The 57,671-nt window shown below is 63.5% G+C and carries 44 protein-coding genes (1 of these 44 running past the window's edge); 29 read left to right on the plus strand and 15 right to left on the minus strand.

Annotated elements, in window-relative coordinates; translation table 11 throughout:
• Window positions 1-217 precede the first annotated feature (217 nt).
• Both PQR42_RS23405 and PQR42_RS23410 read right to left on the minus strand, forming a co-directional pair.
• Entirely contained in the window at window positions 218-1,234 is a 1,017-nt protein-coding gene (locus tag PQR42_RS23405) for an HpcH/HpaI aldolase/citrate lyase family protein (RefSeq protein WP_408386971.1), read from the minus strand.
• A 242-nt stretch (window positions 1,235-1,476) separates the two neighbouring features.
• Window positions 1,477-2,460 (minus strand): malate dehydrogenase, encoded by a 984-nt coding sequence (locus PQR42_RS23410; protein WP_074289036.1) that lies wholly within the window; start codon window positions 2,458-2,460, stop codon window positions 1,477-1,479.
• A 493-nt stretch (window positions 2,461-2,953) separates the two neighbouring features.
• On the opposite strand from PQR42_RS23410, the gene PQR42_RS23415 reads away from it, so the two are divergent.
• From PQR42_RS23415 to gltA, 7 genes are all read left to right on the plus strand, one after another.
• Window positions 2,954-3,754, plus strand: a complete 801-nt coding sequence (locus PQR42_RS23415; RefSeq protein ID WP_408205366.1) for a GntR family transcriptional regulator — start codon at window positions 2,954-2,956, stop codon at window positions 3,752-3,754.
• A 157-nt stretch (window positions 3,755-3,911) separates the two neighbouring features.
• A complete protein-coding gene (gene sdhC, locus PQR42_RS23420; RefSeq protein ID WP_408386970.1) occupies window positions 3,912-4,328 on the plus strand; it encodes a succinate dehydrogenase, cytochrome b556 subunit in 417 nt (138 codons plus the stop codon).
• Between the two features lie 3 nt (window positions 4,329-4,331).
• The gene (sdhD, locus tag PQR42_RS23425) at window positions 4,332-4,700 is read left to right on the plus strand and encodes a succinate dehydrogenase, hydrophobic membrane anchor protein (RefSeq protein WP_408241693.1); all 369 of its coding nucleotides are present in this window, start codon (window positions 4,332-4,334) and stop codon (window positions 4,698-4,700) included.
• 4 nt (window positions 4,701-4,704) lie between these two features.
• On the plus strand, window positions 4,705-6,480 hold the full coding sequence (sdhA, locus tag PQR42_RS23430; RefSeq protein WP_408493808.1) for a succinate dehydrogenase flavoprotein subunit: 1,776 nt from the start codon (window positions 4,705-4,707) through the stop codon (window positions 6,478-6,480).
• 24 nt (window positions 6,481-6,504) lie between these two features.
• On the plus strand, window positions 6,505-7,209 hold the full coding sequence (locus PQR42_RS23435) for a succinate dehydrogenase iron-sulfur subunit (protein WP_179739517.1): 705 nt from the start codon (window positions 6,505-6,507) through the stop codon (window positions 7,207-7,209).
• 1 nt (window position 7,210) lies between these two features.
• Window positions 7,211-7,483, plus strand: a complete 273-nt coding sequence (locus PQR42_RS23440) for an FAD assembly factor SdhE (protein ID WP_408205362.1) — start codon at window positions 7,211-7,213, stop codon at window positions 7,481-7,483.
• A gap of 100 nt (window positions 7,484-7,583) precedes the next feature.
• Window positions 7,584-8,885: a citrate synthase gene (gltA, locus tag PQR42_RS23445; RefSeq protein WP_132383616.1), complete on the plus strand. Its 1,302-nt coding sequence runs from the start codon at window positions 7,584-7,586 to the stop codon at window positions 8,883-8,885.
• A 150-nt stretch (window positions 8,886-9,035) separates the two neighbouring features.
• Here gltA and PQR42_RS23450 read toward each other — a convergent pair whose 3' ends face one another.
• Entirely contained in the window at window positions 9,036-10,121 is a 1,086-nt protein-coding gene (locus tag PQR42_RS23450) for a helix-turn-helix domain-containing protein (RefSeq protein WP_408205361.1), read from the minus strand.
• 147 nt (window positions 10,122-10,268) lie between these two features.
• Here PQR42_RS23450 and PQR42_RS23455 point away from each other — a divergent pair, with 147 nt between their 5' ends.
• The 18 genes from PQR42_RS23455 to PQR42_RS23540 all read left to right on the plus strand — a co-directional run bounded on the left by PQR42_RS23455 (window position 10,269) and on the right by PQR42_RS23540 (window position 31,330).
• Window positions 10,269-11,519 (plus strand): DUF1479 domain-containing protein, encoded by a 1,251-nt coding sequence (locus tag PQR42_RS23455; RefSeq protein WP_408386968.1) that lies wholly within the window; start codon window positions 10,269-10,271, stop codon window positions 11,517-11,519.
• Window positions 11,520-11,716: 197 nt separating this feature from the next.
• Window positions 11,717-13,126 (plus strand): 3-isopropylmalate dehydratase large subunit, encoded by a 1,410-nt coding sequence (leuC, locus tag PQR42_RS23460; RefSeq protein WP_408205359.1) that lies wholly within the window; start codon window positions 11,717-11,719, stop codon window positions 13,124-13,126.
• A gap of 6 nt (window positions 13,127-13,132) precedes the next feature.
• Entirely contained in the window at window positions 13,133-13,291 is a 159-nt protein-coding gene (locus tag PQR42_RS23465) for an entericidin A/B family lipoprotein (protein WP_408205358.1), read from the plus strand.
• An 86-nt stretch (window positions 13,292-13,377) separates the two neighbouring features.
• Window positions 13,378-14,031, plus strand: a complete 654-nt coding sequence (gene leuD / locus PQR42_RS23470; protein WP_132383622.1) for a 3-isopropylmalate dehydratase small subunit — start codon at window positions 13,378-13,380, stop codon at window positions 14,029-14,031.
• 38 nt (window positions 14,032-14,069) lie between these two features.
• The gene (gene leuB, locus PQR42_RS23475; RefSeq protein ID WP_408386967.1) at window positions 14,070-15,137 is read left to right on the plus strand and encodes a 3-isopropylmalate dehydrogenase; all 1,068 of its coding nucleotides are present in this window, start codon (window positions 14,070-14,072) and stop codon (window positions 15,135-15,137) included.
• A gap of 351 nt (window positions 15,138-15,488) precedes the next feature.
• A complete protein-coding gene (gene asd, locus PQR42_RS23480) occupies window positions 15,489-16,610 on the plus strand; it encodes an aspartate-semialdehyde dehydrogenase (RefSeq protein ID WP_408386966.1) in 1,122 nt (373 codons plus the stop codon).
• A gap of 139 nt (window positions 16,611-16,749) precedes the next feature.
• Window positions 16,750-19,518 (plus strand): FimV/HubP family polar landmark protein, encoded by a 2,769-nt coding sequence (locus PQR42_RS23485; RefSeq protein ID WP_408386965.1) that lies wholly within the window; start codon window positions 16,750-16,752, stop codon window positions 19,516-19,518.
• A complete protein-coding gene (gene truA / locus PQR42_RS23490) occupies window positions 19,515-20,327 on the plus strand; it encodes a tRNA pseudouridine(38-40) synthase TruA (protein WP_408205355.1) in 813 nt (270 codons plus the stop codon). The genes PQR42_RS23485 and truA overlap by 4 nt, the downstream gene beginning before the upstream one ends.
• A complete protein-coding gene (locus PQR42_RS23495) occupies window positions 20,324-21,037 on the plus strand; it encodes a phosphoribosylanthranilate isomerase (RefSeq protein ID WP_408386964.1) in 714 nt (237 codons plus the stop codon). Before truA ends, PQR42_RS23495 begins: the two co-directional genes overlap by 4 nt.
• A gap of 60 nt (window positions 21,038-21,097) precedes the next feature.
• Entirely contained in the window at window positions 21,098-22,291 is a 1,194-nt protein-coding gene (gene trpB / locus PQR42_RS23500; protein ID WP_408205353.1) for a tryptophan synthase subunit beta, read from the plus strand.
• Window positions 22,292-22,302: 11 nt separating this feature from the next.
• A complete protein-coding gene (locus PQR42_RS23505) occupies window positions 22,303-23,217 on the plus strand; it encodes a DNA methyltransferase (RefSeq protein ID WP_408386963.1) in 915 nt (304 codons plus the stop codon).
• A gap of 36 nt (window positions 23,218-23,253) precedes the next feature.
• Complete coding sequence (gene trpA, locus PQR42_RS23510; protein ID WP_408205351.1) at window positions 23,254-24,066, plus strand: tryptophan synthase subunit alpha; 813 nt, start codon at window positions 23,254-23,256, stop codon at window positions 24,064-24,066.
• Window positions 24,067-24,146: 80 nt separating this feature from the next.
• Window positions 24,147-25,019, plus strand: coding sequence for an acetyl-CoA carboxylase, carboxyltransferase subunit beta (gene accD, locus PQR42_RS23515; RefSeq protein ID WP_012428630.1), 873 nt, complete (start codon window positions 24,147-24,149; stop codon window positions 25,017-25,019).
• 315 nt (window positions 25,020-25,334) lie between these two features.
• Window positions 25,335-26,645, plus strand: coding sequence for a bifunctional tetrahydrofolate synthase/dihydrofolate synthase (gene folC, locus PQR42_RS23520; protein WP_408386962.1), 1,311 nt, complete (start codon window positions 25,335-25,337; stop codon window positions 26,643-26,645).
• Window positions 26,646-26,674: 29 nt separating this feature from the next.
• Window positions 26,675-27,616, plus strand: coding sequence for an SPOR domain-containing protein (locus tag PQR42_RS23525; protein ID WP_408386961.1), 942 nt, complete (start codon window positions 26,675-26,677; stop codon window positions 27,614-27,616).
• Between the two features lie 7 nt (window positions 27,617-27,623).
• Complete coding sequence (locus PQR42_RS23530; protein ID WP_408205347.1) at window positions 27,624-28,118, plus strand: CvpA family protein; 495 nt, start codon at window positions 27,624-27,626, stop codon at window positions 28,116-28,118.
• A gap of 162 nt (window positions 28,119-28,280) precedes the next feature.
• Window positions 28,281-29,831 carry an amidophosphoribosyltransferase gene (gene purF, locus PQR42_RS23535; RefSeq protein ID WP_408205346.1) on the plus strand — a complete coding sequence of 517 codons (1,551 nt, stop codon included), beginning with the start codon at window positions 28,281-28,283 and terminating at the stop codon, window positions 29,829-29,831.
• Between the two features lie 308 nt (window positions 29,832-30,139).
• Window positions 30,140-31,330 (plus strand): O-succinylhomoserine sulfhydrylase, encoded by a 1,191-nt coding sequence (locus tag PQR42_RS23540; RefSeq protein ID WP_408205345.1) that lies wholly within the window; start codon window positions 30,140-30,142, stop codon window positions 31,328-31,330.
• Between the two features lie 167 nt (window positions 31,331-31,497).
• Here the strand turns inward: PQR42_RS23540 and PQR42_RS23545 are convergent, their stop codons facing one another.
• Window positions 31,498-32,277 carry an AraC family transcriptional regulator gene (locus PQR42_RS23545; RefSeq protein WP_408386960.1) on the minus strand — a complete coding sequence of 260 codons (780 nt, stop codon included), beginning with the start codon at window positions 32,275-32,277 and terminating at the stop codon, window positions 31,498-31,500.
• A gap of 25 nt (window positions 32,278-32,302) precedes the next feature.
• On the minus strand, window positions 32,303-32,644 hold the full coding sequence (locus tag PQR42_RS23550) for an FKBP-type peptidyl-prolyl cis-trans isomerase (RefSeq protein WP_027803023.1): 342 nt from the start codon (window positions 32,642-32,644) through the stop codon (window positions 32,303-32,305).
• 187 nt (window positions 32,645-32,831) lie between these two features.
• Here PQR42_RS23550 and PQR42_RS23555 point away from each other — a divergent pair, with 187 nt between their 5' ends.
• The 3 genes from PQR42_RS23555 (at window position 32,832) to PQR42_RS23565 (ending at window position 35,873) form a co-directional block, all read left to right on the plus strand.
• Window positions 32,832-33,653 (plus strand): sensor histidine kinase, encoded by an 822-nt coding sequence (locus tag PQR42_RS23555; protein WP_408386959.1) that lies wholly within the window; start codon window positions 32,832-32,834, stop codon window positions 33,651-33,653.
• A gap of 93 nt (window positions 33,654-33,746) precedes the next feature.
• Window positions 33,747-35,090, plus strand: a complete 1,344-nt coding sequence (locus tag PQR42_RS23560) for a hemolysin family protein (protein ID WP_408205342.1) — start codon at window positions 33,747-33,749, stop codon at window positions 35,088-35,090.
• A 60-nt stretch (window positions 35,091-35,150) separates the two neighbouring features.
• On the plus strand, window positions 35,151-35,873 hold the full coding sequence (locus tag PQR42_RS23565; RefSeq protein ID WP_408205341.1) for a sulfite exporter TauE/SafE family protein: 723 nt from the start codon (window positions 35,151-35,153) through the stop codon (window positions 35,871-35,873).
• Window positions 35,874-35,892: 19 nt separating this feature from the next.
• On the opposite strand, the gene PQR42_RS23570 is transcribed toward PQR42_RS23565, so the two are convergent.
• Together PQR42_RS23570 and PQR42_RS23575 are read right to left on the minus strand one after the other, a co-directional pair.
• Window positions 35,893-37,344 (minus strand): dipeptidase, encoded by a 1,452-nt coding sequence (locus PQR42_RS23570; protein ID WP_408386958.1) that lies wholly within the window; start codon window positions 37,342-37,344, stop codon window positions 35,893-35,895.
• A gap of 23 nt (window positions 37,345-37,367) precedes the next feature.
• Window positions 37,368-38,003, minus strand: a complete 636-nt coding sequence (locus tag PQR42_RS23575; protein ID WP_408386957.1) for a TetR/AcrR family transcriptional regulator — start codon at window positions 38,001-38,003, stop codon at window positions 37,368-37,370.
• 83 nt (window positions 38,004-38,086) lie between these two features.
• Between PQR42_RS23575 and PQR42_RS23580 the strand changes: the two genes are divergently transcribed.
• Entirely contained in the window at window positions 38,087-38,617 is a 531-nt protein-coding gene (locus tag PQR42_RS23580) for a nuclear transport factor 2 family protein (RefSeq protein WP_408205338.1), read from the plus strand.
• A gap of 87 nt (window positions 38,618-38,704) precedes the next feature.
• On the opposite strand, the gene treY is transcribed toward PQR42_RS23580, so the two are convergent.
• From treY to PQR42_RS23620, 8 genes are all read right to left on the minus strand, one after another.
• Entirely contained in the window at window positions 38,705-41,563 is a 2,859-nt protein-coding gene (treY, locus tag PQR42_RS23585) for a malto-oligosyltrehalose synthase (protein WP_408386956.1), read from the minus strand.
• Window positions 41,560-43,770 (minus strand): 4-alpha-glucanotransferase, encoded by a 2,211-nt coding sequence (malQ, locus tag PQR42_RS23590; protein ID WP_408386955.1) that lies wholly within the window; start codon window positions 43,768-43,770, stop codon window positions 41,560-41,562. The genes treY and malQ overlap by 4 nt, the downstream gene beginning before the upstream one ends.
• A complete protein-coding gene (gene treZ, locus PQR42_RS23595) occupies window positions 43,767-45,689 on the minus strand; it encodes a malto-oligosyltrehalose trehalohydrolase (RefSeq protein ID WP_408386954.1) in 1,923 nt (640 codons plus the stop codon). The genes malQ and treZ overlap by 4 nt, the downstream gene beginning before the upstream one ends.
• A gap of 64 nt (window positions 45,690-45,753) precedes the next feature.
• Window positions 45,754-47,973 carry a glycogen debranching protein GlgX gene (gene glgX / locus PQR42_RS23600; protein ID WP_408386953.1) on the minus strand — a complete coding sequence of 740 codons (2,220 nt, stop codon included), beginning with the start codon at window positions 47,971-47,973 and terminating at the stop codon, window positions 45,754-45,756.
• 107 nt (window positions 47,974-48,080) lie between these two features.
• A complete protein-coding gene (gene glgB, locus PQR42_RS23605) occupies window positions 48,081-50,291 on the minus strand; it encodes a 1,4-alpha-glucan branching protein GlgB (RefSeq protein ID WP_408386952.1) in 2,211 nt (736 codons plus the stop codon).
• Complete coding sequence (treS, locus tag PQR42_RS23610; protein ID WP_408386951.1) at window positions 50,284-53,748, minus strand: maltose alpha-D-glucosyltransferase; 3,465 nt, start codon at window positions 53,746-53,748, stop codon at window positions 50,284-50,286. The genes glgB and treS overlap by 8 nt, the downstream gene beginning before the upstream one ends.
• Window positions 53,745-57,185 carry a maltotransferase domain-containing protein gene (locus PQR42_RS23615; protein ID WP_408386950.1) on the minus strand — a complete coding sequence of 1,147 codons (3,441 nt, stop codon included), beginning with the start codon at window positions 57,183-57,185 and terminating at the stop codon, window positions 53,745-53,747. The genes treS and PQR42_RS23615 overlap by 4 nt, the downstream gene beginning before the upstream one ends.
• Before the next feature lie 464 nt (window positions 57,186-57,649).
• A protein-coding gene (locus PQR42_RS23620; RefSeq protein ID WP_408205330.1) for a DUF1345 domain-containing protein crosses the window boundary here: on the minus strand, window positions 57,650-57,671 show its 3' end. The gene runs 641 nt beyond the window's last position; only the last 22 of its 663 coding nucleotides appear in the window; its start codon lies beyond the right edge, outside the window; the stop codon is at window positions 57,650-57,652.

Raw genomic sequence — 57,671 nt, forward strand, 5'->3', positions numbered from 1 at the left:
GCCGCTTTGGGGTTCGTTGCCGCCTTGTGCACCGGCGGTTTGCGTCGTCTCGCTCATCTCCCGCAATCTCCTTTGTGCCTGCTCGATGCTTCTGATTGACCCGTGCGTTCGACGCCGTTTGCGCGCAGCGCCAGATGAGGCTGTGCTTCGATTTCATGGCGGCGTGCGCATATCGTGCTCACGACAGCCGCGCCGATTGCCGCATGGACTCTTACATTCATGATCCAGCTTGCACGTCAGTGCCCACTTTCGTGAAAAGCGGTGCGGCGTCTTGCGGGACGGCGCGCCCCGTGGCTTGCGCGCGACGCAGCACCGACCAGTAGTAGCGATAGCTGGCGCGGTCGTGCAGCGTGTCGTGATGGCGCGTCGGGCCCCATTGCGCGGACTGCGCGGCCAGCAGGATTTCGGTGGCCGTGGCGATCTCTTCGTCGCGCGGCGCGAACGCGGCGACGATCGCCTCGATCTGCGCCGGATGAATGCTCCACATGCGCGTGTAGCCGAACTCGTTGCGGGCGCGCGCGGCGTCGTTGGCGACCACGCTCATGTCGCGCACTTCCGTGCTGACGTTATGCGACGGCACTCTGCCGTACGCATGGCAGGCGGCGGAGATTTCCAGCTTGGCGCGCCGCACCAGCGGATGATCGAACTGGCCGGGCGAGCGCATGGCGGTATCGGGAATCGCGCCGTCGTGCGCGGAGACGAAGTCCATCAGGCCGAAGCTCAGCGCTTCCACGCCGGGCAGCGCGGCCAGATCGAACACACGCGTCAGCGCGCCGTGCGTTTCGACCAGCAATTGCACCGGCACCGGTTGCGCGACGCCGAGTTCGCGCCGCGTCGCCTCGATGAACGCGACCATTTCGGCGGCATCGGGGACGTTGCGGATCTTCGGCAGGGTGATGTAAGCAGGCACGCGCTTCGCGGCACGCAGAATGAGACGGACGTCGTCACGCCAGTGCGCGTGATCGAAGTCGTGAATCCGCACGCCGACGCGGCCGAAGCGGTCATGTTCGCTGCCCAGCAACGAGGCGACCAGCTCCGCGTGTTGCGCTTCGCGGCCGACCTGCGCGCCGTCTTCGCAGTCGAGCGTGATGTCGAACACGGGGCCCAGTTGCTGCTGCAACGCTAACGATTTCAGCATCAGCTTTTCACTGCCGGCGTAGTGATCGCAGGCAGGCAGCACAGCGGGCGGCACTTCGCCGTCAAACAGCACTTCGGCGGGTGTGAGGGCGCGCATCTTCGGCGTCAGGAGCGTGGGTAGTGTTTGGAGAAATCTGATTCGGGCGCGCTCTACTGAGCCATCACGGCAACTGCGCAAAACGCGCTCGGATCAGATGCGAATAGCTGCATTCGCACGTAAAAAAACCGGAACCCGCTGTGGCGGCGCCTGTGAGCGCCCCAAGACTTGTCGCTTCTCACCAGGCCCACACAGGCGGCCTGGCGTTCTCTCACGAGTTCCGGTTGGTCTGCATGAGGCGCTTAGCCGAGCAGATGTTGAACGCCTTCGCGCTCTTCCAGCAATTCGTTCAGCGTGCCGTCCATCTTTTCGCGCGAGAAAGCGTCGATTGCCAGACCTTCGACGCGCTTGTACTCGCCGTTTTCGCATGTGACCGGCACACCGTAGATGATGTCTTCCGGAATGCCGTACGAACCGTCCGACGGGATACCCATGGTGACCCACTTGCCGTTCGTGCCGAGCACCCAGTCACGCACGTGGTCGATCGCCGCGTTAGCCGCCGATGCTGCCGACGACAGACCGCGTGCTTCGATGATCGCCGCGCCGCGCTTGCCGACGGTCGGGATGAACGTGTTGCGGTTCCATTCCTCGTCGTTGATCAGCTTGGTCAGGTCCTGACCTTCAGCGGTTGCAACGCGGAAGTCCGGGTACATGGTCGGCGAGTGATTGCCCCACACGGCCAGCTTTTCGATCGACGCGACCGGCTTGCCCGACTTGGCGGCCAGTTGCGACAGCGCGCGGTTGTGGTCCAGACGCAGCATGGCGGTGAAGTTCTTCTTCGGCAGATCCGGCGCCGACTTCATGGCGATGTAAGCGTTCGTGTTGGCCGGGTTGCCGACCACCAGCACCTTCACGTCGCGGCTCGCGACTTCGTTCAGTGCCTTGCCCTGAACCGTGAAGATCTCGGCGTTGGCCGACAGCAGGTCTTTACGCTCCATGCCTTTCGAACGCGGACGCGCGCCGACCAGCAGGGCCACGTCTGCGTCCTTGAATGCAACCTTGGGGTCGTCGGTGATCACGACGCCCGACAGCAGCGGGAATGCGCAATCATCCAGTTCCATCACGACGCCTTTGACGGCGCCTTGCGCTTGCGGCAGGTCGAGCAATTGCAGGATCACCGGTTGATCCTTGCCGAGCAGGTCGCCATTGGCGATGCGGAACAGCAGGGAGTAAGCGATTTGACCTGCGGCGCCGGTGACGGCAACGCGCTTTGCGGGCTTAGCCATTGAGAAATCTCCAGGACGATGCGTTAGACGCTAGGGAAAACGCCATTCTATATGCGCGTTCAGCGAAGCGTTGTGAAACACGGCGGAATTCACTGTCGCGGACTGCCTCGAAATCTGCCGAGGCCGAGCGGCGCGTTGCGGCAAGACCGCCATGCCGGAAATCTGTACTGCCGCACGGGAGCGGAATACGAGGCGCCGGGTAGCCGCTGCACGGTGCGGGCTCCTGCAAACAGCGCGTTTCGGCAAGCGTCTGACCAACGAATGGCGGCGAAATCGAAACCTGAACTGCGTGGGAACGGCATGGTGCAGAGTGGCTGCCGGTGCGTCGCGGCGCTGCATCAAACAGTCGCCGAAAAACCCGCAAACCCTTGCTCGACAAGGAGTGTAGGAGTCGTCAGACACAAAGTCAACATTATCTTATGTCTTATATAAGACATATCTATTGCGGGGAAAACCCTAGACGCGGCCTAGCCCTTTATGATGAAATGCGCGGATGAATTCGAACCCGGCGAACACTACGAATCCGAGCGGCCAAGGGGTCGCGGGCGAGGGTGTACCCGCTGCGCCCACGGCCACGTCGCCCACTTTCAGCCCCTTGTATCAACAGATCAAGGGGTTGATCACGCAGAGCCTCGAAAGCGGCGAGTGGAAGCCGGGCGAGATCATTCCTAGTGAAGTCGAATTGGCGGCCAGATTCAAGGTCAGTCAGGGAACGGTGCGCAAAGCGATCGACGAACTTGCCGCCGACAACCTGCTGGTGCGCCGCCAGGGCAAGGGCACGTTTGTTGCAACGCACAACGAAGACCGCGCCCAGTTTCGCTTCCTCAGATTACTGGCCGATGACGGCGCGGAACACCCGCACGTCAGCCGCCTGCTTGAATGCCGGCGCTTGCGCGCTTCGGCGGACATCGCCCGGCAACTCGATCTGAAGCCGGCCGATCCGGTCGTCTTGATCAAGCGCTTGCTGCAGTTCGACGGCGAAGTCACGGTACTCGATGAAATCTGGCTGCCGGGCGCGGTGTTTCGCGGCCTCACGCTCGAGCGGCTGTCGGAGTATAAAGGTCCCCTCTACGCGATGTTCGAGACGGAATTCGGCACCCGCATGATCCGCGCAACGGAGAAGATCCGCGCGGTGGCGGCTGAGCCTTCCGTCGCCGATCTGCTGCATGTGCCGGCGGGTTTTCCGCTGCTATCGGTCGAGCGCGTGTCCTATACCTATGGAGACCGGCCGGTTGAAGTGCGCCGTGGTTGGTATGTCACAACCGGGTACTACTATCAGAACGATCTGAGCTGAATTGGGCTGAATGAGGGCGCTGCGTCCCACACGCGCGCCTGTTTGAAGGCGCCTTTATCGCGCGTGCTGTAACGGACCTGTCGTGGTTTTCGCTGCAGCGCGATATAAAAAGGCGCTAAAATTGCGGATTAGTGTGACTACATAGTAGGGGTCTAGCATGGCTGAAGCCGTAAAAAAACCGAGGCCGGAATTCCGGAACATCGGTATCGGGCAGATATTGACGGCATACCGTCTCCCGCTAGCGGGGCGAGTATCGATCTTGCACCGCTTGAGCGGTGGTCTGCTTTTTGTTTTTCTTCCGTTCCTGCTGTACCTCTTCGATCAGAGCCTGACATCGGAACTTAGTTTCGAAGTCTTCAAAGGTTTCCTCTCCAACATCGTCGTCAAGCTCATCACGCTCGTTCTCGCGTGGGCCTTCCTGTTTCACTTCTGCGCCGGTGTCCGTCACCTGTTCATGGACACGAGCCACAACCTCACGACCAAAGAGAAGGGCAAGCAGACTTCCATCGTGGTTCTCGTCGTGTCGTCGCTGCTCACCATCGCATTCGCGGCAAAACTGTTCGGAGCATTCTAAAAAATGTCAGCTAATAACCGAATCGGTTCGAAGCGTCTCGTCGTCGGCGCTCACTACGGTCTGCGCGACTGGCTGGCCCAGCGCATTACCGCCGCCGTGATGGCGATCTACACGGTGATCCTGCTCGGGTGGTTCTTCGGCGCGCGCGATTTCTCGTACGACGGCTGGGCGTCGATCTTCGCCACGCAATGGATGAAGCTCGCCACGTTCGTCACGCTGCTCTCGCTGTTCTATCACGCGTGGGTTGGTATCCGCGACATCTGGATGGACTATGTGAAGCCCGTTGGCATCCGCCTGTTGCTTCAAGCGCTGACGATCGTCTGGCTGCTCGCGTGTGCGGGCTACGCTGCGCAGATTCTCTGGAGAGTGTAAAAGAATGGCTGCAATCAAGAATTCTCTGCCGCGTCGCAAGTTTGACGTGGTTATCGTCGGCGCAGGCGGCTCGGGGATGCGCGCTTCGCTGCAACTCGCGCGCGCCGGTCTGTCGGTCTGCGTGCTGTCCAAGGTGTTCCCGACGCGTTCGCACACGGTCGCTGCTCAAGGCGGCATCGGCGCATCGCTCGGCAACATGAGCGAAGACAACTGGCACTACCACTTCTACGACACGATCAAGGGTTCCGACTGGCTCGGCGACCAGGACGCGATCGAGTTCATGTGCCGCGAAGCACCGAACGCCGTCTACGAACTCGAACACATGGGCATGCCGTTCGACCGTAACGCGGACGGCACGATTTACCAGCGTCCGTTCGGCGGCCACACGGCGAACTATGGCGAAAAGCCGGTGCAACGCGCTTGCGCGGCAGCTGACCGTACTGGTCACGCGCTGCTGCATACGCTGTACCAGCAGAACGTCGCGGCCAAAACGCAGTTCTTCGTCGAATGGATGGCGCTGGATCTGATCCGCGACGCCGACGGCGACGTGCTCGGCGTGACCGCGCTGGAAATGGAAACCGGCGACGTCTACATCCTCGAAGGCAAGACCACGCTGTTCGCCACGGGCGGCGCGGGCCGGATCTTCGCGGCATCGACCAACGCGTTCATCAACACCGGCGACGGTTTGGGCATGGCCGCGCGTTCGGGCATCGCGTTGCAAGACATGGAATTCTGGCAATTCCACCCGACCGGCGTGGCCGGCGCGGGCGTGCTGATCACCGAAGGCGTGCGCGGCGAAGGCGGCATTCTGCGTAATTCGAACGGCGAGCGTTTCATGGAACGCTACGCGCCTACCCTGAAGGATCTGGCGCCGCGCGACTTCGTGTCGCGTTCGATGGACCAGGAAATCAAGGAAGGCCGCGGCGTGGGTCCGAACAAGGATCACGTGCTGCTCGACCTGTCGCACATCGGCGCCGAGACGATCATGAAGCGTCTGCCGTCGATCCGCGAAATCGCGCTGAAGTTCGCGAACGTCGATTGCATTAAAGAGCCGATTCCGGTCGTGCCGACCATCCACTATCAGATGGGCGGTATTCCGACGAACATCCACGGCCAGGTGGTGGGCACGTCGAAGGGTCACGAAGAGCCGGTCAACGGTTTCTACGCAGTGGGCGAATGCTCGTGCGTGTCGGTGCACGGTGCGAACCGTCTCGGCACGAACTCGCTGCTCGACCTGGTGGTGTTCGGCCGCGCGGCCGGCAACCACATCGTCAAGCACGTGAAGGAAGTCAAGGAGCACAAGCCGCTGCCGGCCGACGCCGCCGATTTCTCGCTGGCGCGTCTGGCCAAGCTGGAGAAGTCCTCGTCGGGCGAATACTCGCAAGACGTTGCGGCTGAGATCCGTTCCACGATGCAGGCTCACGCTGGCGTGTTCCGCACGTCGGAGCTGCTGGCCAAGGGTGTCGGGCGTATTCGGGAAGTGGCTGACCGCGTCGGCAACATCTACCTGAAGGACAAGTCGAAGGTGTTCAACACGGCCCGCGTCGAAGCACTGGAAGTGGAGAACCTGATCGAAGTGGCACGCGCCACGATGGTTTCCGCCGAAGCGCGTAAGGAAAGCCGTGGCGCGCACGCGCAGAACGACTTCGAACATCGCGACGACGAAAACTGGCTGCGCCATACGCTGTGGTTCAGCGAAGGCGATCGCCTCGACTACAAGCCGGTTCATATGCAACCGCTGACGGTCGAATCGGTTCCGCCGAAAGCGCGGACCTTCTAAGGCACAAGTCAAAGGAATTCAGAAATGGCAAAGCGTACATTTGAAATTTACCGCTACGACCCGGACAAGGACGCAGCGCCGCGCATGCAAACGTACGAGATCGACATCGACTCGCACGAGCGCATGCTGCTCGACGCGCTCGTCAAGCTGAAGGCTGTCGACGAAACGCTGTCGTTCCGCCGCTCATGCCGTGAAGGAGTGTGCGGTTCGGACGCCATGAACATCAACGGCAAGAACGGTCTGGCGTGCCTCACGAACCTGAACGACCTGCCGCAGAAGATCGTGCTGCGTCCGCTGCCGGGCCTGCCCGTCGTGCGCGACCTGATCTGCGATTTCACGCAGTTCTTCAACCAGTATCACTCGATCAAGCCGTACCTGATCAACGATACGCCACCGCCGGAAAAGGAACGTCTGCAGTCGCCGGAAGAGCGCGACGAGCTCGACGGCCTGTACGAATGTATTCTGTGCGCTAGCTGCTCGACTTCGTGCCCGAGCTTCTGGTGGAATCCGGACAAGTTCGTCGGCCCGGCGGGCCTGTTGCAAGCCTACCGCTTCATCGCAGATAGCCGCGACGAAGCGACGGGCGAACGCCTCGACAACCTGGAAGATCCGTACCGTCTGTTCCGTTGCCATACCATCATGAATTGCGTCGACGTTTGCCCGAAGGGCCTGAACCCGACCAAGGCAATTGGCAAGATCAAGGAATTGATGGTTCGCCGCGCGGTCTGAGATGGACGAAACATCGCATCAGTCCGACCCTCTCCGCCGCGCGCGCCGTCGCTGGCGCGCGCGGCGGGGCCTGCTGGAAAACGATCTGATCTTTGAACGTTTTTTCGGCCGATATGAGCATGACCTCAGCGATGCCGACGTGGGCGCCCTCACGCGCCTGCTCGAGCTGAGCGATAACGACCTGATGGACTTGCTGCTCGTGCGCAAGGAACCTGAGGGCGACCTTGCAGACCCGGATGTGATCCGGGTGCTGGAGCTGCTGCGGAATGCCTGACCGGCATGACCGGCTTGAGCGCTGCTTGTCCGCGCTTGTCCGTTGTCCCAGGCGTGCAATTATCGAAACCCTGTTTCCATACTTCGATTGAGGATGTGCTATGACCCCGTCAGATGTTAAAGCCACGCTATCGTTCAGCGACAATTCGCCGAGCGTTGAAATGCCGATTTACAAGGGCACTCTCGGCCCGGACGTGATCGACATCCGCAAACTGTACGGCCAGACCGGCAAGTTCACGTACGACCCGGGCTTCATGTCGACGGCGGCTTGCAATTCGGCGATCACCTACATCGACGGCGACAAGGGCGAGCTGCTGTATCGCGGCTACCCGATCGACAACCTCGCGCAAAACGCCGACTTCCTCGAAACCTGCTATTTGCTGCTGAAGGGCGAACTGCCGAACGCACAGCAAAACGCCGAATTCGTGAAGACGGTCACGAACCACACGATGGTGCATGAGCAAATGCATTTCTTCTTCCGTGGTTTCCGTCGCGACGCGCATCCGATGGCGATTCTGGTCGCCGCGGTCGGCGCGCTGTCGGCGTTCTATCACGACTCGCTCGACATCAACAATCCGCGTCACCGTGAAGTGTCGGCCATTCGCATGATCGCGAAGCTGCCGACGCTGGTCGCCATGGCGTATAAGTACAGCATCGGCCAGCCGTTTGCGTACCCGAAGAACGACCTGTCGTACAGCGCGAACTTCATGCACATGATGTTCTCGAACCCGTGCGAAGAGTACAAGGTCAACGACGTGCTGGTGCGCGCTCTCGACCGTATCCTGATCCTGCACGCGGACCACGAGCAGAATGCATCGACCTCGACCGTGCGTCTCGCCGGTTCGTCGGGTGCGAATCCGTTCGCGTGTATCGCAGCGGGTATCGCGTGTCTGTGGGGCCCGGCGCACGGCGGTGCGAACGAAGCCGCACTGAACATGCTGGAAGAAATCGGCTCGGTCGACAACATTCCTGAGTTCATCAAGCAGGTGAAGGACAAGAACTCGGGCGTGAAGCTGATGGGCTTCGGTCACCGCGTCTACAAGAACTACGACCCGCGTGCGAAGCTGATGCGCGAAACGTGCCACGAAGTGCTGGAAGAACTGGGCCTGCACGACGACCCGCTGTTCAAGCTGGCCATGGCACTGGAAAAGATCGCACTGGAAGACGAATACTTCGTGTCGCGCAAGCTCTACCCGAACGTCGACTTCTACTCGGGCATCGTGCAGCGCGCGCTGGGCATCCCGACCTCGATGTTCACGTGTATCTTCGCGATGGCACGTACGGTCGGCTGGATTGCGCAGTGGAACGAAATGATCGCCGATCCGGAACAGAAGATTGGCCGTCCGCGTCAGCTGTTCATCGGCGACACGCAACGTGAAGCCAAGCCGATCGCGCAACGTTGATCGGGTTTGAGTCCGCATAGCTCCTCGTAGTGGCTGGTTTGCTGCGAGCTAGCGCGGAGTCTGGCTGATAAGAAACGCCCCGACGGGTATCTTCGTCGGGGCGTTTTGCTTTTGGGCGCGTCGTGATGTGGAGTGCCGAGCGCTGGTTCATCAAGCCGACGCGCGAGTCTGACGCCGTCTCGTCCGTTCGAGCGAAGGCGGCCGCGTCTCGAGGTCAGTTGGCGTCGCGGCGGAGTCCTTCGGCGCATGACCGTGCGTTTCGAAAAAGCGCCGGTAAGCGCTCGGCGTCATGCCGCGCGCGGCGAGGAACTGTCGATTGAAATTCGCGAGGTTTGGAAAGCCCGCTTTCGTGGCGATCAGCGCAATAGGCCAGCCGGTGTCGGTCAATTGCCGCGTGGCATAGCCGATGCGCAGCCGGTTCAGATAACGTCCGACACTTTCGCCGACATGGCGCACGAAATAGCGGTGCAACGAGCGTTCGGAGAGATTGGCCACTTCGCAGAGTTCGGCCATCCGCAGCGGTTCATGGAAGCGCCGGTCGAGCAGGTCGAGAACGCGATTCAGACGCTCCGCTTCCGATGCGCTGCCGCCGGGCGCCACACCGGGGGCGCTGCCGGTTCGCGGCGCGGACTGCGCGGATTGCACCGATTGCGTTGACTGCGGACCTTGCAGCGCCGGCCCGCTTCGTGCGTCGCGAATGGATGCCTGCCGCGCACCTTGCCGATGCGCCGCGGGCGACGCCAACGGCTCCGATTCCGCCTCTGAGAGACACGCGAGCACTTCCAGTACGGCACCGAGCCGTACTCTCGGCGATTGATCCAGTAATGCCGCCATCCGAGCGCGCATCAACATGGTGGCTTCGTTCGCAAACCGCAGCCCCGGCGCGCCGCGTCTAAGCAGCGTACGCAGCGACGCGAACTCCGGGCAGCAGTCCGCCATCCGCCGCGCCCAATCTCCGCTGAACCAGATCACGACCGCGACTTGCGGCGCGCGCGCATCGATCGGCTCGGTGGACGCCCATGTGTGCGGCATGTCGGGCGGCACCAGCACGAGATCGTCGCCGCTGTAATCGGCGATATGGTCGCCGATGAAGCGGCGGCCGCGGCTGTTCATCGTCAGTGTGAGTTCGTATTCGGGATGGTGGTGCCATTCGAATGGGATCTGCGCGAGTTGCCGATGGTAGACGCGGACCGAGCAACCGTCGGGGATGGTGACGCGTTCGTATTGAGGTTTCACGGGACGCAACCTGGTCGGGGGGAGCAAAAGGCGCCGAATGTCTAAATTGTATCGGTAAATGGCTGAAAAGCATCCGCGCGGGATGTCAAAGCTCCTTAATCTGGTTGCAAGTCAGCCCCACACAAAACCGGTTCAAGGAGACACGCCATGCCGCTCGTCATCGACAATCTTCCCGAGGCGATCCGCGCCACGAAGCGCGCTTTGCGTGCCGCGCTGCCCAACCATGCACAGGTCTTCAAAGAAGCCGAAGGCGCGATCCGGCAGCAGGTCGACGCCATTCGCCGCGACCGCGAACAGGGGCGCGACGCGATCCCCGTGTTCGACTACGCATCGGTGGTTTCCGGCGACGTCGACCCACGAACGATCGCCAGCATCAAAACGCGCGGCGCCTGCGTGGTGCGCGGCGTCTTCGGACGGCAGCAAGCGAGCGACTGGAACGACGAAATCGCCGAGTACGTGCAGCGCAACAACCTCGACGACAAGCTCGCCCATCGCGCCGAAGACAAGTACTTCGGCAATCTGTCGTCGAGCAAGCCTCAGATCTACGGCGTCTACTGGTCGAAGCCGCAAACAGCGGCGCGGCAGTCGCAGCAATTGACGAACACGCGCGTGTTCCTGAACCGCCTGTGGACCGCGGAGAGCGACGGGAGACAGCATTTCGATCCCGAGCGCGTGCCAGTCTACGCAGACCGGATTCGCCGTCGCCCGCCGGGCTCGGAGTCGCTCGGTTTATCGCCGCATATCGACGGCGGCTCCGTCGAGCGTTGGCTGGATCCGAATTTCCAGAAGGTGTATCGACACGTGCTGTCGGGCAACTGGCGCGACTACGATCCATTCGACGCCGCGTATCGTCCCGACGTTCAGGAGATTCCATCGCCGGCGGTATGTTCCATGTTCCGCACCTTCCAGGGCTGGACCGCGCTGACGCCGCAAGGCCCGGGCGACGGTACCTTGCAGTTGATCCCGATCGCCAACGCGATGGCCTATGTGATCCTGCGCGCGCTGCAGGACGATGTGCCCGACGACGAACTGTGCGGCGCGCAACCGGCCCGCGCGCTGTCGATTCAACCGGCCTGGCACGGCTTGCTGCTCGAAGCGGTCACGCCGATCCCGCACATGCAGGCCGGCGACGCGGTGTTCTGGCATACCGACGTCGTGCATTCCGTCGAGGATGCGCATCGCGGCAATGGCTACAGCAACGTGATGTACATCTCGTCCGCGCCGTGGTGCGCGAAAAACGAGGCTTATCTGCAGCGCCAGTTGCCGAGTTTCCTGCGCGGCGAAAGTCCACCGGATTTTCCGGCGGATCACTTCGAGACGGACTTCATCGGGCGCGCGCGGGAAAGCGATCTGACGCCGTTGGGGCGTGCGCAACTTGGTTTCGATCTCGCGCGCTGAGACATGCGATCGCGCGGCGGCGCAGCAAGCGGCCGCCGCGTGCGCGCTTGCCGGGTAACGTCGATACAGGTATCGGCACTACCACCCAACTCCCTGTTTTTTATCGGTTTTCTCCCTGATTGAGCGGCCCAGGCGGGACTCTGCGTGGCATAATCGACCGACACGGTCAGCCCGAAGTTATTACTACCCCGCATACCATGGCACAGACTCTCTACGACAAATTGTGGAACACACACGTGGTCCACACGGAAGAAGACGGCACGACGATTCTCTATATCGACCGTCACCTGCTGCACGAAGTCACCAGCCCTCAGGCGTTCGAAGGCCTGAAACTGGCTGAGCGTCCGGTGTGGCGCATCAGCGCGAACCTGGCGGTCTCGGACCACAACGTCCCGACCACGGACCGCAGCCACGGCATTGCCGATCCGGTTTCCAAGCTGCAAGTGGATACGCTCGATTCGAACTGCGACGCCTACGGCATCACGCAGTTCAAGATGAACGATCTGCGTCAGGGCATCGTGCACATCATCGGGCCGGAGCAGGGCGCTACGCTGCCGGGCATGACGATCGTCTGCGGCGACTCGCACACGTCCACGCACGGCGCGTTCGGCGCGCTGGCGCACGGTATCGGTACGTCGGAAGTCGAACACGTGCTGGCCACGCAAACGCTCTTGCAGAAGAAGAGCAAGAACATGCTGGTGAAGGTGGAAGGCCAACTGCCGCGCGGCTGTACCGCGAAAGACATCGTGCTCGCCATCATCGGCAAGATCGGCACGGCAGGCGGCACTGGCTACGCGATCGAGTTCGGCGGTTCGACGATTCGCGCACTTTCCATGGAAGGCCGCATGACGGTCTGCAACATGGCGATCGAAGCAGGCGCGCGCGCCGGCATGGTCGCGGTCGACGACACCACCGTTGAATACCTGAAGGGCCGCCCGTTCTCGCCGGAAGGCGTGGAGTGGGATCACGCGGTTGAATACTGGAAGCAGTTCAAGTCGGACGAGGGCGCGCAATTCGATCGCGTGGTCGAACTGAACGCCGCCGAGATCGTGCCACAAGTCACGTGGGGCACGTCGCCGGAGATGGTCACGGCCGTGGATGGCCGCGTGCCGGATCCGGATCGCGAGAAAGACCCGGTCAAGCGCGACGCCATGGAGCGCGCGCTGAAATACATGGCGCTCGAACCGAATGCGCCGATCGAGTCGATCAAGCCGGATAAAATCTTCATCGGGTCGTGCACCAACGCGCGCATTGAAGACATTCGCGCCGCGGCTTACGTCGTGAAGAAGCTGGGCCGCCGCGTGGCGCCGAACATCCGTCTGGCCATGGTGGTGCCGGGTTCGGGGCTCGTGAAGGCGCAGGCGGAACGTGAAGGCCTCGACAAGGTCTTTACCGATGCCGGTTTCGAATGGCGTGAACCGGGTTGCTCGATGTGTCTCGCCATGAACGCCGACCGGCTGGATCCGGGCGAGCGTTGCGCGTCCACGTCGAATCGTAATTTCGAAGGTCGTCAGGGCGCCGGTGGCCGTACCCACCTCGTGAGCCCCGCGATGGCTGCGGCTGCGGCCATCGAAGGGCATTTCGTCGATATTCGCAAGCTTGGATAAACACGCATGATGAAGAACGTGAATCGCACCACTCTATTGCGCCGCTTCGCGCTCGGTACCCTGGCTGGGCTGTTGCTTGGTCTGGCCGGCTGCAACACGGTGCACGGATTCGGCGAGGACATGTCGCACCTCGGCAATTCGATCAGCAACCACGCTGATAAATAAGCGGTTTTTGATTTTTGCCGGCCATGCGCCGAGCGGCTTTCCGGCCGCCGCGCGCATCGCCCGGTCTTGAAACAGGCGCAAGCGTCATGGATAAATTCATCGTACACACCGGCGTCGTGGCGCCGCTCGATCGCGAGAACGTCGACACGGACGCGATCATTCCGAAGCAATTCCTGAAGTCGATCAAGCGCACGGGTTTCGGTCCGAACGCGTTCGACGAATGGCGCTACCTCGACCACGGCGAGCCGGGTCAGGACAATTCAAAGCGTCCGCTGAATCCGGATTTCGTGCTGAACCAGCCGCGTTATCAGGGCGCTTCGGTGCTGCTGGCGCGCAAGAACTTCGGCTGCGGCAGCTCGCGTGAGCACGCGCCGTGGGCGCTGGAGCAATACGGCTTTCGCGCGCTGATCGCGCCGAGTTTCGCCGATATCTTCTATAACAACTGCTTCAAGAACGGCGTGCTGCCGATTGTGCTGACCGAGCAACAGGTCGATCACCTGTTCAACGAAACGTACGCGTTCAACGGCTTCAAGCTGACGGTCGATCTCGAAGCGCAAGTCGTGCGCACGTCGGACGGCGGCACCGAATATCCGTTCGAAGTCGCGGCATTCCGCAAGTACTGCCTGCTGAACGGTTTCGACGACATCGGCCTCACGCTGCGTCACGCGGACAAGATTCGCCAGTTCGAAGCGGAGCGCATTACGAAGCAGCCTTGGCTGAATCACCGCATCGTCGGTTAAACGCTCAAAAGTCTCGAAGCAAACCTCAAGGAATTCGCATGAAGATCGCAGTCTTGCCGGGCGACGGCATCGGTCCCGAAATCGTGAAGGAAGCCGTCAAGGTTCTGAACGTGCTCGGCGAAAAGTTCGAACTCGAAGAAGCGCCGGTTGGCGGCGCCGGCTACGAAGCGAAGGGCCACCCGCTTCCCGATTCGACGCTGGCGCTGGCGAAAGAAGCCGACGCGATCCTGTTCGGCGCCGTCGGCGACTGGAAGTACGACTCGCTCGAACGAGCGCTGCGTCCGGAGCAGGCCATTCTGGGTCTGCGCAAGCACCTGCAACTGTTCGCGAACTTCCGTCCGGCGGTCTGCTATCCGCAACTCACCGGCGCGTCATCGTTGAAGGAAGAAATCGTCTCCGGCCTCGATATCCTGATCGTGCGCGAATTGAACGGCGACATCTATTTCGGCGCGCCGCGTGGCGTGCGTTCGTCGCCGGACGGGCTGTTCGAAGGCGCGAAGGAAGGCTTCGACACGATGCGTTATTCGGAACCCGAAGTGCGCCGCATTGCGCACGTCGCGTTTCAGGCGGCGCAAAAGCGCCAGAAGAAGCTGACGAGCGTGGACAAGGCCAATGTGCTCGAAACCTCGCAGTTCTGGCGCGACGTGATGATCGACGTGTCGAAGGAATATGCGGACGTCGAGCTGTCGCACATGTACGTCGACAACGCCGCGATGCAACTGGTGAAGACACCGAAGGCGTTCGACGTGGTCGTCACCGGCAACATGTTCGGCGACATCCTCTCCGACGAAGCGGCCATGCTGACGGGTTCGATCGGCATGCTGCCGTCCGCCTCGCTCGACAAGAACAACAAGGGCTTGTACGAGCCGTCGCACGGTTCGGCACCGGACATCGCCGGCAAGGGCGTGGCCAATCCGCTCGCCACCATTCTGTCGGCGGCCATGATGCTGCGCTATTCGCTGAACAAAGCCGAGCAAGCCGACCGCATTGAAACCGCCGTGAAAAAGGTGCTCGAACAGGGCTACCGTACCGGCGACATTCTCACGCCGGGTTGCAAGCAGGTCGGCACGGTTGCCATGGGCGACGCGGTCGTCGCAGCGCTGTAAGCGTGCAGGCGCGTTAAGCGGTGGTCAGGTCATCAAACGACCTTTAAAACGCGAATCGGCTTTGAAACAGGCCGATTCGCGCGTAATACGGACGGCAGCGACGGACATTGGCGTCGCCGGATTCCGGTTTTCGTGTATATTGTAGCGATGGCGCACACAGCTCAAATCTCCTCGATTTCGACACTGCACGGCAAAACGGCCCGTGTGGTTGAGCTCGCCATTACCACCACCAAAACGATTACCCCGAAAACGATCACGAAACGCTGATCGTCCGTCGTGCCCGCTCATCTTCCCCGCGCGGTCACTGCGGGCAAAGATGCGGGGAAGTTTCCACTCGAAGGGTATGAAGTCATGAACGTAGGTCTCGTAGGTTGGCGCGGCATGGTCGGCAGCGTCCTGATGCAACGCATGCAGCAGGAAGGCGATTTCGATCTTATCGAACCGGTGTTTTTCAGCACCAGCAACGCGGGCGGCAACGCGCCGTCGTTCGCCAAAAACGAGACCAAGCTCAAAGATGCGACAAGCATCGACGACCTGAAGAAGTGCGAAGCGATCATCTCGTGCCAGGGCGGCGATTACACGAACGAAGTGTTCCCGAAGCTGCGCGCAGCAGGCTGGAACGGCTACTGGATCGACGCGGCTTCGTCGCTGCGCATGAAGGACGACGCGGTCATCATTCTCGATCCGGTCAACCTCGACGTGATCAAGAACGCGCTGGTCAAGGGCCAGAAGAACTTCATCGGCGGCAATTGCACGGTCAGCCTGATGTTGATGGCGCTCGGCGGCCTGTTCCGCGAAAACCTCGTCGACTGGATGACGGCCATGACGTATCAGGCCGCGTCGGGCGCGGGTGCGCAAAACATGCGCGAACTGCTGCAGCAAATGGGCACGCTGTACGGTGCAGCGAAGGAAGATTTGGCGGATCCGTCGTCGGCGATTCTCGACGTCGACCGTCGCGTGCTCTCCGCGATGAACAGCGACCGCATGCCGACGGACAACTTCGGCGTGCCGCTCGCCGGCTCGCTGATTCCGTGGATCGACAAGGATCTCGGCAACGGCATGTCGAAGGAAGAGTGGAAGGGCGGCGCGGAAACCAACAAGATTCTCGGCAAGCCGGCCATGGGCACGCCGGGTTCGATTCCCGTCGACGGCCTGTGCGTGCGGATCGGCGCAATGCGTTGCCATTCGCAGGCACTGACCATCAAGCTGAACAAGGACGTGCCGCTGGACGAGGTGAACAGCATCCTCGCGTCGGGCAACGACTGGGTCAAGGTCGTGCCGAACGAGCGTGAAGCGTCGATGCGCGATCTGTCCCCGGCGGTCGTGACGGGCACGTTGACAGTGCCGGTCGGCCGCGTGCGCAAACTGGCGATGGGCGGCGAATATCTGTCGGCTTTCACGGTCGGCGATCAGCTGCTGTGGGGCGCTGCGGAGCCGCTGCGTCGCATGCTTCGCATTGTGCTCGACAAGTAAAGTAAACTACGCGCTCACGACGCGTAGAAAACTCAAGAAGCGTCGCGCTTGCGCGGCGCTTTTTTCATTGTGTGCTCCGATTATCTTGTCTCTTTCCAACCGCAAAAAAGGGCTGCGCGCTGACGCGCCAGGAGTCCCGATGAACCTTCGACTCTCATCCCTTCGGGCTATGTTCATTCATCGAGGTGCGGGCCGATTGGCAGCCGCCGCCGCTGTGTCCGCTGCGCTCGCGTGCGCCGGCCTAGGTAGCGCGGTCGCCGCGCCGGGCGATGCCGCGAGCGCGCCGGACGCCGCCTCCATTTCGTACGCGAACGGTGGTCAAGTTACGGTGCGGCCAGGGCAGTCGCTGAACGACGTGGCGATTGCCGTCACGCAGTCGCACGACAAGGCGACGCTCGCGCGCGCCTCGCGCGCGTTGTTCGAGGCGAACCCGAATGCCTTCATGAGCCACGACCCGAGCCGGTTGCGGCTAGGCGCGGTGTTGACGGTGCCGGTGTTGGATGCGTCGGGCGCGCTGGCCGCGTCGGCGGCGGGTGTTGCGGCGGCGGCTTCCGCGGCTGCGCCTGCTTCGGCGTCGAATGCGGCGCCGGCGACCGACGCGGCAAGTGCCTTGGCGCAGGCCAATGCGGCGGCGGCAAGCACTGCGGCGCGCGCGGCTACGCCGGTCGCCCCTGCTGTTTCGGCGATGGCCAGTGCGGCCACTGAGGCAAGCCCGGCGACGCCGGGTGGCACGGCTTCATCTGCGCCGGTCGCGGGATCGCAGGCGGCGGCACTGCCGGCCAGCGGCACCCATGAGTGGACCGGTTCGATTCAGCCCTCGGCTAGCGAGGCTGCTGAAGGCGCATCCGCGGCTGGAGCCGAAACGACTCCTGCGACTTCCGCCGCGCAGCCTGCATCGCAACCGCGTGCGCAGGTGTCGAGCTTGCAGCAATTGCTCGCGCTGAAAAATCGCGTGCTGATGGAGTTGCAGAAGCACGGCATCGGCGGGACGCCGCCCACTACGGGCACCGCGTCGAACAATGTCGCGCAGCCGGCAGTTGGCGTGTCCTCAGTGGCGGCTGTGCCGAGTCATGGCGCTACGCCGGTGGCATCGACGTCGAATGATGCCGGCATGTCGCAGACGGAGTTGAGCGTGGCGGCGGCGGTCGGCGCGGCGCTGGTCGCACTGCTGGCTGCGCTGCGCATGGGCCGGCGTAAGCGCGAGCGTGTGGCGGCGGAAGCTGCGTCAGCGGATGGGGACGCGGCAGTGTCCGTGCGGGCAAAGGGCCCGCAGGACATCGTTTCGACGCGCGAGCAGGTTCCGGTGCGCGAAGCGTCGGACGCCGGCGATGATGCGGCCGTGGGAAATGCGGCGGCGCTGGCGGCCGCGGAACGTGAAGCTGCGGAAGGTGACGCGGCGGCGCGAGAAATGGCGGAGCGTGTGGCGGCGGAGCGCGACGCGGAGATTCGTCAGGCGGCTGCGCGGGAGGCGGCGGAGAAAGCAGCGGCGGAACGCGTAGCTGAAGAACAGGCTGCGGCAGAACGTGCTGCGGCGGAGCAAGCGGAGGCCGAGCGTGCAGCGGCGGAACGCGTGGCAGCGGAGCATGCAGAGGTTGAGCGCACGGCGGCGGAACGCACGGCGGCGGAGCAGGCAGCGGTAGAACGCGCAGTGGCGGAACTCACGGCAACGGAGCAAGCAGAGGCTGAGCGCGCAGCGGTGGAACGCACGGCAGCCGAACAAGCAGAGGCTGAGCGCAGAGCAGCGGAACGCGCAACCGCAGAACGTGCGGCAGAAGAACAGCCCGCAGCACACGCAACCTTCCCCTCCCAAGACTCCAACGCGCCCGACCACGTCTGGCAAGAGCGTGACGCAACACCCGCATCCGTCGAACCCGTGCAACTGAATGCGAATAACGCTCCGTCCGCTCAGAGCGGTTTCATTCCCGAACCTCTCCCGGCACCGCATCACGACGACTTCGACAGCGCGACCACGGCCGCGAGCCTTGCCGCCGCTGCGGAACTCGGCGCCGAGGCCTTGCCGCTGGCGCCGCTCGAACCCGTCGACGAAGCCTTCCTCCACGAGGAACCCGCTCATCGTCTGCAATGGGATGACGTGCCGGCTGCGCCGCAGGAACCTTCGGTCGAACCGCAGCATCATCTGAATGCGCCGCCGCCGGTCGATCTAACCCAGCCGCACGTCGAGCCGCACACGACTTCGGCCTTCGGTCAGCCGTACAGCGACGCAGCGGTTCCGGCCGCGCCGTTGGCGGGTGAGACGCAGCAGGCCCAAAGCCAACCGTCGTATGAGCCGCACCAATCGGCCCAAACGGCACCGTCCGATGCCGAACCGACGCTCGAGCCCGAAGAACCGCTAGCGCAACCCCAGTCCGCGCCCGCAGCCGTGCCGACCGAGTTCCCGCGCGACGCCGTCGATGCGTTCGGCAGCCTCGACATGCCGTTGCCCCCACGCGTCGAGTCGTCCGCTGAGGCCCTGCAAGCGCCCGCCTCGCTGTCGACCCAGCCCGCGGCATCGCCGGAATTCACGGCGAAACATGCCACGCCGTTGCCCCACCCGGACGACGACGCGCCGTATATCACCGACGAAATCGTCGCCGGCACCGCGGGCCACGCTGCCGTCGCGGGCCTGGGTGCGGGTTTAGGTGCGGGCCTAGGCGCATCCGGCTTCGGCGCGTTAAAGCTCGATTTCGACCTCGAGTTGCCGCCGAGCCCAGCCCAGCCTTTGCCGGCGTTCACGCAGAACGATCTCGGCCGCATCGCTCGCAACAAGCTCGAACTGGCGGCCGAGTACATCGAACTCGGCGATCTGTCCGGCGCGCGCGCGCTCATCAACGAAGTGATCGAGACGAACGATCCGGGTACGCGCACCGAGGCCCGCGCGTTGCTCTCGACGCTCGCCCCGTTGTCGTGAAGCGGATTGCTCTAGGCGTCCAGTACGACGGTTCGGCATTCTGCGGTTGGCAGTCGCAACCGCACCGCAACACCGTGCAGGACGAGCTCGAACGGGCGCTGCGCGAGTTCGCGCAGACACCGGTGCAAACCGTCGTCGCCGGCCGCACGGATACAGGGGTGCATGGTCTGGGCCAGGTCGTGCACTTCGATACGGAACTCGATCGCGCCGACGTGTCCTGGGTTCGCGGCACCAATTCGTTCCTGCCGAAGACCATCTCGATCCAGTGGGCCAAGCCGATGCCCGACGAGTTCCACGCGCGTTTCTCGGCGTTCGAGCGGACCTATTACTACGTGCTGTATGTCCATCCGGTGCGCTCGCCGATGCTGGCGACTCGGGCCGGCTGGGTCCATACAGGGCTCGACGTGGATGCAATGCGGGCGGCCACCGCTCATCTGATCGGCGAGCACGATTTTTCGGCTTTCCGTTCGTCGCAATGTCAGGCGAAAACGCCGGTCAAGCATCTGTATCAGATCGACGTGCGGCAGCAGGGCGACTTCATCCATTTCCGTTTTCGGGCGAACGCGTTCCTGCACCACATGGTGCGCAACCTGATGGGCTGTCTCGTCTACATTGGCCGTGGCCGTCGCCCGGTCGAATGGATGGCCGAGGTGCTCGCGAGCCGCGATCGCGATTTCGCCGCGCCGACCTTCATGCCCGACGGCTTATATCTGGCGCAGGTGGGCTATCCTGAGCAATTCGCCGTGCCCGCGCCGCAGACGGGCAGTGTGCCGTGGAGTACCGTATGGACCGAGCAAGCCCAAACATGAAAGCAACCGAAACTCTCGCGAACGAATCCCACGCCGGCGTGCAGCAGCAGGCCGCGCCACATCGCACGCGTATCAAGCTGTGCGGCCTGTCGAAGCCGGAAGACGTGTCCCACGCGATCGATCTCGGCGCCGACGCGATCGGCCTCGTGTTCTATCCGCCGAGTCCGCGCTCGGTCAGCGTCGCGCAGGCGGTCGAGCTGGTGCACGACGTGCCGCCATTCGTCTCGGTGGTCGGCTTGTTCGTCAACGCCACGCCGGACTGGATGCGCGAGGTCGTGAGCAACGTTGGACTCACGCTGTTGCAGTTTCACGGCGATGAGACGCCGGAGCAGTGCGAATCGCTTGCCGGCGTTGCGGGTTTGCCTTGGTTGCGCGCGTTGCGCGTTGCGGCGGATACTCAGCCGGCCGATTTGGTAAAATCGGCTCTTAGCTATTCAGCAGCCAGCGGCCTTCTGTTCGACACCCATGTCGAAGGATACGGCGGCGGCGGGAAGGTCTTCGATTGGTCACTTATTCCAGCAGAGCTCGCGCGTCGGGCCGTTTTGAGTGGTGGGTTGAACGCGCAAAACGTCAGTGATGCGATCCATCGCGTGCGCCCGTACGCGGTCGATGTCTCGAGCGGCATCGAAACGCCGGGCGCCAAGGGCGTGAAAGATCACGCCCGGATGGCGGCGTTCGTACGCGCGGTGCGCGCAGCGGACGCCGAATGATTCCGGCGCGGCGGTTGTCTCGCACGAGAGCCGCGCGCCACACTGAGAAGAGTGATCACCATGTATAACTTGCCTGACGAAAGAGGCCATTTCGGCCAATTTGGCGGCGTGTTCGTCGCTGAAACGCTGGTTCACGCGCTCGACGAGCTGCGTGCAGCATACGAAAAATACAAGAAAGACCCGGAATTCGTCGCCGAATACGAGCGCGAATTGAAGTATTTCGTCGGCCGTCCGTCGCCGATTTATCACGCACAGCGCTGGAGCGAAATGCTCGGCGGCGCGCAGATTTTCCTCAAGCGCGAAGACCTGAATCACACCGGCGCGCACAAGGTCAACAACGTGATCGGCCAGGCGCTGCTCGCCAAGCGTATGGGCAAACCGCGTGTGATCGCGGAAACCGGCGCCGGCCAGCACGGCGTGGCCACGGCGACCATCGCCGCGCGTTTCGGCATGGAGTGCGTGGTCTACATGGGCGCGGAAGACGTGCGCCGCCAGGCCGCCAACGTGTATCGCATGAAGCTGCTCGGCGCGACCGTCGTGCCGGTCGAATCCGGCTCGCGGACCTTGAAGGACGCGCTGAACGAAGCCATGCGCGACTGGGTCACCAACGTCGAAAACACGTTTTACATCATCGGAACGGTCGCGGGACCGCATCCGTACCCGATGATGGTGCGCGACTTCCAGCGCGTGATCGGCGACGAGTGCAAGGTGCAAATGCCGGAACTGGTCGGTCGTCAGCCGGACGCAGTGATTGCGTGCGTTGGCGGCGGTTCGAACGCGATGGGCATTTTTTACCCGTACATTGACGACACTTCGGTGAAGTTGATCGGCGTCGAAGCTGCCGGCGATGGCATCGAATCCGGCCGGCACGCAGCCTCGCTGATCGGCGGAAGCCCCGGCGTGCTGCACGGCAACCGAACGTACCTGCTTCAGGATGAAAACGGCCAGATCATCGAGACCCATTCGGTATCGGCGGGCTTGGATTACCCTGGCGTCGGTCCTGAGCACGCGTGGTTAAAAGACAGCAAACGCGCGGAATATGTCGGCATCACCGACGAAGAAGCGCTCAAGGCGTTCCACGATTGCTGCCGCATCGAAGGCATTATTCCGGCACTGGAATCCAGCCACGCGCTGGCCTATGCCGCGAAACTCGCGCCGACGCTGCCGAAGGACAAGTACCTTCTGGTCAATTTGTCGGGCCGCGGCGACAAGGACATGCATACGGTCGCTGAGCGATCGGGCATTCAGTTCTGAGCGCCGCGACGATGCGTGACGAGTTCGACGAGCCGCAGCCGGCGATTGTAACCACGGAAACCACGCCGGCCGCCAATGTAACGGCGGCCGAGGCGCCTGCATCGCTGTTGCCGCAGGTGCCTGCCGGCATACGGCTGTTGAACCGCGATTTTCTGACCGATGTGGCGAACATTCCCGACGGATCGATCGACCTGATCGTATGCGATCCGCCTTACGGGCTCGGCAAGGATTATGGCAACGACTCCGACATGCGCACGGGCGAAGACTTTCTCGCCTGGACGCGTGGCTGGCTCGAACTGGCCATTCCCAAGCTGAAACAGTCGGGTTCGCTCTACATTTTCTGCACCTGGCAGTACGCGCCGGAAATCTTCAGCTTCCTGAAGACAAAACTCACGATGATCAACGAAATCATCTGGGACCGGCGTGTGCCGAGCATGGGCGGAACGGTGCGCCGGTTCACTTCGGTGCACGATAACATCGGCTTTTTCGCGGTGTCGAAGGATTACTTCTTCGATCTCGATCCCGTCCGTATCCCGTACGATGCCGCCACGAAGAAGGCGCGTTCGCGTAAATTGTTCGAAGGCAGTAAGTGGCTCGAGGTTGGCTATAATCCAAAGGATGTCTGGTCGGTATCGAGACTGCATCGGCAACATGCCGAGCGCGTCGCGCATCCTACCCAGAAGCCTCTGGAAATTGTCGAGCGGATGGTGCTGGCAAGTTGTCCGAAGGGCGGCCGCGTGCTCGACCCTTTCATGGGCAGCGGCACCACCGCAGTCGCTTGCGCCCGTCAGCAGCGCGAATTCGTCGGCTATGAGATCAATGAAAGTTACTGCGCGATCGCGCGCGAACGCGTCAGCGCGGCTGCCGCTCCGCCCGTAGCGCGTCGGGTCAAAGCCAAAACTCAACGGCAGACCGAAGTGCAATGAGCACGCTGCGCAGTAACCCAAATCCGAGAATATTCCATGTCCCGTATCAAGAACACGTTTGCTGCGCTGTCCGCGCAAGGTAAGAAAGGCCTGATTCCGTTCATGACGGCCGGCGACCCGGATCCCGCGCGCACGGTCGAATTCATGCATGCGCTCGCCGCTGGCGGCGCGGATGTGATCGAACTCGGCGTGCCGTTTTCCGACCCGATGGCCGACGGTCCGGTGATCCAGCAATCGTCGGAACGCGCATTGGCACATGGCGTGTCGCTGCGCCACGTGATCGCCGACGTGAAGCGCTTCCGCGAGACCAACGACACCACGCCCGTAGTGCTGATGGGCTACGCCAATCCGATCGAACGCATGGGTACCGAAGCCTTTGCGAAGGCGGCGAAGGACGCCGGTGTGGATGGCGTGCTGGTTGTCGATTATCCACCGGAAGAGTGTGCTGACTTCGCCGAACAGATGCGATCTGCCGGCATCGATCCGATTTTTCTGCTCGCACCCACGTCGACCGACGAGCGTATCGCGGAAGTCGGCAAAATCGCCAGCGGCTACGTCTATTATGTGTCGTTGAAAGGCGTGACCGGCGCGGCAAATCTGGACGTTTCCAGCATCGCGAGTAAAATCCCGGCCATCAAGTCGCGCGTCCCCCTGCCGGTGGGCGTCGGTTTCGGTATCCGCGACGCGCAAACCGCGCGTTCGGTGGCCGAAGTGTCCGATGCCGTCGTGATCGGCAGCCGTATCGTGCAATTGCTCGAACAGGCGGCGCCTGAAACCGCTGCCGAGACGCTCACGCGTTTCGTCGCCGAAGTGCGCGAGGCGCTGGATAGCGTCGCGACTGCCCGATAACAGTTATTTTTGTCTTCTGTAGTGTGAGCGGCGGGCTTGTCCCGCCGTTTGCGCGATCGTAGACCCGAGAAGGATTCAATATGAGCTGGCTCGACAAACTGCTGCCGCCGAAAATCAAACAAACCGACCCGAAGAACCGTAAGGGGATTCCGGAAGGCCTGTGGATCAAGTGCCCGTCGTGCGAAGCCGTGCTGTACCGCAACGACGTCGAGGCCAATCTGCACGTTTGCCCGAAGTGCGACCATCACATGCGCATCGGCGCGCGTGAGCGGCTCGACGGCCTGCTCGATCCGGAAGGGCGCTACGAAATCGGCCAGGAAATCGTGCCGGTCGACGCGCTCAAGTTCAAAGACAGCCGCAAGTACCCCGACCGCCTGAAAGAGGCGATGGACGACACCGACGAAACCGACGCGATGGTCGTCATGGGCGGCGCGATCCATACGCTGCCGGTGGTGGTGGCCTGCTTCGAGTTCTCGTTCATGGGCGGCTCGATGGGTTCGGTGGTCGGCGAGCGCTTCGCGCGCGGCGCGCAGAACGCGCTCGAACAGAAAGTGCCGTTCATCTGCTTTACCGCTTCGGGCGGCGCGCGGATGCAGGAAAGCCTGCTGTCGCTGATGCAGATGGCGAAAACCACGGCGATGCTGACCAAGCTTGCCGAAGCCAAGCTGCCGTTCATCTCCGTGCTGACCGACCCGACCATGGGCGGCGTGTCGGCCAGTTTCGCGTTCCTCGGCGACGTGGTGATCGCGGAGCCGAAGGCGCTGATCGGCTTTGCCGGTCCGCGCGTGATCGAACAAACCGTGCGCGAGAAACTGCCGGAAGGCTTCCAGCGCGCCGAGTTCCTGCTGACGAAGGGCGCGATCGATATGATCGTCGACCGTCGCAAGCTGCGTGAAGAACTCGCGCAATTGATGGCGCTGCTGAGCCATCAGCCGGCTGACGCAGTAGCGTAAGCAGGCACTACGGTGAACCGTCGTCGAGCTTTCTTAAGCGCGGCGGCCGTTAGAAAAGCAGCAAAAAATAGCGCGCCGCGTGAGTGATCAAGCGGCGCGCTGTCATTTCCGGGATAATCACGGTCTCGCAACGCAGCGCCGGTTGCTGACGGTGGCCAGCGAGGGCGGGTGCGGTTTGCGCGCATAAAGTGCCCGCCGGACTAGGCTCTGGCCGCAGCCGCAGCCGCAGCCGCAGCCGCAGCCGCAGCCGACCGCTTCGCTCCGCCCCGCGCCCATTCGCAACACTGCCTAACCGATTCACTCGCGATTCACCCGATGACCACATTTCCCACCCTCGACGCGTGGCTCACGCACCTTGAATCCGCGCATCCGGTCGGCATCGACATGGGTCTGGCCCGCATCAGTCAGGTGCGCGACGCGATGCAGCTGTCGTTCGCGTGTCCGGTCATCACGGTCGGCGGCACGAACGGCAAGGGTTCCACGTGCGCGATCCTCGAATCCATTCTGCTGCGCGCCGGGTTCACGGTCGGCTGTCACACGTCGCCGCATCTGCTCTCGTTCAACGAGCGCGCGCGGGTGAACGGCGAAATGGCGAGCGACGCCGATCTGCTGCCGCACTTCGAAGCCGTCGAAGCCGCGCGCCTAAGCCTCGCCGAACCGGTCACGCTGACCTACTTCGAGTTCACGACGCTGGCCATCATGAGCCTGTTCGCTTCGCGCGAACTGGACGCGGTGATTTTCGAAGTCGGCCTGGGCGGCCGCCTCGACGCGGTCAATATCCTCGATACGGATTGCGCGATCATCACCAGCATCGATATCGATCACACGGAGTATCTCGGCGACACGCGCGAGAAAATCGCCTTCGAAAAGGCCGGCATTTTCCGTCCAGGCAAGCCGGCGATCTGCGCGGACCCGGTCCCGCCGCAATCGCTGATCGATTACGCGGAAAAAATCGGCGCCGAATTGTGGCTGTTCGGCCGCGATTTCCGCTATGAGGGCCAAGCCGGCAGCGAGCGCCAGCAATGGAGCTACGTCGGCCCGACCATGCGTCGTTCGGCGCTGGCCTATCCGGCGCTGCGTGGCGCGAATCAATTGATCAACACGTCGGCGGCGCTCGCCGGCCTCGAGGCGCTGCGCGACCGTTTGCCGGTGTCGGCGCAGGACATCCGCCTCGGCCTCGCCAACGTGGAACTGCCGGGGCGTTTCCAGGTGCTGCCGGGCAAGCCTGCCATCGTGCTGGATGTTGGCCACAATCCGCACGCGGCCGCGGTGTTGTCGCAAAATCTCGGCAACATGGGCTTCTTTCCCTACACGTACGCGGTGTTCGGCGCGATGCGTGACAAGGACATTGCCGGCGTGCTGACGCACCTGAAGGGCGAAATCGATCACTGGTGCGTAACCGATTTGCCGACGCCGCGGGCGGCGTCAGCGGAAGAACTCGAAGCGGCCTTGCGCGAGCAGGGCGTGGACGAGGGCGCCGACAGCAGCGTGACGCGCTATGCCACACCGGCAGAGGCTTTCCAAGACGCGCTAAAACGAGCGTCAGAGAATGATAGAATCGTGGTTTTCGGCAGTTTCTATACGGTAGCAGGCGTGATGGCCTACCGTAAATCGCAGCAACACTGAACGGGCGCCAGGCTCGAACCAAGCGATTCATGGGAATTTTCTCGTTCGGCAAGAAAGACGACGCGCCCACCCGGCGCGGCGCAAACACCAGTTCCACCCGGGCCGCCCGTGGCGAGCGCGTGGAGCGGCGAACCCGCCGCACGGAGCGCACCGTCGACGCCGATGCGATGCTGCTCGACCCTACGTTGCCGGAAAAGCAGCGTGCGCGTCGCCGCCTCGTCGGAGCGATCGCGATGGTCGTGGCGGCGGTCGTCATCCTGCCGATGGTGCTGGACTCGCACCCCAAGCCCGTCACAGACGACATCTCCATCGACATTCCAAGCCGTCCCGCGCCGAAGCTCGCTAAAGCCCAGGAAGACACGCAGGCCGGCGTAGCACCCGATAATCCTGCAACGCCAGACGCGGCACTCGCCGCATCCGGTCTTGCGCCGGCAACGGCAGCCAAGCAAGGGCAGTCCGGCGCCACGAAGCAATCGAGCGCGGAGACGAACGCAGCGGCGTCCGCAGCGGCGTCCGCGGCCAAGCCGGCGGCGAAACCGCAAGCGCCGTCCTTGGCGGCCAACACTGCGCCGACGGCGCCCGCAACGCCTGCCAAACCCGCGGCGAAACCGCCGGTCACGCATAACGCCGCGACCGCTCCCGCACCGGCTGCGCAAGCGCCAAGCTCTGATGACACGAACGCGGCCGCCAGCGCTGACGCGAATTCCGGCACGCCGGCTTCGCCGGCGGGCAGCCGTTTCGCCGTGCAACTCGGCGCCTTCGCGAACGACGCCAATGCGCGCAATTGGGCCACCAAGTTGAAAGCGGCGGGCGTGCCCGCATATACCGAACATCGAAAGCAGGCTGACGGCTCCACGCTCACGTTGCTGCGTGCCGGCCCGTTCGCCGACCGTGCAGCGGCAAGCGCCGCCATCGCAAAGGTTCGCGAGGTCGGCTTGACGTCGGGCGCGAACAGCGGCGCTGCACAGTAAGCCAGCGATGTTCACTGCCTTCGACTACGCTGTAATGGCGGTGATCGGTTTGTCGGCGCTGCGCGGCACATGGCGCGGGTTTTTGTCGGAGATATTCGGGCTGATCGGCTGGATTGCGGCGTTTTTCATTGCTTGCCGCTTTGTCGGTTACGTCGTGCCGTTTATCCCGTCCAATTGGCCGGGCGGCGCGTTGACGCAGTGGCTGCTGGCTTTTGCGCTGGTGGTGGTCGGTGTGGTGCTGGTGGCGAGCGTGCTGAACGCCCTTTTGAGCCGCATCGTGCAGGCAACCGGCTTGAGCGGCGTGGACCGCTCGCTCGGTTTGATGTTCGGCCTCGTGCGCGGGGTCATTCTGGTGCTGATTCTGGTCGCCCTGGCTGGCTTGACCGAACTGCCCCAACAGGAATTCTGGCGCAACGCCTTGCTTCGGCCCTATGCGGTCGAGGGCGTGCACGTAATGAAACCGCTGCTTCCCGAGACGCTGGCTGCTTACGTCCGAGTGTGACGATCAGGCGAGCGGAAAGGGAAACGCAGCAGGACACCGGCGCAAACCGGCTGCCTTTACGTTCGGTCGCGTAGCTTCGCGAACGCCCCGAAGGAAGTCCTTCGGGACACCATCGCAGGCAGCGGCCGCCATGACGAATTTCGTACCTTTGAAGGACATGCCATGTGCGGCATCGTAGGCGTAGTTTCTCATTCTCCGGTCAATCAACTGATCTATGACAGCCTGCTGCTCCTGCAGCACCGCGGTCAGGACGCCGCCGGCATCGCGACAGCGAACGGCAGCAACTTCCACATGCACAAGGCCAACGGCATGGTGCGCGACGTGTTCCGCACGCGCAACATGCGCAGCCTGCCCGGCACCACCGGTATCGGCCAGGTCCGTTACCCGACCGCCGGTTCCGCGTCGAGCGAAGAAGAAGCCCAGCCGTTCTACGTGAACGCGCCGTTCGGCATCATCCTCGCGCACAACGGCAATCTGACCAACTGGCAGCAGCTGAAAGATGAGATGTTCCGCATCGATCGCCGCCACATCAATACCAATTCCGATACGGAAGTCATGCTCAACGTGCTCGCGCACGAATTGCAGCTCTCCAGCTCGGGCCTGCAACTCGATCCGGCCGCGCTGTTCAAGGCCGTGTCGGGCGTGCATCGGCGGGTGCGCGGGTCGTACGCGATCGTGTCGTTGATTGCCGGTTACGGTCTGCTGGGCTTCCGCGACCCGTTCGGCATCCGTCCGCTGTGCCTCGGCAAGCAGGAAACGGCCGAAGGCGTCGAGTGGATCCTGGCGTCGGAATCGGTGGCGATCGAAGGTATCGGCTTTGAATTCGTGCGCGACGTGGCGCCGGGCGAAGCGATTTTCATCGACATCGAAGGCAATCTGCACTCGCAGCAATGCGCCACGAACCCGAGCCTGAACCCCTGCATTTTCGAACTCGTGTATCTCGCGCGTCCAGACTCGGTGCTCGACGGCGTGCCGGTCTACAACGTGCGTCTGCGCATGGGCGACTACCTCGCCGAGAAGATCAAGCGCGAGCTGCCCGACGTTCCGATCGACGTCGTGATGCCGATTCCCGATTCGTCCCGGCCGGCCGCGATGCAGGTCGCGAAGAAGCTGGGCGTGGAATACCGCGAAGGCTTCTTCAAGAACCGTTACGTCGGCCGGACCTTCATCATGCCGGGCCAGGCCGTGCGCAAGAAGTCGGTGCGCCAGAAGCTGAACGCCATGGGCATCGAGTTCAAGGGCAAGAACGTGCTGATCGTCGACGACTCGATCGTGCGCGGCACCACGTCGCACGAAATCGTGCAGATGGCGCGCGACGCCGGCGCGAACAAGGTGATCTTCGCTTCGGCGGCGCCGCCGGTGAAGTTCCCGAACGTCTATGGCATCGACATGCCGACGCGCGGTGAACTTGTCGCCCACGGCCGCTCGGACGACGAAGTCGCGCGCATGATCGGCGCGGACCATCTCGTTTATCAGGACGTCGACGCGCTCAAGCAGGCGGTGCGCGATATCAACCCGGCGCTGAAGGAGTTCGAAGCGTCGTGTTTCGACGGCAACTACGTGACGGGCGACGTCACCACCGAGTACCTCGACCGCATCGAAAGGGCGCGTCTCGCACCGTCATCGCAATCGGACCGCGACGCCGCCAGCGAAGCGATCGACGGCGGAGCCCCGGCCCGTTCGCAACTGCATCTGCAATTGTCGGTGGGTTGAGCGCGGCTTGAATGATCCGCTCCCGGCGCGGCACGCTGCACGCCACGCCGGGAGCGTGTTAGCATGACGGCTTGCGTCGATTTGAACTCAGCTTGCGGACGCGGGGCAACCCGAAACAGCTAAAGCGAATGGTGGAAAAGCCGCATTCATCTACCTCCGCTCCAGCTTTCCCCCGCACATGAAGCCCGCTTATGCCGACGCAAAAGCGGGCTTTTTTGTTGCTGCCGTTCGGCTTGATACGCTGAGCTCACTTCATCTGAGCGGCGTATGCCGAACGCAGCCATGGAACATTGGAAACCAGAACCAACATGGACGACTCCCTGAACTTCGATACGCTGGCAGTCCGCTCGGGCACGGTGCGCAGCGACTTCAACGAACATTCGGAAGCGATTTTCCTGACTTCGAGCTTCGTGTTCGCGAGTGCTGCGGACGCCGCCGAAAAATTCAAGAATTCCGAAGACAACTACACCTACTCGCGCTTCACGAATCCGACTGTCTCGATGTTCCAGGATCGCCTGGCCGCACTTGAAGGCGGCGAAGCCTGCATGGCGACGGCGTCGGGCATGGCCGCGATCATGTCGGTGGTGATGTCGACGCTGCAGGCGGGCGACCATCTGGTCAGCTCGCAGGCGCTGTTCGGTTCGACGCTCGGCATGTTCTCGCAGATCTTCAGCAAATTCGGTATCACGACGACGTTCGTCGATCCGACTGATCTGGATGCATGGAAAAACGCCGTGCGTCCGGAGACGAAGATGTTCTTCCTCGAAACGCCGTCGAATCCGCTGACCGAAGTCGCGGATATCGAAGCGATCAGCAAGATCGCCAAGGCGTCGAACGCGCTGTTCGTGGTTGACAACTGTTTCTGCAGCCCGGCCCTGCAGCAGCCGCTGAAGCTCGGCGCCGATGTCGTGATGCATTCGGCCACCAAGTTCCTCGACGGTCAGGGCCGCGTGCTCGGCGGCGCGCTGGTCGGCTCCAAGCAGTTCATCATGGAAAAGGTGTTCCCGTTCGTGCGCAGCGCCGGGCCGACGTTGTCCGCGTTCAACGCATGGGTGCTGCTCAAGGGCATGGAAACGCTGTCGTTGCGCGTCGAGAAGCAGTCGGCGAATGCGCTCGAAATCGCGCGCTGGCTGGAAACGCATCCGGCTGTGAATCGTGTGTTTTATCCGGGGCTCGAATCGCATCCGCAGCATGCGCTGGCCATGCGTCAGCAGAAGTCGGGCGGCGCGATTCTGTCGTTCGAACTGAAGGGCGATACGCCGGAGCAGATGCGCGCGAATGCATGGCGTGTGATCGACAACACGAAGATCTGCTCGATCACCGGCAACCTGGGCGATACGCGCACCACCATCACGCATCCGGCGACGACCACGCATGGTCGCGTGACGCCGGAAGCGCGCGCGGCGGCGGGCATCAGCGAAGGCTTGATCCGTCTTGCAGTGGGTCTTGAGAACGCCGGTGATATCCGCGGCGATCTGGAGCGCGGTCTGGCGGGTTGAGCGAAGAAGGTTCGAGCGAAGGCTCGAACGAAAGCGTGAAGCAGGACTAGTGGGCCGCTCCGTTCAGGCGGCTCGCGCGACGAAACTCAGTGCAGTCCTTCCGAGCTTCCGAGCAATAGAGCCAACGCGGCGACACTCAGTGCAATGAAACCTGGCGCCGTGAAAACTCAGTGGCGCAACGCGCGCCACTGACCGGGCGCCAGCCCGAAACGCCGCGTGAACGCGTGCGTGTAGGCGCTCTGATCGCCGAAGCCGATGTCCAGCGCGATATCGGTCAACGAAAGGCGCGGATCGGCGAGCAATGTGAGTGACGTATCGAGCCGCAGGCGCTGCAAATAGCGGTGCGGCGTCTCGCCGAAGGCCTCGATAAAAAGCTGATGAAAGCGCCGCATGCCGAAGCCGCAATGCGCGGCAAGGTCGGCTATCCGCAAAGGCTCCGACAAATGCGCGCGCAACCAGCGGTCGATGCGCGCAAAGTCGAGACCGGCGCCGGCTGCAACCGTGCCGGCCGCGGTGCCCGCATCGGCCACCAAGGCCGCGCCGAGGCGCGCGGCTGCGTCCCAATGAAAACGCCGCGTATCCAGATCGTCGCCCAGAACGCCGCCGGTGGCGTGTGCTGCGATGCGATGCACAAGCTGCGTTAAAGAGGTGTCGATCGTGACGGCCCGCGCGCGGTCGAACAAGCGTTCCGGCACGGCCAGCGAAGTGGCCGGCAAATCCAGCACCAACTGCCGGTTCTCGCCGACGCCCGCGTAATCGTGCCGCGCACCCGCCGGGATGAGCCAGGCGGAGCCGGCGTCGATCTGTTGCGCGACGCCGTTCACCGCCATCACCATCGCGCCGTCGAGCCCGAGCACGACCTGGTGAAAGTCGTGCACGTCCGACGCTTCGATCGCGCCGTAGCGGCGCAGCGAAACGCTAGGAGCGGTAACGGCGGCGTGGTTCATCGACGGTGCGCAGTCAGCGAAAGACTTAAACGCCGAGCAATTCGACTTCGAACACGAGCGTTGCGTTCGGCGGAATCACGCCGCCCGCGCCGCGCACGCCGTAGCCGAGTTGAGGCGGGATGGTCAGCTTGCGCGTGCCGCCGACCTTCATGCCTTGCACGCCTTCATCCCAGCCCTTGATGACCATGCCGCCGCCCAGCACGAAAGCGAACGGGTCATTGCGGTCCTTGCTCGAGTCGAACTTCTGGCCATCGGTCAGCCAGCCGGTGTAGTGCACGCTGACGGTCTTGCCGGCCACCGCTTCGGCGCCGGTGCCTTCAACGATGTCTTCGTACTTCAAGCCGGATTCGGTAGTCACAGTCGACATGTATCGCTCCTCAGGTCAAAAACGTAAAAACCGACATTGTAGGCGTGTTGACGCCGCATGCCGAGGATTGCCGCGTGGCACGCGGATTGCGTGCCAGTTGGCCGTCCGGCCAGGCTGGTCGCGCCGGACCGCATGCCTATAATGGGGCTTCTTTCAATCATCATGCACCGCCTGAGAGGGCTCGATCGTGACAACGTCTTCAACCGGAACTACCGGCGAAAAGCCGGTGCCTTCCGGCTTCGCCGTATCCGAACGCACGGCGTATCTGCGTGCGGAAACCGCGCTGTTCATGCGTGACCATGTGCTCTCGCTGGTGTCGCACGATCTGCGCGGTCCGTTGAACGCCATTCACAGTTGGGCGTACGTGCTTGAGCGCAAGCTCGACGCGAACGACCCCAACGCGCAGCGCGCCGTCACCGGCATTCGCAATGGCGTGGACCAGCAGGTCAAGCTGCTCGAGAGGATCGTCGACGCCACGCGCGCCGAAACCAAATCGCTGGCGCTCACCTACGCGTCATTTCCGCTGCATCCGTTACTCGATGAAACTGTGGAAGAAGTCCGCTCGGGCCTGGCTCGGACGCGCGGCGTGGAAGTCACGCTCGACTCGCAACTCGCCACCGAGCAGCTCAACGGCGACCGCGAGCGCCTCGCTGCCGCGCTATGGCTGATGCTGACCTTCGCGGTCGAGACGAGCCCGGAAGGCGCCACGGTCATCCTGTCCACGAAAGCCGACACGAGCGCATGGCACGCCAGTCTCACGTACGACACTAACAGCGCCACGTTGGAGGATCCCGCCTTGCCTCACGTGCTCGAAGCGTTTGCCCGCAAGCAGGCGCGCGAGCCGCGCGAAGCGAAACGGATCGCGTGGGTGCTGGCACTGTGCAAGCGCGTTGCGGAAGCGCACGGCGGCAGTTTCGAGCAAGGCGAGGCAAACGGCGGTGATGCAACCGGCAGCAGCGCAGCGACGCTCGCGCTACGCATCCCGCTGAGCGCAACCGCCGCACAGTGAACGGTTCAACTCAGCCACTTCGTTTGCGCGATTCAAATTTCACCGAGCTTTCACCCTCTATACTGACAACTTTTGTTGCCGGAGCCTTTCGCTTTGATCCAGGTCGTCGCCCTTATCGGTGCGTTGTTTCTCGTTGCCCTCAACGGTTTCTTTGTTGCCGCTGAATTCGGTCTGGTCAAACTGCGGCAGACGCGCGTGCAAAGCCTTGCCGCCAAACATGGCATGCGCGGACGTCTGCTGGCGAAGGTGCACGGGCGCCTCGACGCCTATCTGTCCGCCTGTCAGCTCGGCATCACGTTGGCGTCGCTCGGGCTCGGCTGGATCGGCGAGCCCGCGTTCGCGGAGCTGCTCACGCCGCTCTTCAGCCTGCTCGGTGTGGAGTCGGAGAAGCTGATCCACGGCATTTCGCTGTTCTTCGCGTTCTCGTGCATTTCGTTCCTGCATATCGTGGTGGGCGAACTGGCGCCGAAGTCGCTGGCGATTCGCGAGGCGGAGAAGGTTTCGCTATGGGCCGCCACGCCGTTGTACGGCTTTTATTGGGCCATGTATCCGGCGATCTGGGTGCTCAATTCGAGCGCGAACGCCGTGCTCAAACTCACCGGGCTCGACGCCGATCACGGCCACGACTCGCACTACTCAACCGACGAACTCAAGCTGATCCTGCGCGGCCGCCGCGCCAACGTCGCAACGGAACTGGGTTCGCCGGACGGCGCCTACAGTCAGGACGAGTGGAACACGATTGCACACTCGCTGGATTTTTCGCGCATGACGGTGTCGGACCTCATGCGTCCGGCTTACGAAATGATTGGCTTGCGCCGCGATCTGCCGTTGCGCGAAAACATGCAGGTGGTGGCGCGGCATCGCTTCAGCCGTTATCCGCTGTTCGAAGACGCGTCCGGCGAACGCGTGGCCGGCATGATCCACTTGAAGGACCTGCTCCTGGCCCGCCATGCGGGCAGCACACTCGACGATCTCTCTAAATACGCGCGGCCCGTGCAGTACGTGACGCCGGAGATGCCGGCGCTGGAACTGTTTCGCCGCTTTCGCAAGGGCGCGCCACACTTCGCGCTGGTCGGCCACAAGCGGGAGAAGCCGATCGGTTTCCTGACGCTCGACAATCTGCTCGGCGCACTGGTCGGCCAGATCCACGACGAGTTCCGTCAGGGCGACGCCGACTGGACGCGCATGGACGACGGCACCTTGATGGGCAAGGGCAGCTTGCCGGTGGTGTCGCTGGAACGCGCGTTGGGCATCGACATCGACGAAGGCAAGGCTGAATCGGTCGGCGGCCTCGTGATTCAGGCGCTCAACGATCTGCCCACCGAAGGGCAGAGAGTCGAGTTCGACCGCTTCGACGTCGTCGTCAAGAAAATGAAAGGGCCGCGTATCGTGCTCGTGCGGGTCTATCCGAAAACCTTCGATGACGAAGGTGGCTAAGCCGCGATAGCGTTGCAACACGCCACAGGTAGAATTGTCGTCCACACGGTTGGGGGCGACATGGGATATCTGTTGGTGCTGTGCGTCGGGTTGCTGGCCGGCACGTTGAGCGGCGTGGTCGGCACCGGCTCGTCGATGATGCTGATGCCCGTTCTCGTCATGCTGTTCGGTCCGCAACAGGCGGTGCCGATCATGGCGATCGCCGCGATCATGGGCAACTTCGGCAAGGTCCTCGCGTGGTGGCGCGAGATCGACTGGCGTGCGTGCGGCGCTTACTGCGTGACCGCTGTGCCAGGCGCGGCGCTGGGTGTGCGAACGCTGCTTGCGTTGCCGCCGCACGCGGTGGAGATTGCGTTGGGTTTGTTCTTCGTCGCGATGGTGCCCACGCGGCGCTGGCTCGCGCGCCGGGACATCAAGTTCTCTTTGTTGCAGCTTTCCCTGATCGGCGGCGTGGTGGGTTTTCTCACGGGGATCGTCGTGTCCACCGGACCGATCACGGTGCCCGTGTTCATGTCTTACGGCCTCGTGAAGGGCGCTTTTCTCGCGACAGAAGCGGCGGGCTCCTTGACCGTCTACGCCGCCAAAGTCGCGGTCTTCAATCATTTCGGCGCGTTGCCGTTGCATGTGGTGATCGATGGCTTGATCACCGGCTCCTCGTTGATGATCGGCTCGTTTGCCGCGCGCTCCATCGTGGTTCGGATGAGTCCTTCGACTTTCAAACTGGTCGTCGACGGTTTGATGTTGTCGTCGGGACTTTCACTGTTGTGGGCAGCGGGGCGCTAATCAGGCTCAGTCGAGCGGCCTAGCCGACAGACGCCTCAAACACGCGCCGATAATTTCCGCCGAGAATCGCTCCCACTTCCTCTGGCGAAAATCCGGCAAGCAGCAACGCACTCGCCAGATCGGGCAACTGCTCGTAGCTGCGGAACACCGGCGGCGAAATAAACCCGAGCATGTCCGTCCCGAGACCGACATGCTCCACGCCGACCACATCCGCCATGCGCTTCACGCCCTCGGCCATCGCATGCAAATCCTTGAACGTCCCCGAGCTTGGCCAAACGCCGATCACGCCACCCGTGCCCGCGATCACGCGAGCGTGGTCCGGTGTGATGAGCCGGCTTCGCGCGCCCGGATGCGCGGCCAACGCGCTATGTGACAGCACGAGCGGTTTGGTCGACGTGTCGGCGGCGCGCTTCACCAGATCGTACGTGCCGTGCGCGACATCGACGACGATCCCCAATGCATTGCAGCGGCGTATCACCTGCACGCCGGTATCGGTCAGGCCGCCATGCACCGGTGGCTCGGTCTGGATATCGCCGAGTTCGTTCACGCGATAGTGCGTCAGTTGCAGATGCCGCAACTGGTGCTGCGTGTAGGCCTCATCGACCCGATCCACCTGGCCTTCGAGAAAATCCGCGCCTTCGGCGGAAATGATCGCGCATGGCCCGAGCGGACCGGAAGTCGTCAGCGACGCCGTGTTCGTCACCAGCCGCATCTGCTGACGTTCGATCAACTCGTGGGCTCGCTGGAATTCGGTCTGGCCGAGCGCATACAGTTCGCCGGGCTGCGGATCGCGCCACGCTTCGAAGCGCTTACGGTTGTCGGCGACACGCGTGACGGCCGTATCGGTGACGATCGCGAGGCAAATGACGTTCATGCCGCCGGCGCGCATCGGCGCGGCGAGCGGCATGAACGGACGATGCGCGCCGATCGCGGGGTCGCGCGACACGATCACGCGGCCGCCGTGACTGTGCATGTCGATGGTGAGGGTGCCTGCGGGCGGCCGCCACTTCGGCGTGTTGTCCGCTTCCGCTTGCGCGGCGCCGTCGTGCGCCTCGGTGTAGCCGCCGAAGCGGCCAGGCGCGCAGGCCGTCAGTCCGAGCGCCGCGCCGGACGCCAGAAACGCGCGGCGGCTGAATGTTCGCGGCGGCGTCGCCTCAAGAAGATCGAGCGGCTTGGCATCGACCAATCGATACCGCCAGCCCGCGGGATCGTCTACCAGGCGCACGAGGCGGCCGCGCAGTGTCAAGGCGTCTGCTTGCGGCGTGATCGGCATAGCCGCATGCACTTCGATCGAAGTCAGTGGATTGCGCGGCACGCAGCCGCCGCAACAGGGTTCGTCAGTGCTCAGCAAGAAGTAATCGACAGAGCCCGCTAGCGGATCGAGTGGAATCATCCAACCTGATAACTCGATGATCGCGCCATGCAATTCGTCGGCGTCGCCGGTACGGATCGTCGGCCAGTCGATGTTCATCGGCGCGTCCCCTCGAAGGTGATTTATTTGCGAGCCGTAGCTGCCCGGCTTTTGTTAGTAGCCAGCGTGCCCACCATGCGCTCGACGAGCTTCAACGCTTCCGTTTTCAGTGCGACGGGATCATCGGCGCCATCCAGCAACTGTGCCGCCTCGCACACCATGCTGCCGATCATGCGTGCGGCGAGATAGGCGTTCGCTTTGGCTTTTTCGTTGCCGGCGTGCGGGCTGGTCAGCGCGCCGATCAGCAGCCCATAGACGTGCGTCTCTTCGATCTCGCGGCAACGCGCCTGTCCAAGCACTGCGGGAGCCGTTTCGATGACGAGTTGCCGGTAGACGGGTTCGCAGCAAACTTCCAGGAATTCGCGGATGCCCGCGCTGACGCGCTTTGCCTTCGGCGCGGCCTCGGCCGCAGCCTTCACTTTCAATGCGGCAGCAGCCTGCAAGGACTCGACGAGGGCGTCGAAGAGCTCGGCTTTATCGGCGAAGTGATGGTAGAACGCACCGCGCGTCACGCGCGCACTGCGCGCAATCGCTTCGATGCCGACCTGCTGATAACCCTCCGCTGCGAACAGCTCGCCTGCAGCGGCAATGAGCGCCTGACGGGTGGCGTCCGCGTATTCCTCGCGGCGGGATTTGGGGGGCGCGCCTGCGGTTGGCATGGAGTCGATTCGTGTCCCTTGATTTTTCACATTCTGATTGTAGTATACATACACGGTGTATGTGAAAATCTCTGTGTATGTAATTGCGGCAGTTCATCACGACACGGAGACGCGGGGCAACAAACAACGCCGTAGATGAGCAACCCATTCAGGAGCAGACCCAAATGACCTCAGCAGGAAAATACGTTTTGCCCAGTGCGGAGCAGCTAGCCAACGCGCAGAAAGTCGTGCAGCGGTTCGCCGCGGAGTGGCAAAACCCCGTCGCCGATAACTTGAGAGTCCTCATGCACGAGGACACGCAGAATCTCATTCCACCCATGACAGAGCCCGCCGACCGCGAAGGGGTCGTCGAGCATTTCCGTCAGGTGCTTGCGCAGTTGCCGGATTTGAAAGTCGATGTCCTGCAATGGGCACCTACAGGCGACGCCGTCATGATCGAATGGCGAGCGTCAGCCACCGTGGCCGGCCAGGCGCTTAGTTGGCAAGGCGTCGATCGCTTTAACGTTCGCGGCGACCGCATGTACAAAGGGCAGGTGTATTGGGACACGCGGCGTGTCGCGGAGCAGATGGCCGAAGCTGTCAAACGAGCACAGCAGAGCAGCGCAGCGGGATGACGCGTCATTTCGACTAGGCCCATAAAAAAGGCGGTTAGAGCGTGCACGCTCCAACCGCCTTCGCTTAAAGACAGACCCTGAAGAAGATCAACTACGCGGCACACCGTCCTCCACCAACACAGCGATCGGCATCGCGCCCAACGCATCGCGCAGAAACAGCAGGCCGTTTTCATCGACCTTCGGCGCAGCGGGACTCAGCCAGTCGAACAGCGCTCTCGCTGAAAGATCGGACGGCATCTCCAGCGCCGTGTCCCCCCATTTCGCCGGATCGACCATCGGCAAATCGCCTTCGTCACCGAGCAAGCCGGCCGCGAGCCGGCTCGCCACCACCACGGCCCACGCATTGCCATGCCGCCGGGCAAACGCGATCACACTCGACGCGTGCTTACCGCGCACGGCGAGCGGAAGATATTCGCTCTGACTCAGCAACTCGGGCAAATGCGCTCGCAACGCCAGCACGCGCTGCACCACCGCGAGCTTCACGCGTCCATCACGCCAGCTCGGCAGGAATTCCGACGGCGGCGTCTGCACGAGCCACGCCTCGCGTTTGGCGAAATCGACGGGCCTGCGATTGTCCGGATCGACCAGACTGAAGTCCCACAACTCGGTACCCTGATAAAGATCGGGAATCCCAGGCGATGCCAGCCGCAACACGGTCTGCTGCAAGCTATTGAGCGCACCGGCGCGGCTGATTCGGCCGACGAACGCAGACAACGCCTTCAGGAAGCCGTCGCGCCGCTGCGGTGCGAGGATGTCGAACAGGAACTCGCGACAGGCGGCCTCGTACCCTTCGTCGGGCGCGAGCCAGTTGGTTTGCAGCTTGGCTTCGCGCAGCGCCTTCAATTGCCATTGCGCGACGCGTTCGGCCAGTTCCTTCACGCCGGCTTCGTCGTCTGGTTGCAAGTCCGGCGGCCAGCAGCCCACCAGTGTTTGATAGAGCATCGCTTCGGCGGCGGGGCCGGGCGCCCAGTCGTAGCTCGTGTCCTGGCCGACGCTGCTGACGGGTTTGCCATCGAGCGCACGACGATGCGGCGCATTCAGCGTGGACCACGCGCGCAACGTCGCGCTCCAGTCCTGCGCGATCTCGCTCAGCACAGCGAGCCGCGCGCGCACATCTTCGCCACGTTTGTGATCGTGCGTGGCCGTCGCGAGCATGGCGTGCGGGAAGCGCTGCGAACGCTCCAGATTCGCCGCGTGAAACGCTTCGACCGACAACGCGAACTCGCCCGGGTCCGAGCCGACCTCATTGCGCGACAACAGCCGGCCATAGCGATAGCACGCCGTATCTTCGACCGCCTTCGCGGCAACTGGCGCGGTCAGCTGTGAAAACAGCGTCTGCGCGGTGCGTCGCGCGGAACCGGCATGGCTTGGCGGCGCGCCGTTCTGGCCTTGCTGCTGCGGCGTACCGCTTCGTCCGGGCGGCGGTTCTTCCGCGCTACCGCCGAGCCATGCGTTCACGCGATCGAGCGCGACAAGGTCCGCGCGCGAAAGCGTCCGTCGCGCGCCCTCCAAAGCCTGCTCGAAATAAACGTTGTCCGCCGCGCTGCGCAGACCGTTCTGCGGATAGATTCGATACACCGGAAAATGCACGACCAGTTCGGTCAACACACGCCGCAGCGTGGTGAAGGTGAAATCGCGCGTAGTCAGCGAATCGCGGGCAATGCGATGCAACGCGCGCGCCGCGCGGTCGAGTTCCGCCGACAGGTTTTCCGCGAGAATCTTGCGGCGCGCGATTAGCGCTTCGTCTGCAAAACGCGGGCTGCGGCCGGTCAGTTCGGCCCACGTCTGCGCGAGCGGTTCGGCGCCCGCCGGATCGTGCAGCAGCGCGCCGACGTCGCTCATGAAATCGTAGCCGGTGGTGCCGTCCACAGGCCAATCGTCGCGCAGCGGCTCGCCGCGTCCGAGAATCTTTTCGACCACCACATACGGCGCGGTATCGCGCAGTTCCGTGAGACGCTGACGCAAACGCTGACAGTATTCACGCGGCTCGGCGAGGCCGTCGACGTGATCGATACGCAAGCCGTCCACCACGCCTTCCTGGTACAGACGGAAGGGCAGTGCATGCACGGCCTCGAACACTTCGGGCCGTTCCACGCGCACACCGGCGAGCGTCGAGATGTCGAAGAAACGCCGCCAGTTCACCTCATCGGATGCAGTGCGCCACCACGCCAGGCGGAAGTGTTGCCGCTCGATCAGGCGATGCAGACGGTCGCGCGTTACCGGGTCATCAGGGGCATAGGCCTGCAGCGCGATCTCGATTGCCGAGCCACCGTTTTGCGCAACGAACTCGCGCAACATGTCGCGGCCTTCGGCGGCGCGCGGATGATCGGCGGGCTGCGTCGTGAGTCCGTGGAAGCGTTCGGCGAGCGCGTTGAGATCGGCGCGGTCGGCGCTTTGCAGGATCGACGCGTAATCGGTCGGGCACACGGGAAACACGTGCGGGCCGTAGCCGATCTGAAAGCGCCCGAGGTCCGCCGCGAAATGCAGCGCGATGCGGCCCGCCGCGAGTTCCTCGCCGTACGGCGCGCCGAGCGTGGGCAGCAGCACCTTGCCGCGCAAGGCGGGATCGGGCGAATGCCAGTCCACATCGAAATGCCGCGCAAAAGCGCTATGACGGCCCCATTCGAGGATATCGAGCCACCACGCGTTGCTGGAACCGCCGACGCCCATGTGGTTGGGCACCGTGTCGATGATCAGCCCCATGTTATGCGCGCGCAGTTTGTCGACGAGGCGCTTCAGTGCCGCCTCGCCGCCGCATTCGGCGCTGACCTGGGTGTAATCGACGGTGTCGTAGCCGTGCATCGAGCCCGGCTCGGCCGTCGTGATGGGCGACGCGTAGACGTGGCTGATGCCGAGCGCGGCGAAGTAGTCGACGCGCTTCGCGGCATCGTCGAAGGTGAAGCCTCGATGGAACTGGAGGCGAAGCGTGGAGCGCGGGACGGTCATGGCGTATCAGGCTCCGAAGAAGCATTGGGAGAAGGGAGCGGGGCGGTCGCGGCGCGGCGCGCGCGATCGACTGCGAGCAGCCGGTCGCAGAACGTGTCGTCCTCGAACAGCTCGTCGATCGGCACGCTCACGCGGCGCCGCCAGTTCGGATGCTCGTCGATCGAGCCGGGCAGATTCGGCTGCTCGACTTGCGCGAGCAAATCCTCGAGCGGAAACGTGACCAGCGGGCCGGGCGTCGCGGCAACGAACGCGAGCGCTTCGTCAACGGGCGCGCTGTCAGGCGGCGGCGCAGCGACGTCAGGCGCGGCCACGCCCGCTTGTTGGAACGCGCGCCACAACTCGGTGCGGTCTTTCGCGCGCGCTTCCTGGGCCGCTTCCTCGGGATCGCGGCCGTCGGCGCGCGCCATCGTCTGGCCGATCTTGTTGCGCCAGGTGATGTCGCTGCCGCGCCACCAGCCGGCGACCGTCGGCAGATCGTGCGTGGTCGTGGTGCCGACCGCATTGCGGTCCCAAGCCGAAGGCGGCTTGAATCCTTTGCCGTCATGCGCGCCCTCGAACCACAGCACGCGAATGCCGGCGATGCCGTGCTCCTCGAGCCGCTCGCGAAAACCGGGCGGCACAGTGCCCAGATCTTCGCCGATCACGATCGCGCGATGCCGCCACGATTCGAGCGCGATCAGACGCAGCAGGTCTTCGAGCGGGTAGCGCAAATAAGCGCCGTTACGCGCGCTTTCGCCTTCAGGCACGAGCCACAGCCGCCGCAAGCCGAGAATGTGATCGATGCGGATGCCGCCGGCATGCGCGAACGCCGCGCGCAGCATGTCGATGAAAGCAGAGAAGCCCTGCGTGCGCATGGCGCGCGGCGAGAACGTAGTGAGTCCCCATGCCTGGCCCGCCTGGTTGAACAGATCCGGCGGCGCGCCGACCGATACGCCTTGCAGCATGTCGTCGCGATACGACCACGCGTGACTGCCGGCGCTATCGCATCCCACCGCGAGATCGGCGATCAGGCCGACGGCCATGCCGGCATCGCGCGCCGCATGTTGCGCGTGCGACAAACCCTTGGCGGCGAGCCATTGCAGAAACAGATGGAAATCGACCTCGTGCCGATGGACCTCCGCAAAGGCGTCGACTTCCGGGCTGCGCGGATCGCGCAACGCTTCGGGCCAGTTGCGCCAATGTCCGTTGCCGCCTTCTCGCGCGAGTTGCGCCGCCTGAAGCGCTTCGAAACGCGCGTGATCTTCGAGCGCGCGTCCGGCGCGTTCGCAGAAACCGTGAAATTCCAGCGCGCGCGGCGTGTTCTGCGCACGTTCGTGCGCACAGAAATGCTCATACAGTTTGCGCAAGACTTTCAGTTTCAGCACGACCGCGTTCGGCCAGTCGATCAGCGGCAAGCGTTCGAGTTTCGACCACGCGTCTCCGGCCTGTGCGGCTTCTAGCGCGGCATGCGCGGCCTCCGCGCCGAACACGGCGGCGGGATCGATATGTGTGACGTTCAACCACAAACGCGACGACGGCGAATACGGACTGAAACGCGCCGGCTCCGCGCTGAACATCGCATGAGTCGGGCTGACGGCGAGCGCGTGCGCGCCACGCTTCGCGCTTTCCACGGCGATTTGCGCGAGCGCCGAATAATCGCCGATGCCGCCGTCGCCAGCGCGGCGCAACCCGTATAACTGCGCGGCCATGCCCCACAGCGGCGGCGCGGGCGTGTCGTTGCCCGTGGCGTCGTCGTGCAGCGTGCGCCAGGCGTCGGCGACGGTATAGCAGCGCGGCGGCGCCACGGCCAGCGTCACCCGCTGATCGTGGATCACGAGGGTGTGATAGCCGGCCTCGTCGATCGGTGCGAGCAACGCTTCCTCACCTTTGGGCGCCGTAAACCTGCCGTCGATGATCGAGCCACTTTCAAGCTCGATCCGATAATGGATGCCGGATTTGATCGCCGCGACGTGCAACGCAATGCCGCGCCCGACTTCGGCGGTCATCAACGGCGGCAGTTTGCGGCCCGACAATTCTGCTTCGAGCGCGGCGGTGCTTTGCCGGATTTGCGTGGCGTTGCCGCACGGCAAACCCATCCGCTCGAGCAGCACGGCGAGTGTGCTTTCAGGCACATGCTGCGTCGTATGGTGCGCATCCTGCCACTCCACCTCGAAGCCGGCGCGCGAGGCGAGAGTGTCAATCGTATTGTTAGGGCGTCGGGTAGTCACGCGTGGCGCTCCTGTTGTCCCGCGATGCGAGCATCGTGGCCGATGGCATAGTCGCAGACGTCGCCGGTCAGCCACGCGACGAACGTGTACGGCGGCAATACCTTGACGTCGATCTGTTCGCGCACGCGCGGCGGCGTTTCGAAAATTACCTTGCCGGCCGGAATTTCGGTGCACGCCACGTTCTCTTTCGAGAGATTCAGCGCGACCGATAACGTCTCGCCGTCGCACAGTTTCCAGCGCGCGATCAGCGCATTGGCGTCGCCGCCATTCGCCGCGGTCAGCACTGTCACGCCGCACGACTTGCTATGTTGCAGGCGCGGGGTGATCAGTTTGGCGCGCACGGCTAGCGCGGATTTGTAGAAGTGCATCCAGTCGAGGCGGTCTTTCGCTTCATCGCTATCATGCTTCGGCGCTTCGTGCTGCGCCGGCGGCGTCGATGCCGCGAACGTCTTCACGTCGTTCGGATCGGGAATCTGCGCGCGGCGGTTCTCGTCGCTGAACGAGGAAAAGCGCGCGAATTCGCGCCGTCGTCCTTCGCGGACCGCGTCGGCGAGATCGCCGCTGTAGTCGGTGAAAAACAGGAAAGGTTGCGTGGAGCCGTATTCCTCGTCCATGAACAGCAGCGGGATTTGCGGCGACAGCAGGAGCAGGCCGGTGGCGGCGCGCAACGCGTCGTCCGAGGTCAGTTTGCGCAGACGCTCGCCGAACGCGCGGTTGCCGATCTGATCGTGGTTCTGCAGGAACATCACGAACGAAGTGGGCGGCAAATGACCGCTCGCTTCGCCACGCGGCTTGCCGTCGTGAATCGGCGACGGGTCGCCCTGATAGGTGAAGCCTTCCGACAGCACGCGCGCGAGGCGGCGGATCGGCTGGTCTTCAAAGGCGTGGTAATAGCCTTCGGTTTCGCCGGTTAGCAGCACGTGCAAGGTGTTGTGCGCGTCGTCGTTCCATTGCGCGTCGAAATGCGTTTCGAGCAGGCTCGCGCTGTTGTGCTCGTTTTCCAGCACCAGATGCACATGTCGGCCATGCTGCACTTTAGCGCGGATATGATCGGACAATTCGCGCAACCATGCATGATTGTCGATGGCGTGCACCGCGTCGAAACGCAGCCCGTCGAGCCGATATTCGTTGATCCAATAGACGGCGTTATCCGTGAAGAAGTCGCTCACTTCGCTGCGCTCGAAATCGATCGCCGGGCCCCACGGCGTGTGCGTGCCTTCGCGGAAAAACGAGCGGGCGTATTCATGCAGATAGTTGCCGTCCGGGCCGAAGTGGTTATAGACCACGTCGAGAAACACCATCAGGCCGAGACCGTGCGCGGCGTCGACCAGCGCTTTCAGATCTTCTGGGCGGCCGTAGGCGGAATCGGGCGCATACGGCAACACGCCGTCATAGCCCCAATTGTGCTTGCCGGGAAAGTCGTTCAACGGCATCAATTCGATGGCGGTGACGCCGAGCGCGGCGAATTCCGGCAGCCGCTTCTGCACGCCTGCATAACCGCCCATTGCGCCGACGTGCAACTCGTACAGCACCGTTTCTTCCCAAGGCCGGCCATGCCAGTTCGTGTGTTCCCAACGGTATGCACGCGGATCGATGACTTCGCTCGGCCCGTGCACGTCTTGCGGCTGGAAGCGCGACGCCGGATCGGGCACCGCATGCTCGCCATCCAGCCGGAAGCGGTACAGCGTGCCCGCGCCGCCGTCGACGCTCGCTTCGAACCAGCCGTTGCCGGCGGGCGTCATATCGTGCACGCCTTGGGCAGGGCCGTTTTCAATTTCCACCTGCACGTGTTGGCAGGAGGGCGCCCAGAAGCGAAACCGCGTGCGCGGCTTCGCGCCCGTCGCGCCTAGCAGCTGCGCGCCGAACGGCAAACAGTGCGCGTGATGATGCGCATGAGGATCAATCGGACTTTCGGACATGATTCGTCACCATTCAGTTTTGCTTTCGAGCCGCGTTACGCGTCGCTCGCGGCTGCGCGGCCGCCTAAGTGGTCGGCGACGTATCGCTACTGGGCGGATGCGCACCCGGATCGGGCGGAAGCGCAGTCAAAAGCCGCGGTCCATGCTGCGCGCCGGCCTTCCAGCCCGCTTGCCAATCTGCTTCGCCCACCGGCTGCGCAGCCAGCATCACGAGGCTATGCGCGGCCACTTCGACCTCCCCAACCGCCAGCCGATGCGGCGCGCTCTCCGGCTCAGCAGTGTCTAACAGCACATGCCATTCCAGGTGCGGGGCGGGCGGCGTAAACCGCAGTGTTTCCTCGTTGGCGTTGAGCATCATTAACAATACTTCTGTTTCGCCGTTTAAGCCTGGACCCGCGCGGCGCAGCGTGAACGCGCGGCCTTCGGGATCCTGCCAGGCCTCGATGGTGAGCGGGTCGCCGTGTTCGTCGAACCAGCCCACATCGAACAGGCCCGGCAACACTTCACGATCGCCGAATAGAAAGCGCGTTTCGCGCAACAGCGGATGTTGCTTGCGCAGCGTGATCACACGCGCGACAAAAGCGGTCATCTGCTGGCCGTCCGGCGATTCCGCGCGGTCCCAGTCGAGCCATGAAATTTCGTTGTCCTGGCAGTACGCGTTGTTGTTGCCGTTCTGCGTGCGCAGCGATTCGTCGCCGGCCAGCACCATCGGCGTGCCGAGCGCCATCAGCAGTGTGGCGATCAGCGAGCGCGCCACGCGTTCGCGAGTCGCGAGAATCGCGGGGTCGTCGCTCGCGCCTTCCACACCCCAGTTACGGCTGCAGTTTTCGTTGTGACCGTCGTTGTTGTCTTCGCGATTGGCTTCGTTGTGCTTCTGCTCGTAGGCGGTGACGTCGGCTAACGTAAAACCGTCATGCGACGTGACAAAATTGACCGATGCCCACGGCTTCCTCGCGCGCCGGTTGAAGAGATCCGCCGAGCCGGTCAACCGCGCGGCAAGATCGGGCCGCAAGCCGGCGTCGCCGCGCCAGAAACGCCGCACGGTGTCGCGGAAACGGTCGTTCCATTCGCTGAAGCCCGGCGGATGGTTGCCTAGCTGATAACCGCCAGGACCGATGTCCCACGGCTCGGAAATCAGCTTGCGTTGCGACAGGATCGGATCCTGGCGTAACGCGTCGAAGAAGCCGGAGCCGGGATCGAAACCGTGCTGCTCGCGGCCGAGCGTGACGCCGAGATCGAAACGGAAGCCGTCGATATTGAACGCCGTCGACCAGTAGCGCAGCGAGTCCATCACCATTTGCAGCACGCGTGGATGCGGCAGATTCACGGTGTTGCCGCAGCCGGTGTCATTGATATGGTGACGCTCGTCGCCGGGGATCAGCCGGTAATAGCTGGCGTTGTCGAGGCCGCGCCACGACACTGTCGGCCCCATCTCGTTGCCTTCGCAGGTGTGGTTGTAGACCACGTCGAGAATCACTTCGATGCCGGCCGCGTGCAACTGACGCACGGCGATGCGCATTTCGTCGAGCCGGTGCGTGCTCAGATACGACGGCTCCGGTGCGAAAAATGCCGCCGTGTTGTAACCCCAGTAGTTGCGCAGACCGCGCTCCACCAGGAAGCGGTCGTTCAGAAACGCATGCACGGGCAGCAATTCGACCGCGGTCACGCCGAGTTTCAGCAGATGCTCGATGAACTCCGGCGAAGCCAGCGCCGCGAACGTGCCGCGTTCGTGCTGGCGCAAATCGGCGCGCAACATCGAGGCGCCACGCACATGCGTCTCGTAGACGATGGTTTCGCCCCACGGCACATTCGGGCGCTTGTCGTGCGACCAGTCGAACGCTTCATCGATCACCACGCACTTGGGCATGGCCGGCGCCGAATCGCGCCGGTCGATGGACAGGTCCGCGCGATTCGAATGCACGCGATAACCGAACAGCGCATCCGACCAGCGAAACTGCCCGACCAGTTTGCGCGCGTACGGATCGAGCAGCAGCTTGTGCGGGTTGAAGCGATGCCCATACTGCGGCTGATACGGCCCGTGCGCGCGAAACCCGTAGGCGGTGCCAGGATGTGCATTGGGCAGGTAGCCGTGCCAGACTTCGTCGGTGCATTCGGGCAGCGTGAAGCGGCGGATTTCCTTGCGGCCGGTGGGATCGAACAGGCAAAGCTCGATTTTTTGCGCGTTCGCCGAAAACACCGCAAAGTTGACGCCGAGACCATCCCAGCTGGCGCCGAGCGGATAGGGCGAACCGGGCAGAAGCCGGTCGGGCATTGCATGCGACATGATTCCCCTTCCTTGTTCTGATTTATGAACGCTATCGTGGGTCTTCATGCAACGAGCGCGCGGCGCGAAAATTTCGCACGCCGCGCGCTCGCCTCACAGCACCTCCATCAATCCGCGCGCAATACGATCGTCGCAAGCGGCGGCAGCGTCAGTGAAGCGGAATGCGGCCAGCCGTGACTCGATTGGGCGTCGGTGTGAATCAGCCCGCCGTTGCCCATGTTCGAGCCGCCATACACGCCGGCGTCCGTATTGAGCACTTCCGACCAGCGTCCGCCGCGCGGCATGCCGATCCGGTAACCGACCCGCGGCACCGGCGTCATATTGCAGACTATGACCAGTTCGCGGCCGGCGCCATCGGTGCGGCGATAGGCGAACACGCTGTTGCCGCTGTCGTCGCCGATCAGCCATTCGAAGCCGCCCGGCTCGCAATCGAGCAGATACAGCGCGGGCTCCTCGCTGTACAGGCGGTTCAGGTCGCGCACCAGCTTTTGCACGCCGTGGTGGTTCGAATCGTCGAGCAGATGCCAATGCGGCGACGTGTCGTGGTCGAATTCCGCCAGCTGGCCGAATTCGCCGCCCATGAACAGCAGCTTCTTGCCCGGATGCGTCCACATGAAGCCAAAGTACGCGCGCAGATTGGCGAACTTCTGCCACCTGTCGCCGGGCATCTTGCCGAGCAATGAGCCCTTGCCGTGCACCACTTCGTCGTGCGAGAGCGGCAGCACGAAGCGCTCCGAATACGCGTACACCATGCCGAACGTCATGTTGTGGTGGTGGTATTGACGGTAGACCGGATCTTCTTCCATGTAGTGCAGCGTGTCGTGCATCCAGCCCATGTTCCATTTGAACTGGAAACCGAGGCCGCCGTCTTCGACACGCGCCGTCACGCCCGGCCACGCGGTCGATTCCTCGGCGATCGTGATCGCGCCCGGCACGCCCGGCACATAGCCGACTTCGTGATTCAGGCGCTTCAGGAACGCAATCGATTCGAGGTTCTCGCGGCCGCCGTAAATATTCGGCACCCACTCGTCGGCGGCGCGCGAATAGTCGCGGTACAGCATCGACGCGACCGCGTCCACGCGCAGACCGTCGACGTGATAGCGCTTCAACCACGCCAGCCCCGAAGCGACCAGGAACGCGCTCACCTCGTTGCGGCCGAGGTTGTAGATCATCGTGTTCCAGTCCTGGTGATAGCCTTCTCGCGGGTCGGCGTGCTCGTAGAGCGGCGTGCCGTCGAAATCGATCAGACCGTGCGCGTCGTTCGGAAAGTGAGCGGGCACCCAGTCGAGAATCACGCCGAGTCCGGCTTCGTGCGCTTTATCGACAAACCGCGCGAACTGCTCGGGTTTGCCGAAGCGCGCCGATGGCGCGAACTGTCCGAGCGGCTGATAGCCCCACGATCCGCCGAACGGATGCTCCGCAATCGGCATGAACTCCACATGCGTGAAGCCCATGCTTTTCACGTACGGAATCATGCGCTCCGCGAGCTCATCCCAGTCGAGTCCGCGTTGACCCTGTTCCGCGACGCGCAGCCAGGATTCGGCGTGCGCTTCGTAGATCGAGATCGGCGAGCGCGGAGTCTGCTTGCTGGCTCGCGACTGGATCCATTCGTGATCGGTCCACGGAAACTGCTCGATCTCGTCGACATGCGCCACGATCGACGCGGTGCCCGGCGGCTTCTCCGTCTGCATCGCGCACGGATCGGCCTTCAGAGGTAACGGATGACCATCGCGCGACAGCAGTTCGTATTTGTAGCGCGTGCCCGGACCGACGCGCGGCACGAACAATTCCCACACGCCGGCCTGATGCCGCAGCCGCATCGGATGACGGCGGCCGTCCCACGCATTGAAGTCGCCCACCACCGACACGCGCCGCGCGTTCGGCGCCCACACGGCGAAGCGCACACCCGGCACGCCGTGGAATTCCATCGGATGGGCGCCGAGGCATTCGAGCACCGCGTACGGATCGCCGCCGGCGAGCCGGCCGAGCGGCTCGTCGCCGAGAACCGGACCGAACGAATACGTGTCCTCGATTTCCTGCACCACGCCATGCCAGTCGATCCGCAAACGGTACGGCGCCGCGGCCGTGACGCGGCCGGCAAAGAGGCCCGGCCGCAACTGTTCGAGTTCGCCGAGCAACGCACCGTCGGCGCGCGCAATCACGCTGACGTGTGCGGCGTTCGGCAGCAGCGCGCGGACCACCGGCCCCGCGTCCGTCTGATGCAGCCCGAGCTGCGAGAAAGGATCGGGGTGGCGCGCTTCGACAAGCGCGTCGATCTCGAGCGGTTGGAGGCCTACGGCCGGATCATGCTCACTCATAGTCGCCCTCGGCCGGGTTAGGCGGCGTGGCGGCGCCTGGCGCCTGGGTTGAGGAATCGTGGCCTTGCGCGCCGGTGTCGCCGAGCAAACGGCTGCTGAGCGCGGCGAGGCCGCGTACCGGCAAGCTGAGCCACGTCGGGCGGTTGGCCGCTTCGTAACGGATTTCGTAGGCGGCTTTTTCGATCAGGAACAGATCGAGCAAGGCCTGTTCGGCTTCGGGCGCGACGAGCGGCGTCGACGCTTCCGCGGCAGCCGCGCGGTATTCGCTGAGGAACGTTTCGGTGGCATAGGCACGGAAACGGTCGAACAGCGTGCGCTTGCGATCGGCGGTCTGTTGCGGCGCGGCTTCCATGGTGGACTGCGCCGCCGCGCTCGCATACGACAGCGAGCGCATCAGGCCGGCCACGTCACGCAGCGGGCTCGACTTCTGACGACGTTCTTCGAGCGTCCGTGCCGGCTCGCCTTCGAAGTCGATCAGATACGCGTCGCCCTGCGCGACCAGCACCTGGCCGAGATGGAAGTCGCCGTGAATGCGAATGCGCAGTGCGCCCGCGTCGGCGGAAACAAGCTTGTCGACGGCGGCCACCAGTTCCTTACGACGGTCGATCAGGCTTTGCGCCAGCGCCTTGGTTTCCGGATCGCTCATCTGCTCGATGCGTGGCGCGAGCAGATCGAGCGCGCTGCCGAGCATCGCCTGCGTGCCGTCCACCCATGCCTTCACCTGCTCCGCACTGGCGGGTTCCGGCGCGAACGCCGGGTCGTCCGTCGACGAGGCGAGCGCCACGTGCAGTTCGCCCAGCCGTCTGCCGATGATGCCGGCCAACGTGCTGTAGCCTTCCACCAGAATCGCCTCGTTGGTGCGGTCCGGCGCCGTTTGCGTTTCGGTATCGACGGCGATGGCGAGTTCGTCCACCGAGCGGCGCAGATAGTCGAGCGACCAGTTCCACGCGTCGCCCTGGTTCTCGATATAGCCTTGCAGAATGCAAAGCGTATGCGGCACGCCTTCGGGATCGACGCGCACCACTTCGCCGTACAGCGGCGCGGTATTCGCGTAGCCCAATTGCGTCAGATAGCGGCTGATTTCGGCTTCCGGATGGACGCCGCTCACGAGGCGGCGCACCAGCTTCAGCACGACGGTGTCGGCGATGATCAATGAGCTGTTGCTCTGCTCGGCCGCGAGCCAGCGGATCTCCGGCCGTTCGCCGAGCCCCTCGAGTTCAGCGAAACGCTCGGTCGGCAGAAACTTGATTTCGCTCTTCTGCACGGTCGGCACGACGGCGCGTTCGCGCAATTTGCGCATCACACCATGCGCGAAGATCGGCAAGGCAAAGGCGTCCGTCAGATGCCCCACGTTGCGGCCGCGCCGCACGCGCGCGAAGGCGAGTTGCTTGAACAACGGGAAAGTCGTTTCGCCGCCCCACGTGATGGCGATCGGCACCACGTAGCGTTCGGTGTGACCGCCCACGTCCGCTTCGATTTCGGTGAAGGCGAAGCCGCCGTGCGGAATCGTGGTCAATGCCGCGAGCCGCACCGCATTGAGCTTCTGATCCTTCGACGCAAACCAGCGGCGCCGGCTCAGCCACGAAGGCAGCACTTCCGATTCGAGCAGGCGTACGTTCTCCGGCGTCGGACCGACCTGGCCTTCGCGGATCACGATCGTGACGAATTCCGGCAGCGATTCCGAATGGGCCTGAGCCCACGTCGGACGCTGGCTGCCTGGGCACAGCATGAACCACAGGAAGCCGTACGGCGGAAACGTCAGCAGATAAGTCAGTTGGCCGATGGCCGGGAACACGGAATCGGCGGTCATTTCGATCGGCACCGAACCGTTGAACTCGGACAGATCGAGCTCCACCGCCTGCGGCGCGCGCGACAGATTTGCCACGCACAGAATCGGCGGCTCGCCCGGCATCTCGCGCAGATACGCGAGAATCTTGCGGTTTTCCGGCTTCAGGAAACGGATCGTGCCGCGTCCAAACGTCTGCTTCGCGCGGCGCGTGGCGAGCATGCGCCGGGTCCAGTTCAGCAGCGAATGCGGGTCGCGGCTTTGCGCTTCCACATTCACCGCGTCGAAGCCATACAGCGAGCCCATGACCGGCGGCAGCACCAGCTGCTCAGGGTCGGCGCGTGAGAATCCGCCGTTGCGATCCGACGACCACTGCATCGGCGTACGCACGCCGTCGCGGTCGCCAAGATGGATGTTGTCGCCCATGCCGAGTTCGTCGCCGTAATAGATCACGGGTGTGCCGGGCATGGAGAGCAGCAGCGAATTGATCAGTTCGATACGGCGGCGGTCGCGCTCCATCAGCGGTGCGAGGCGGCGGCGAATGCCAAGATTCAAGCGTGCGCGGCGATCGCTCGCGTAGGTGTTCCACAGATAGTCGCGCTCGGAATCCGTGACCATTTCCAGCGTCAGTTCATCGTGATTGCGCAGGAAAATCGCCCACTGGTTCGTTTCGGCGAGATCCGGCGTTTGCCGCATGATGTCGGTGATCGGGAAGCGGTCCTCGCTCGCAATCGACATGTAGATGCGCGGCATCAGCGGGAAGTGGAAGGCCATGTGGCATTCGTCTTCGTCGCCGAAATATTCCTTCACGTCTTCCGGCCACTGGTTGGCTTCGGCGAGCAGCATCCGGTTCGGATACTCGGCGTCGATGGTGGCGCGGATTTTCTTGAGCACCGCGTGCGTTTCCGGCAGGTTCTCGTTGTTCGTGCCTTCACGTTCGACCAGATACGGCACCGCGTCGAGCCGCAGCCCGTCGATACCCATATCGAGCCAGAAGCGCATGACCTGCAGCACTTCCTTCAACACGGCCGGATTGTCGAAATTCAGATCGGGCTGATGCGAGTAGAAGCGGTGCCAGTAATAGGCGCCCGCCACGGGATCGTGCGTCCAGTTGGACGGCTCCGAGTCGATGAAGATGATCCGCGTTTCCTGGTACTTCTGATCGGTGTTGGACCAAACGTAGTAATTGCGGTGATTCGAACCCGGCTTCGCGCGGCGCGCGCGCTGAAACCACGGGTGCTGATCCGACGTGTGGTTGATCACCAGTTCCGTAATCACACGAATGCCGCGTGCGTGCGCTTCCTGAATGAAGCGCTTCACGTCGGCGATCTGACCGTAGTCGGGGTGCACGCTGCGGTAATCGGCGATGTCGTAGCCGTCGTCGCGCCGTGGCGATGGATAGAACGGCAGCAGCCAGATCGCGTTCACACCGAGTTCGGCGATGTAGTCGAGCTTCGCGATCAGGCCGGGAAAGTCGCCGACACCGTCGTTGTTCGCATCGAAGAACGACTTGATGTGCACCTGATAAATGATCGCGTCCTTGTACCAGAGCGGATCGTCGCTCAAGGCCGCGGGCTTGCCGCGCCGATTGGTGCGCGCCTTCGCCGTGGTGCCGGTGGCAGCGCTCGTGTGGTCCTGCGACGTGGTTTGGGCTGGGTCGTCACGCTTCATGTCGCACCTTCCGTTGAGGTTGGGTTGCCAGCGTCTGCGTGATAGTCGCTGTCGGCTTCATCCGGCCGTTCGGCGGGCAGGCCGCCGAGCGGCGCGATGCGCCAGATCGAGAACGGCTGGCCCGACCCGAGCTGGACGTGCTGCCAGCGGCCGTGCCATTCGAAACGCGCGCCGGTCATCTGGTCGGTGACTTCCAGCGGGCCATGATCGTGCAGATTCCATTTCTGGAAAGTCTCCCACGACAATTCGATATCCGCGCCCTGTTCGTTGAACGGGTCGAGATTGATCGCGACAAGAATCACGTTGTCGCGCGCTTCGGTCGCCTTCTCGAAGAATAGGATGTGATCGTTGTGCGCGGGCAGGAACGTCAGGCCGAGATGCGTTTGCAGCGCCGGGTTCGCGCGGCGAATCCGGTTCAGCGCCGTGATTTCGGGGACGATGTTGCCGGGCCGGTCCCAGTCCCACGCGCGCAACTGGTACTTCTCGGAGTCAAGATATTCCTCGCTGTTCGGCAGCGCGGCGGCCTCGCATAGCTCGAAACCGCAATACACGCCCCACAAACCGGCCAGCGTCGAGGCGAGCGCGGCGCGAATCAGAAAGCCCGTGCGCCCTTGCGATTGCAGATGCCGCGGGTTGATATCCGGCGTATTGACGAAGAAGTTCGGCCGGTACGAATCACGCGCGCCGGTTTGCGTGAGCTCGGTCATGTACTCGATGAAATCGCGCTTCGATTCCCGCCACGTGAAGTACGTGTACGACTGCGAGAAGCCGATCTTGCCGAGCCGGTTCATCATGCGCGGCCGCGTGAAGGCTTCGGCGAGGAAGATCGTGTCGGGATAGCGCGCTCGCACGTCGGCGATCACCCATTCCCAGAACGGCAGCGGCTTGGTGTGCGGATTGTCGATGCGGAAAATATACACGCCCGCTTCGATCCAGAACAGGAAGACGTCGCGCAGTGCAAGCCACAAATCGGGCTTGGCGTCGTGCGCATAGAAGTCGGGATTGACGATGTCCTGATACTTTTTCGGTGGATTTTCCGCATAGCGCAGCGTGCCGTCGGGGCGCCACGCGAACCACGTCGGATGCTCCTTGAGCCACGGGTGATCCGGCGAGCATTGCACCGCGAAGTCGAGCGCGATTTCGAGGCCGTGCGCGTGCGCGGTGGCGAGCATTGCCTTGAAGTCGTCGAGCGTGCCGAGTTGCGGATGCACGGCCGTGTGGCCGCCCTCGACCCCGCCGATCGCATACGGGCTGCCGACGTCGCCTGGCTGCGCGTTCAGCGTGTTGTTGCGTCCTTTGCGATTCGCCACGCCGATCGGGTGAATCGGCGGGAAATACAGCACGTCGAAACCCATGTCGCGAATGCGTGGCAGTTTCGTCGTGACATCGGCGAAGGTGCCGTGGCGCGATTCGTCGTCGCTCATCGAACGCGGGAAGATCTCGTACCAGCTGGCAAAGCGCGCGGCGGTACGGTCAGCGTCGATCTTGTAGATCACCGGATCGTGGCTCAGGAACGGCCGGTGACGCGCGGCGGTCATCGCCTTAGCGGTGGTCGGTGCGAGTAGCAGCGCGAGCTTCGTTTCCGGGTCGGCCTTGGTGAAGACCTTGACGATATGTTCGAGCGGTTCGGTGACCGCGCCTTCCGAGGTTTCCACTTCGGCGAGCACCAGCGCGAACAGATGCGACGCTTCGTCGAGTTCGAGCTCGACGGTTTGCCCCGCCTTCAGCTTCTTCTGGACGTGCTCGACCAGCGAGGCGAAGTCGTCGCGCCACGCGATCACGGTGAATTCGTGACGGCCCATGCGTTCGAGCGGAATGCGCGCTTTCCAGATATCGAGGCCGGCGGGCTGCGCTGGCTCCATCAACACTTCGTGCCAGGCGGTTTCGTCGGCGGCGCGCCAGATCACGGCGGCGGCGATCTTGTCGTGACCTTCAGCGAAGATCGCGGCGGTGATTTCGGCGCGTTCGCCCACGCTGCGCTTGGCTGCGAAGCGGCCGTTATCGACCGACGGCGTCACGCTCTCGATCGCCACGCGTGGCGCGCTCAGCGCCTCGACCACGGTCTTGCGGCCGCTGCGCTTGCTGTTTGCCTTGTCGATGGGCGGCGCGAGACGGATCGGCTTCTCGGTGACCGCGCGGAACAGGCGGACCGCGCCGGGTGTGAGTGTGAACGGCGTGAGCGTGGCAGGCAAAGCGCCGCCGGACGCATCGAGCGGCACGAAGCGCGTGAAGTTGCCCGGCACGCCCGCGAGGAAGCGCGCGGGATCGACGCGTAGCGGCGCGCCGAGGTCGGGATTGATCGCGATCAGGATCGCTTCGTCGGCATCGCGCAGGTCGGGCTGGTCGGCGCGCAGTAATACCGCCGCGGGTGCGCCGGGCCCGCTGAGCGGACGCAATTCACCGTTGGCGTGCAGGGTTTTCGTATTGCGCGCCACCTGGTTCACGTGCGAGATGCGTTCGGAGAGATCGAATCGCTTCGCCTGGACCGCGAGGGCGAACTGCGAAGCATCGCCGCGCGTTTGCGACATGGGCTCGGTGATGCCGAATTCGAAACCCATCGGCATCATCCAGCCCGTGCCAATGGCAGCCGACGTGAACAGCGCACGCCGATACGCCCGCTCGACGATGGCGGCGTCGTGCGCATCGCTCAACTCGGCGGCAAGGCGGGTGCCGTAAGGCGCTTCGGGAAACGCGATCGGCGCGGCGATGCGCGCGAGCGCGGCATGTTCCTCGACCATCCAGCTCGCGCGGAAGTCCCACCAGCGCACCGACGAGAACACGCTGTCGAACCCGGCGCCTTGCAGGCCGAGCAGATCGCCACGGGCCAGGCCGGGCGTGGCGGCGAGAAAACGCACCTCGGGATGCTTCGCGCGGACCGCGTCGCCCAATTGCCGCCAGACGGCGGCCGGCACGCGATGCGGCGAGTCGAACCGGAAGCCGCCCACGCCGGCCTCGGCGAGCGCCAGCAACTGCTGCGTCCACCAGCCGACCAACGCGGCGCTGCTGCCGGCGTCGTTGAAGTTCGCATACGCGACGTTGTCCTCGCGATGCACATGGCGCGGGTCGAGCCGCGTTTCTTCAGACTCGAATGGAAGGAACCAGCCGGCATGTTCGGCGTACAGCGCGCCATCGGCGGCCATCCGGTCGATCACCAGATCGACCAGCAAGGTCAGTCCGTTCTGCCCGGCGGCGTTCGCGAGTGTGCGTATCGCCTCGGTGGCGGGCTGCTGGGACTCGAAGACCGGATGCAGGCGGGCGTGGTTGCCGACCACCTGCCCGTGGCCAGCCTGTCCAGGCTCGAAGAGGCTGCCGATCAGCGCGTGATCGAAGCCCAGCGCGGCTGCATGCGCGAACTGCGCAGGCCATGCATCGAGCGGCCCAACCAGAAGTGAATGAAAAAAGTAAATCCGCGGCGCGTACCCGTTTCGAGGTTCCATCGATCGTTTCCAGATTCGTCCTGCTGCGGTGTGGATGCAATTGGCATGCGATCACAGCGCTCATTGGGCTTCCAGAGCCGGATACCGCGCGATGCGTAAAGCGAAGGCGCGTACTGGTCAATGTAGTGCAAAGATCGTCACGCCGCTGGCCAGTAAAGGGTGCTTTGACGCCACGCGTCGATCGCACGGGCTGGCCAGATCGATTCGGAAGACACAGCAAACGCTGTGCCAGTGCGGCTCGGACGGCAGCGATGGAGGGGTGAGCGTACGCCCCGCAGTAAGCTTCGCAGGCAGGTGCGAAAGAAGGCGCGAGGCGCTGAAACACGGTGAAACGGGCCGCCGCGTGTAAAACGGGCGGCCGCGCTCCGGGATTTACACGTGGCGGGTCAGAGGCGCGGTGATGACCGCAAAAGGCGGAGTCTTACGCGGCAGGGGTGTTCGTGAGGGGCTTTGTGTCGACAGTGTCACGAACCGAGCAAGCCCGCC

The organism is Paraburkholderia sediminicola (genome assembly GCF_046027355.1).
Lineage (GTDB): Bacteria > Pseudomonadota > Gammaproteobacteria > Burkholderiales > Burkholderiaceae > Paraburkholderia > Paraburkholderia sediminicola_B.

What these genes read in the sequence shown, in the direction of transcription:
- PQR42_RS23405 (WP_408386971.1), bottom strand. Translation starts at nt 1,234, where the DNA reads ATGCGCGCCCTCACACCCGCCGAAGTGCTGTTTGACGGCGAAGTGCCG.
- PQR42_RS23410 (WP_074289036.1), bottom strand. Translation starts at nt 2,460, where the DNA reads ATGGCTAAGCCCGCAAAGCGCGTTGCCGTCACCGGCGCCGCAGGTCAA.
- PQR42_RS23415 (WP_408205366.1), top strand. Translation starts at nt 2,954, where the DNA reads ATGAATTCGAACCCGGCGAACACTACGAATCCGAGCGGCCAAGGGGTC.
- sdhC (WP_408386970.1), top strand. Translation starts at nt 3,912, where the DNA reads ATGGCTGAAGCCGTAAAAAAACCGAGGCCGGAATTCCGGAACATCGGT.
- sdhD (WP_408241693.1), top strand. Translation starts at nt 4,332, where the DNA reads ATGTCAGCTAATAACCGAATCGGTTCGAAGCGTCTCGTCGTCGGCGCT.
- sdhA (WP_408493808.1), top strand. Translation starts at nt 4,705, where the DNA reads ATGGCTGCAATCAAGAATTCTCTGCCGCGTCGCAAGTTTGACGTGGTT.
- PQR42_RS23435 (WP_179739517.1), top strand. Translation starts at nt 6,505, where the DNA reads ATGGCAAAGCGTACATTTGAAATTTACCGCTACGACCCGGACAAGGAC.
- PQR42_RS23440 (WP_408205362.1), top strand. Translation starts at nt 7,211, where the DNA reads ATGGACGAAACATCGCATCAGTCCGACCCTCTCCGCCGCGCGCGCCGT.
- gltA (WP_132383616.1), top strand. Translation starts at nt 7,584, where the DNA reads ATGACCCCGTCAGATGTTAAAGCCACGCTATCGTTCAGCGACAATTCG.
- PQR42_RS23455 (WP_408386968.1), top strand. Translation starts at nt 10,269, where the DNA reads ATGCCGCTCGTCATCGACAATCTTCCCGAGGCGATCCGCGCCACGAAG.
- leuC (WP_408205359.1), top strand. Translation starts at nt 11,717, where the DNA reads ATGGCACAGACTCTCTACGACAAATTGTGGAACACACACGTGGTCCAC.
- PQR42_RS23465 (WP_408205358.1), top strand. Translation starts at nt 13,133, where the DNA reads ATGATGAAGAACGTGAATCGCACCACTCTATTGCGCCGCTTCGCGCTC.
- leuD (WP_132383622.1), top strand. Translation starts at nt 13,378, where the DNA reads ATGGATAAATTCATCGTACACACCGGCGTCGTGGCGCCGCTCGATCGC.
- leuB (WP_408386967.1), top strand. Translation starts at nt 14,070, where the DNA reads ATGAAGATCGCAGTCTTGCCGGGCGACGGCATCGGTCCCGAAATCGTG.
- asd (WP_408386966.1), top strand. Translation starts at nt 15,489, where the DNA reads ATGAACGTAGGTCTCGTAGGTTGGCGCGGCATGGTCGGCAGCGTCCTG.
- PQR42_RS23485 (WP_408386965.1), top strand. Translation starts at nt 16,750, where the DNA reads ATGAACCTTCGACTCTCATCCCTTCGGGCTATGTTCATTCATCGAGGT.
- PQR42_RS23495 (WP_408386964.1), top strand. Translation starts at nt 20,324, where the DNA reads ATGAAAGCAACCGAAACTCTCGCGAACGAATCCCACGCCGGCGTGCAG.
- trpB (WP_408205353.1), top strand. Translation starts at nt 21,098, where the DNA reads ATGTATAACTTGCCTGACGAAAGAGGCCATTTCGGCCAATTTGGCGGC.
- PQR42_RS23505 (WP_408386963.1), top strand. Translation starts at nt 22,303, where the DNA reads ATGCGTGACGAGTTCGACGAGCCGCAGCCGGCGATTGTAACCACGGAA.
- trpA (WP_408205351.1), top strand. Translation starts at nt 23,254, where the DNA reads ATGTCCCGTATCAAGAACACGTTTGCTGCGCTGTCCGCGCAAGGTAAG.
- accD (WP_012428630.1), top strand. Translation starts at nt 24,147, where the DNA reads ATGAGCTGGCTCGACAAACTGCTGCCGCCGAAAATCAAACAAACCGAC.
- folC (WP_408386962.1), top strand. Translation starts at nt 25,335, where the DNA reads ATGACCACATTTCCCACCCTCGACGCGTGGCTCACGCACCTTGAATCC.
- PQR42_RS23525 (WP_408386961.1), top strand. Translation starts at nt 26,675, where the DNA reads ATGGGAATTTTCTCGTTCGGCAAGAAAGACGACGCGCCCACCCGGCGC.
- PQR42_RS23530 (WP_408205347.1), top strand. Translation starts at nt 27,624, where the DNA reads ATGTTCACTGCCTTCGACTACGCTGTAATGGCGGTGATCGGTTTGTCG.
- purF (WP_408205346.1), top strand. Translation starts at nt 28,281, where the DNA reads ATGTGCGGCATCGTAGGCGTAGTTTCTCATTCTCCGGTCAATCAACTG.
- PQR42_RS23540 (WP_408205345.1), top strand. Translation starts at nt 30,140, where the DNA reads ATGGACGACTCCCTGAACTTCGATACGCTGGCAGTCCGCTCGGGCACG.
- PQR42_RS23545 (WP_408386960.1), bottom strand. Translation starts at nt 32,277, where the DNA reads ATGAACCACGCCGCCGTTACCGCTCCTAGCGTTTCGCTGCGCCGCTAC.
- PQR42_RS23550 (WP_027803023.1), bottom strand. Translation starts at nt 32,644, where the DNA reads ATGTCGACTGTGACTACCGAATCCGGCTTGAAGTACGAAGACATCGTT.
- PQR42_RS23565 (WP_408205341.1), top strand. Translation starts at nt 35,151, where the DNA reads ATGGGATATCTGTTGGTGCTGTGCGTCGGGTTGCTGGCCGGCACGTTG.
- PQR42_RS23570 (WP_408386958.1), bottom strand. Translation starts at nt 37,344, where the DNA reads ATGAACATCGACTGGCCGACGATCCGTACCGGCGACGCCGACGAATTG.
- PQR42_RS23575 (WP_408386957.1), bottom strand. Translation starts at nt 38,003, where the DNA reads ATGCCAACCGCAGGCGCGCCCCCCAAATCCCGCCGCGAGGAATACGCG.
- treY (WP_408386956.1), bottom strand. Translation starts at nt 41,563, where the DNA reads ATGACCGTCCCGCGCTCCACGCTTCGCCTCCAGTTCCATCGAGGCTTC.
- treZ (WP_408386954.1), bottom strand. Translation starts at nt 45,689, where the DNA reads ATGTCCGAAAGTCCGATTGATCCTCATGCGCATCATCACGCGCACTGT.
- glgX (WP_408386953.1), bottom strand. Translation starts at nt 47,973, where the DNA reads ATGTCGCATGCAATGCCCGACCGGCTTCTGCCCGGTTCGCCCTATCCG.
- glgB (WP_408386952.1), bottom strand. Translation starts at nt 50,291, where the DNA reads ATGAGTGAGCATGATCCGGCCGTAGGCCTCCAACCGCTCGAGATCGAC.
- treS (WP_408386951.1), bottom strand. Translation starts at nt 53,748, where the DNA reads ATGAAGCGTGACGACCCAGCCCAAACCACGTCGCAGGACCACACGAGC.
- PQR42_RS23615 (WP_408386950.1), bottom strand. Translation starts at nt 57,185, where the DNA reads ATGGAACCTCGAAACGGGTACGCGCCGCGGATTTACTTTTTTCATTCA.